We start from the raw sequence: 56,544 nt of genomic DNA, 5'->3' as shown, positions 1-56,544 counted from the left end.
GGTGCCGTACTGGATGTTCGCGTGCTTCATGATCGGCACGTTCTGCATCCTGCTGACCGTGCTGACGGCGATGGCCCGTACGAGGGAACTGAAGCCCTCGGACGAGGAGCTGGCCGAGATGCGCGAGGCCCCGAAGGGCCTCGGGCCGGCGGTCCGGGAGATCGCCGACGCCGTACGGGTGATGCCGGTGGCCATGCACAAGATCGGCGTGGTCTTCGCGTTCCAGTGGTACGCCATGTTCATTTACTGGCAGTTCCTGGCGGTGAGCCTCGGCGAGACGGTGTTCGGGGCCGATCCGGAGACCGGCGGGCAGGCCTGGGACGACGCGATCGCCTGGAGCGGCCTGGCCAACGGCGCCTACAACTTCGTCACCATGATCTCGGCGCTGTTCCTGGTCGGCTTCGCGCAGCGGATGGGGGCCAAGCGGGTCCACGCGATCGCGCTCGGGCTGGCCGCCCTCTCGCTGGTCTGGCTGGCCCGCATCGACAACCAGTGGGTCACGCTGATCCCGATGATCGGGGTCGGCATCTTCTGGGCGAGCGCGGTCGGCGTGCCGTACCTGATGGTGGCCAGCATGGTCCCGGCCAAGCGGACCGGCGTCTACATGGGCATCCTGAACATGATGATCGTGGTGCCGATGCTGATCCAGACGGTCACCTTCGGCTGGATCTACGAGCACTGGCTGGACGGCAAGGGCTCGAACGCGATCACCCTGGCCGGCGTGCTGCTGGGCATCGGCGCGATCGCCATGCTCTGGGTCAATCCGCCCAGCGAGGCCGACGAATCGCCGATCGTCCCGCTCGGCGGCAAGCGCAGCATCAGCGTGTACGACCGGGTGGTGGTCGGCTCGGACGGCACGGCGACCAGCCTGTACGCGGTGGACCGGGCGGCCGAGGTGGCCCAGGCCGCGCAGGCCCGGCTGATCGTGGTGACCGCCTATCGCACCGGCGACGCGACCCCGGCCGCCGAGGGTGTGCACCGCGATCTGTACGGCGCTTCCGTGGCGCGCGAGGCCTTGGACAAGTCGGTCACCGGGCTGACCCGGGAACGCGCCCGCTACATCGAGCAGCGCCTGGTCGAGGGCGATCCGGCCCAGGCCCTGCTGGACACGGTGGGCAACAACCCGGCCAACCTGATCGTGGTCGGCAACCGCGGGCTCGGCGCCTCACAGGGCGCGCTGCTGGGCTCGGTGCCGGCCGGCGTGGTCCGCAACGCGGTCTGCGACGTGCTGGTGGTTCAGACGTCCGCGCTCGACGAGGAGAGGCTCTTCAAGAGCAGCTCGGTGACCCCCGACGAGGAGAGCGGCCGCGAGAACAGCCAGCCCTGACCGGTGTCGCAGCCGAGCCGGCGCAGCGCGGCCTCCTGCGGCGTGGTCTCGACGGCCTCGGCCGTGACGCTGATGCCGATGGCGTGGGCGAGCTTGATGATCGTCTCGACGATCCGCTCGTCCACGCTGTCGCTCTCGCCGTCGCGTTCCCTCAGGCCCTCGACGAACGGACCGGCCAGCTTGAGCACGTGCACAGGCAGACGGCGAAGATAGGCCAGATTCGAATATCCGGTCCCGAAGTCGTCGATCGCGATGCGGATGCCCCGCTCGGCCAGGCCGTTGAGCGCGGCCGTCCCGCCCGGGTCCATCACCGCGCTTTCCGTCAATTCCAGAACCAGAAGAGCCGGGTCCCATCCCGTACGCATGAGAATGCCGTCGACATCGGCCAGCAACCCCGGGTCGTGCGCCTGCGAGACGGTCATGTTGACGCTCATGGCCACCCGCCGGTCGGGGAATTCCTTCGCCCATTCGGCGGCCCGCGCGCACGCCTCCTCGAGGACCCAGCGGCCCAGCGGCAGAATGACGCCGGTCTCCTCGGCCAGCGGGATGAAGGCGTCCGGGCTCAGCCTTCCGAGCCGCGGGTGGTCCCAGCGCACCAGCGCCTCGACCCCGCGCAGCTCCCGGTCCCGCATCGAGACCAGCGGCTGGTAGACCAGCGTGAACTCGCGGCGGTCGAGCGCGTCCGGCATCTCCGCGGCCAGCGCGTACCGGGCGGCCTGACGGGCGTCGCGCTCCGAGTCGTACATGACGTAGCGGCCGCGCCCGTCCGACTTGGCGGCGTACAGGGTCAGGTCGGCCGCCTTCATCAGCTCCTGCGGGCTGGTCGCGGCGACCTCGCTCTCGACGACGCCGATGCTGGCCGAGATGCGCAGGCGGTGCTTCCTGATGACGTACGGCCGGGAAAGCTCCTGAAGAAGACTCTCGGCGAGCCTGCGCATGTCCTGAGGGTCCTCGACGAGGACGACGAATTCGTCGCCGCCCATCCGCCCGGCGACGTGGTTCGTGCTCCGTTCGAGGCGTGTCGCCACGGCGGCCAGCAGTTCGTCGCCCACCTGATGGCCGAGCGTGTCGTTGATTCTCTTGAAACCGTCGAGATCGAGGTAGCAGATGCCGACACTCGCGCTGTCGCGGAAGATCCGGACCAGGTCGGAGGCGATTTTCGTACGGTTGGGAAGGCCCGTCAAAGGGTCGTGCGTGGCCTGATGCTCGAGTCTTTTCTTGAGCCGCCGCCGGTCGGTGATGTCCTGCACCATCGCGATCGTGAACTCGGGGGCGCCGTCGTCGTCGCGGATCAGCGAGACGGTCAGGTCGGTCCAGATCTCGCCGCCGTCCTTGCGGTAGTAGGCCTTCTCCATCCGGACGTGGTCGACGTCGCCGTTGATGACCCCCTCGTACATGCGCCACATGTCGTGCGGGTCCTCGGGATGGGTCAGCCCCGGCACGAGCAGGTGGCACATCTCGTCCCGGGTGTAGCCCAGCAGGTCGGCGAAGGCCTGGTTGACCTGCACGATCCGGCCGTCCATGGCGCTCACGCCGATGCCGATGGCCGCGTTGTCGAAGACCGCCCGCAGGCGCGCCTCGCTCGCCCGCAGGGCCCGCAGCACCGCCTGGTTGAGCTCCTCCTGGTCGGCCATGGTGGCGGCCCGGATCGCCTGCGCGTACCCGGCCGCCACCCGGGCCGCCACCTTCTCGTCGCCGATCACCTCGACGGTGGCGGCCAGCATCGCCGGGTCGGTCAGGTGGGCCTCGACCAGGGCCGCGCCCACCGCCTCACCGTCGCCTGCTCTGAGCCGCGCGGCGAGACCGGACAGCAGCTCGTCCAGCTGCCCGGCGTCCAGCGGCACGAATCCGGCCGCGACGAGCTGCTGGCGCCACAGCTCGACGAAGCTCATTTCTTCTTTCCGACTCCCGCGTACGCGCCGATGCGCTCCGGGTGCTCGCCGGCGGGATCCTGCGGGTCGGGCCGCCACAGCGGTATGAAGACCAGGCCCGGCTCGGCCAGCTCGAACCCGTCGAAGTACGCCTCGATCTCACCGGCCGTCCGCAGCGTGATCTCGGTGGCGGTGCGCCCCGACAACCGCTGGGCCTCGATCACCTCGGCCGGCTGCCCGTCGGCGGTCGCGTGCGAGATGAGCAGATAGCTGCCCGGGGTGACGGCCTCGCGCAGGGCCGCGACCGTGGCGGCGGGGTCGTCGCTGTCCGGGATGAAGTGCACGACCCCCGCGAGCAGGACGGCGACCGGCTCGTCGAAGTCGAGGAGCTTGCCCGCCTCGGCCAGGATCCGCTCGACGTCGCGGGCGTCGGCCAGGATCACCGCGGTGTTGGGCGTACCCCCGAGAATGGCCCGGCTGTGCTCGACGGCCACCGGGTCCACGTCCACGTAAACGATCTTGGAGTCGGCGGCCGCCTCGAGGGCGATCTCGTGCACGTTGCCGGCCGTCGGAATGCCCGACCCGATGTCGAGGAACTGCCGCACTCCCCGCGCCACCAGGAACCGTACGGCCCGGCGCAGGAAGACCCGGTTGGACCGCATCGTCTCGGCGATGTTCGGCGTCATCGCCTCGATCTGTTCGGCCAGCTGCCGGTCCACGGCGAAGTTGTGCGCCCCGCCCAGAAAATAGTCGTAAACCCGCGCCGCCGACGGCCGGCTCACGTCGACGCCCGCCGGAACCCAGTCTTCCGCCACCTTGACCCCCCAGTCTCAAGAACCACAACTGTCTATCGAATGGGAATCGCCGGTGCAACCATCTTCAGGTGCCACACAGAAAGAGCTGACAGGCTGATTCGCGATGACCGCCTCCGCCGCCCGCCGCACCCGGCTCGTTCTGCCCCGGCTCGCGCTGGCCTGCGTGGCGGTCTGCCTGGCCCTCTTCGCCTGGCTGCACGCCCCCCTTAAGCGGAGTAAACGCCACCTGCGAGCTCGACTGGCCGACCCGCACGATCAGCCAGTACGCCCTGCTCACGCACGGCTGGGCCTTCGACGTGGCCACCCTCCTGCTGGCCGCCGCCTCGATCGCGGTCCTGGCCGCCCTGATCCCGTTCCGCCTGATCGGGCCGTCCTCGGTCACGGCCATCGGCCTGGCCCTGTGGACGGCGGGCCTGATCGGCGTGGTCGTCTTGGAGAAGCACAACTGGGCCGCCGGCCCGTCAGTCAGCGGCGACATCCACCGGGCCGCCAGCCTGCTGGCCTTCCTGAGCCTGCCCGGCTCTAAACTCCGGACTGATGAGCGAGGTCTCCCTGCGCCCGATGCGGGCCACCGACGCCGGGGCCGTGCTGGCCATCTATCAGACCGGGCTGGACGGCGGCGACGCCAGCTTCGAGACGACAGCGCCCTCGTGGGAGGCGTTCGACGCCGGGCGGCTCGCCGCACACCGGCTGGTGGCGGCCGGGCCCTCCGTTCTGGGCTGGGTGGCCGTCTCGCCGGTTTCGAGCCGGCCGGTGTACGCCGGCGTGGTCGAGCACTCCATCTACGTCGATCCGGCGGCGCGCGGCCGGGGCGTCGGCCGGGCCCTGCTGCACGCGCTCATCGACTCCACCGAGCGGGCCGGCATCTGGACCATCCAGTCGGGCATCTTCCCCGAGAACACCGCCAGCCTCGCCCTGCACCAGGCGGCGGGCTTCCGCACGGTCGGCGTCCGCGAGCGCCTGGGCCGCCACGGCGACCGCTGGCGCGACGTCATCCTCCTTGAACGCCGCAGCCCTCTCTTCTAGGCCTTCCACGGCAACAGCGCCACACCCCCGATCAAGATCGCTGCGAGTACGGCCAGGGCCGTCCGGACCGAGGTGGCGGCGGCCAGAGCGCCCGCCGCCGCGATGACGACCGGCTGCACGACCTTGTTCGCCACCGACCACGACATCACCACGCGTGCCATGTGGCCGTCGCCGGTGGCGTTCATCCGGTAGGTCGCGAACGTCGGGCTGAACATGCCCGCGAAGAACACCATCAGCGTCTCCGACGCCACGACCAGCACCAGCCCGCCCGTCGACGCGGTGGCCAGCGGCATCAGACCCATCCACAGGTTGCGCCCGGCGCCGGCCACCAGCAGCACCCGGTGCTCGCCGATCCGCCGCCGCAACGGCTTCACCACCAGCGACCCGGCGATGCCGGCCACGCTCGCGATCCCGGCGATCAGCCCGTACTGCCAGGCCGGGAAACCCAGGTCCCGCAGGACGAAGACCGCCAGCAGGGGCACGGAGGCGAGCACACACCCACCGAAGATCATCGAGTTCCAGAACAGCACGGCCAGTCCCCGGTGCGCGAAGATGTGCCGCCAGCCTCCGGCGAGATCCCTTTTCTCCCGTACGGGTGGTGGCGGCTCCGGCACGCGCATCCCCCGCAGCAGCAGCGCGGACACGAGGAAACTGACCGCGTCCACCACCATCGTCGCCGTGGCCCCGAGCCACGAGATGAGCACTCCCCCGGCCGCCGGCCCGGCCGCGTTGGCCGTCCACAGTGTCGTCTCGAACCGGCCGTTGGCCTCGGCCCGGTGCGCCGCCGGCACGAGGTTGCGCAGTTGCGCCACCCCGGCCGCGTCGAAGGCCAGCCGGGCCACCATCTGCACGACCGCCACCACGCACAGGTGCCAGTAGGTCAGCACGCCGAGCAGGGCCGCCGCCGGCACCGAGCCGACGGCCACGACCCGTACGAGATCGGCCGTGACCATCACCGGCAGCTTGCGCCGATGCTCGATCCAGGGCCCGAGCGGCAGGGCGGCCACCGCGCTGACCACCCCGGCCAGCACGGTCAGGAGCGACACCTGGAAGTCGGAGGCGCCCAGCACCAGCACCGCCACGACGGGCAGGGCGGTGTAGCCGAAGGCGCTGCCGAACTCGCTCGCGCCGAAGGCGGCCCACCGCCGCCGGAAGTCCCGCCGCCACACTCCCTTTTGCATATCACGGTTCGTCGATATGGTCGGACGCGTGAGACTACGCATCGTCGCTGCCCTCGCGTCCCTGCTCGTCGTTCTCTCCCCGGCCGGCGTCGCCCGCGCGGCCGACGATCCGCTGCTCGACCAGCTGACCGCGATCCCCGGCCTCACCGTGGTCTCGCAGACGCAGGGCACGGGCTACCGGTTCTTCGTGTTGACGTACCGCCAGCCGGCCGACCACCGCCACCCCCAGCAGGGCAGTTACGAGCAGCGCCTCACGCTGCTGCACCGCTCGGCCGACAGCCCGGTCGTGCTGTCGACGAGCGGCTACGGCCTGGCCGCCGCCCCGCGCCCGTCGCAGACGGAGCCGACGGCGCTGTTGAACGCCAACCAGGTGTCGGTCGAGCACCGTTTCTTCACCCCGTCCCGGCCCGCGCCGGCCGACTGGTCCGACCTGAACATCTGGCAGGAGGCGAGCGACGAGCACCGTATCGTGACCGCCTTCAAGACCGTCTACGACACCAAGTGGATCCAGACCGGCGGCAGCAAGGGCGGCATGACGTCGGTCTACCACCGGCGCTTCTACCCGAACGACGTCGACGGCGTCGTCGCGTACGTGGCCCCCAACGACGTCATCAACCCCGCCGACACGGCCTACGACAAGTTCTTCGACACCGTGGGTACGCCCGGGTGCCGCACCGCCCTGGACAACGTGCAGGCCGAGGCACTGCGCCGCCGGGCGAGTCTGGTCGACCGCCTCCAGACCGACGCGGCCGCGAACGGCTGGACGTTCACCCGCACGATCGGCACGGCCGACCGTTCCTTCGAGATGACCGTCCTCGACTCGGTGTGGGCGTTCTGGCAGTACAGCGCCGAGGCCGACTGCGCAACCGTCCCAACAGCGGCCACGGCCACGGACGAGCAGTTGTACGACTGGATCGACGGCGTGGCCGGGTGGAGCTTCTACACGGACCAGGCCTTGGAGTACTACTGGCCGTACTACTACCAGGCGGCCACCCAGCTCGGCTGGCCGAGCCTGCGCTTCGAACACCTGAGGGGCTTGCGCAACTACCCGGGCCTGTACACGGCGAACTCCTCACTGCCGAAGGAGCTGCGCCGCCCCCACAACCCGCTGCCGATGATCGACGTAGACCTGTGGGTCCGCACAAGCGCACAGAGGATGCTGTTCATCTACGGCGAGAACGACCCGTGGGGAGCGGAACGCTTCACCCCGAGCCGCCGCGACTCGTCCCTGTACGTGGCACCGGGCGCCAACCACGGCGCGAACATCGCCCGCTTGAAGCCGGAGGACGCCGCCGCGGCCACCGCAACGCTCCGCCGGTGGGCGGGCGTCCCGGCAACTCCGGCCACCACGGCCCAGCTGTCGGCGCCGTTGCCGCTGGACGACATGCTGCCGGACCGCCACCGCTTCTAGAGCGCGAGGTCAGTGACCACACGCGTGGCTGTGTGATAGCTCCGGGCCGCCACGAAATGCCCCGCGGCCCGGGGCAGGTCAGCAAGCGCGCCCATCACGGCATCATGCTGGTCAGCCCGCACCCGAAGAGCAAGGCTGACGTGCGGAACCCACTCCTCGGGAGGAGGCCACGCCCCCGGCAGAGAAGCCCAGACCAGCCCATGCAGTTCCCGAAGCGCGTCCGTGGGCCGCACTTCCCACACCGCGGCCCGCCCAAGAAACGTGACCACCCCAAGCTCAGCCACAAGCGGCAGCCGCCCCGCCACAAGCTCCACCAGCCCAGCCGGCGCCTGCCCCGTCGTCCCCGCTCCGACGTGCCCCACCGGCCCGGCCAGCCCCACCGGCCCCACCGGCCCCGCTGGTCCCCCCGGTCCCACCGGCCCCACCGGCCCCACCGGCCCCACCGGCCCCACCGGCCCCACCGGCCCCACCAATGATTCCGCCGTGGCCACCGTCAGATGCGGCCGATTACTTACGTGCCCGTGCGTGGCCAAGCTCGGCAACCCAGCTTCCCGCAGAGTCAGCCACTTCTGCCGCACGAGCGACTCGAGCCCCGGGTCAAGCAGCAGCTCAACGGTATGCACACGACACCTGTACCCGCCTCGCCTTTCCGCACGCTTCAGTGCACGATTGTGCGTGCTTGTGCACTCTCGAACACGAGCGTGCACGGCTTCCGCACGCCCGAGTTCGCGGCCTCGATCGAGGCCAAGATCCGCACCCCGGTCGAGGACCTGATCGCGCGCCCTTCCGCGCGGGGCGTTAATGGGGCGGCCCTCTTGATCGGCTGGACCTATAGTTGGCCGATGCCGCAGGGGAGGCCGACGCTGGCCGATGTCGCCCGCCGGGCCGGAGTCTCCAAGGCGGCGGTCTCGCGAGTGATCAACGACGCGCCCGGCGTGGCGCCGCAGACGCGTGAACACGTACGGCAGGTCATCGCAGCCCTGGGTTTCCGTCCCGATCCGGTGGCGCGGGCGCTCGCCTCGGGACACGGCGAAGTGATCGAGCTCGTCGTCGTGGACGAGCCGTCCATCTTCGGGTCCAGCCCGTACTACGGCCGGGTCACCGCCGGCTTCCTCCAGGAGCTGGCCGGCGGCAACGCGCAGCTGCGGGTGCACGTGGTCGACGAGGCCGGCGCGCGGGCGCTCCTGACCCGGATAGCCGACACGGTCACGCTGGGCGTGCTGCTCATCAACGTGCCGCCGGAGATCGCCGGGGAGTTCTACGCCCGCTGCGACCGGGTCGTCGCGATGAGCCCGTCGGCCCCCGGCGTCCCGTACATCGGCTTGGAGAACGCCGAAGGCGCACGCGCCGCCATCGTCCACCTGCACGAAAGCGGCCGCCGCCGCGTCGCCGCCCTGCACGGCGAGAACGGCAACGCGTGCGCCGAGGGCCGCCGCGAAGGCCACCGCCGCGCCGTGCTGGAGCTGGGCCTGCCCGACATCTCGGCCAGCGGCAAGTTCCGGCGCGAGGACGGCTACACCTTGACGCAGCGCCTGCTGGCCGAGGAGCCCGAGATCGACGCCATCTTCGTAGGCTGCGACCTGATGGCCACCGGCGCCATGCAGGCCTTGGCCGACGCGGGCCGGCGCATCCCCCAGGACGTCGCCGTGGTCGGCTTCGACGACAGCGTCATAGCGGAATGCGCCACCCCACCCATGTCCTCGGTCCACCAGCCGGTAGAGGCGATGGCCGCCGCCGCAACCCGCGCGATGGTAGCCCGCCAGCTGGCCCCCCATTGGCGCTGCGTCTTCCCCGCCGAGCTGCGGGTCCGCCAGAGCTCCCACCCCAGCACCACCTGAGCCCACCCCTTGGACCAGAGCCGGAAGCGCGCACCAGCCGCCAGCTGAACCCGCGATCGCGCGGGAGCGACCATCCACCTTCGAGAGACATGCGAGAAGGCGCCCATCAACCGCCGGAAGACATGCGCGGAGGTGCGAAGGCGACCACCAACCGCCAGTTGGCATGCGCGAACACGCGCGAACGCTCATCAACCGCCGGCAGCCGTGCGCGAACGCGCGCGACGCTCATCAACCGCCGGCAGCCGTGCGCGAACGCGCGCGAACGCCGGCAGCCGTGCGCGAACGCGCGGGCATCGTCAGGAACGCCAAACCGGCGGCGAGGACGGCCAAGCCCACCCACGACAAAGCCGACAGGCGCTCGCCCAGCAGGGCCACACCCAGCAGAGCTGCGACGGCGGCCTCGGCCAGGGACAACACCGTGGCCGTGGTCGCCGTGGTGTGCCGCAGGCCGTAGCCGAAGAGCCTGTACGCGGCGTATGTCGGCACGAGCGCGAGGTAAACCGCGACTGCCGCGCCGCGAGCCGAGAGCAGCCAGCCGGGGTCGCCCGCGAGTACGACGGGCAGGACGAGCAGGCCGGCCAGGCCGAGCATCGTGCCCATCACGGTCCCCGACGGGTGGCCGCGGGCGATGAGGTTGCCGCCGACCATGGTGTACGCCGCGTACGACAGGCCGGCGACCAGCGCCAGCACCACTCCCACGACGTCCATCCCGGCTCCGCCACCCACGAGCTCAGGTCCCAGCACGAGGACAGCACATCCGCCGATCGCCGCGACCGTGCCGATGGTCCAGCGCCGGGCCGGGCGCGCTCCTTGGATGAGCCAGGCCAGCAGGCCGGCGAAAACGGGCGCGCTGCCGAGCGTGATGACGGTCGCGACGGCCACGCCCGAGCGCGCCACCGCCGGGTAGAAGCTCAACGGATAACCGGCCACCGTGATCGCGCCGAGCAGCACCAACGGCCACTCCCGCCGAGGAAGCGGGAAGGCCAGCGGCGACGGAGCCAGCGGCGACGGAGCCGAAGAGGCCAGCGGCGACGGAAGCGGAGAGGCAGACCGAGAGACCAGCCGCAGGTCGGTCAGGAAGAGAAGCAGCCCACCCAATACCAGCCCGGCGGCGCCGATGGCGGCCGCGGGTGCGGCGGATGGGGCGAAGGACGCCGCTGTGCCGGTGGTTCCCCACAGGGTGGCGGCGGCGAGGACCGGCACAGGGCCGGCCAGCGGGTTGACGTGGTGGTCAAGGGCAGTGGGACGAGTCGTGACAGACAAGAGAGTGAACTTCCGTGTCGAATTCCGGGACAGGGCTGGATTCGTCACGGGCGCACGGAACAAGAACCCGGGCCGATGTGAGCATCGGCGGGGCCGCGGAACAGATCGTCAGCGGGTGCGCCCGGTTACGGGCGGACCGGCGGGGAGACGACGTGCCAGTACTTGTTCACGCCGCGATGCTACCCCGTCACGGACGGAGAGCGGCCATCACGTGGTCGCGCGCTCCCACAATGTGGTCGGCGATCACCCGGGCGAGGGCCATGGCCTCGCCGTCGCGCAGGGCGGCGACCATCTGCCGATGCTCCTCGTCGATGCGTTCGAGGTCGCGGCCGGAGCGGACCCACTGCCGGCTGTACGGCTCGACGAGATGCAGCAACTGATCGATGAACCGGATGGTCAGCCGACGCTCGGACAGTTCGTATATGCGCGAATGGAACTGATAGTTCAGCGCCGCGCGCGCCGCCGCGTCGGCGCCCTTGTCGTGGATCTGCTCGGCGAGGTCGCGCAACGCGTCGACGTCGCGCGGCCGGCAGCCCCGCACGATCTCCTCGGCCAGGCTGGGCTCGAGCTGGAGGCGCAGGTCGAACAGCTCGTCCACCTCGTCGCGGCTGAGCTCGGCGACCACCATGCCCCGGTTCGGCTTGTTCACCAGGAGCCCCTCGGCGGCCAGCATGTGCAGCGCCTCGCGCAGCGGGATGCGGCTCACGGCGAGGTCGGACGCGATCTTCTCCTGGACCAGGCGCGTGCCGGGCAGGAACTCGCCGCGCCGCAGGGCGGAGCGCAGCTGGTCGGCGATCGCGTCGGCACTCACCGCGGAAGCATATCGTGCATTTACTACAGGCGCTGCGTCTGTATACATTTACAGCGTGAATGTTGACGTCGCCATCATCGGAGGCGGACTGCTGGGTCTCGCCACAGCCCGCGCGCTTCTGCGCGAACGGCCGGGTCTGACTGTCACGGTACTGGAGGCCGAGGACAGCTGGGGCGCCCACCAGTCCGGGCACAACAGCAACGTCATCCACTCCGGGCTCTACTACAAGCCCGGCGGCCTCAAGGCCCGGCTGGCCCGCGCCGGCGGCGAGGCGATGATCGGCTACTGCGAGGCGAACGGCGTCCCGGTCAAGCGCACCGGCAAGCTGGTCGTGGCCACCGCGGAGCGCCAGCTCCCGCAACTCGAGATGCTGGCCGAGCGTGGCCGGGCCAACGGCGTGACCGTCGAACGCCTCGACCGGCGCGCCATCAACGAGCGCGAGCCGAACATCGCCGGCGTCGGCGCGCTCTGGGTCGCCGAGACCGCGATGACCGACTTCGGCGCTGTCGCCCGCACGCTCGCCGCGGAGCTGACCGGGCTCGGCGCCGACCTGCGCCTTCGTACACCCGCAAAGGTCTTCGAAACGCGGGGCGACCGCACGGTGATCAATGGCGAGGTGAGCGCCCGTGTCGTCGTCAACTGCGCCGGCCTGCACAGCGACAAAATCGCCGAGGCGCTCGGCGAAAGGCCGCCGGTGCGCATCATGCCTTTCCGTGGCGAGTACGCCGAGTTGCGGCCCGGCCTGCGCAACCTCGTCACGAACCCGGTCTACCCCGTGCCCGACCCGGAGCTGCCGTTCCTCGGCGTGCACGTGACCCCGATGCTCGACGGCACCGTCCACATCGGGCCGAACGCGGTGCCCGCCCTCTCCCGGCACGGATACCGTTGGCGCGACGTCGATCCGAAGATGATCCGCGAGCTGCTCGCCGACCCCGCGCTGCGGGGACTGACCAAACGCTTCTGGCGGTACGGCGTCAGCGAGATCAGCCGATCGCTCGTGTGGCCGCTGTTCGTGCGCGAGGTGCGCAAGATGGCGCCGAGCGTCAAGGGCCGCGACATGCGCCGGCACGGCAGCGGCGTGCGGGCCCAGGCCGTGACCCGCGACGGCGCCCTGGTCGACGATTTCGTCATCCAGCGCACCGAACGCGCCGTCCACGTCCTCAACGCCCCCTCCCCCGCCGCCACCTCCAGCCTGCTGATCGGCCGCCGCGTCGCCGGCGACGTCTTCGACCAGCTCGGCGACAGCGACGCTTCCCGGGCAGCGCTGGCGGAGGTGCCGTAGCGCCGGTCGTCAGGAAAGGCGGCCGGCGTCCCTCGAACGGACGAGGGGAAGGTAGACCTCGTCCACGATCTCGCGGAGCACCTCGTCCGGGACGGTAGGGACGCCACGGGTGACGAACTCGTTGCGGAGCAGGTCGATCGCGACGGTGGCCACACGCGGGTGGAGCGCCTCAGGATGAGCCTCACCGCGGGCCACCGCGCGGCCCAGGATGAGCAGCCAGGCGGCGGCCGTGGTGTCGCTGGACCGGTCGGAGAGCTGAGCGAGCAGCTCCTGCGCGGATCCGGCGGCGGCCATCAGCTCGCGCAGGATCGCGCCCAGCGGTGAGCTCCAGTGCCGGTTGGCCAGGCGCAGCGTCTCGAGCACGTCCCCGCGCAGCGCACCCGTGTCGGGCGGCTGAAAAGCCTTGGCCAGCAAGCGGTACGCCGCGATGCCGAGCGCCAACCGGTCGGGCCAGCGCCGGTAGAGGGCGTTCTTGTTGGTGCCGGCCCGGCGGGCCACCCGGTCCATCGTCAGCCCCGCGTAGCCCGATTCGACGAGCTCGTCGGCCGCCGCCCGCAGCAGCGCCTCCTCCAGTTCGGCGCCGCGGCGCCGGGTCGCCGGGGTCTTGTTCATGGCACAAGCATCGGGTTGCCGGCACGTCGCCGTCAAAATAGGGTACGTGGAGTACCTAACTGGGGAGGCGTTCGTGCGGGGCAAAGGCATCACTTACGACACCGGGTTCGTGCTGCGGGGGCGCAACTCCCGGCCGGTCTTCGACCTGAAGCAGGTGGAGCGGGAGCTGAGCGTCATCAAGGAGGATCTGCACTGCACGGCGGTGCGGATCATCGGCGGCGACCCCGAGCGGATCGAGGCGGCGGCCGCGATCGCCCTGCGCGCCGGCCTCGAGGTGTGGTTCTCGCCGTACCCTCTGGAACTGACCGAAAGCGCGATGCTGGCGCTGTTCGCCGACTGCGCGAGGCGCGCCGCGCGACTGCCCGGTGACGTCGTCTTCGTCGCCGGGGCCGAGCTGAGCCTGATGAATCCGGGATTCCTGCCGGGCGGCGACACCCGGGAGCGCGTCGCGGCGCTGCGCCGGCCCGAGGGCGTACGGGAGACGATCGGCACCCTGACCGTGCGGATCAACGACTTCCTCGGGCGGGCCGTGGCGGTTGTGCGCGAGCATTTCGCCGGCTCGATCACGTATGCGTCGGTGCCGCTGGAACGCGTCGACTGGGCGCCGTTCGACTTCGTGTCCGTAGACCTGTATCGCTCCGCGCGGGTGGCGGACATCTTCGCCGAGGGCGTACGAACCCTGGTCGCGCAAGGAAAACCGGTGGCCGTCACCGAGTTCGGCTCGGCGACGTACCGGGGCGCGGGTGATGCCGGCGCCGAAGGGCTCGACATCGTGGAGTACGACCCGGAGGGCGGCCCGGTGCGGCTGACCGGCGACCACGAGCGTGACGAGGAGGGTCAGGCCCGCTACCTGCGCGAGACCCTCGAAGTCTTCGACGCCGAGGGCGTGGACACCGCTTTCGTCTTCATCTTCGCGCTCGGCGACCATGTTCACCGCCCGGACGGCGACCCGCGCGACGACCTCGACCGGGCGAGCTACGGCATCGTGAAGGTCTACGAGGACCGCACCGGCGAGACGTACCCGGACATGCCGTGGGAACCGAAGGCCGCCTTCCACACGGTGGCCGCCCTCTACCGCTGACCGCGAGGGCGCAGGGCCGGCGCGCTCGCCGCGACGAAAACGGCCAGCAGCACCGGGATCCCGAGCGCGACCGGCAGGGTCACCACGGTGGCGACGGCGCCGATGAGCACCGGGCCGAGCAGGAAGCCCAGATATCCGATGCTGACGACGGTCGACAGCGCGCGGCCGGCCCGCTCCGGATCCCGCTCACCGGCGGCGGTGAAGACCTGTGGGGCGATGCAGGACAGCCCCGCGCCGAGCAGCCCGAAACCCACCACACCGGCGACCGGCTGGTTCACGAGCAGGGCGGCGCCGAGACCAACGGCGGCCACCAACCCACTCAGCCGCACGAGGAGGACCGGCCCCAGAGCACGGGTCAGCCGATCACCGAAGATCCGGCCGACGGTCATCATGATGGCGAACGCCGCATAACCGTACGCCGCGAAGCCCGCACTGGTTTCCAGGTTGTCACGCAGGTAGACGGCGCTCCAGTCGGCGGCCGCCCCCTCACCGACGAGCGTGCACAGAACGAGAACGCCGAGAAACATGAGCATCAGCGAACGGCGCTCACCGAACGCCCGCGCGGTGGGCGGCCGTTCAGTGACGGCCGGCGCCGGCGCGGCAGGCCGCGACGACAGCAACCAGGACGCCGAGCAGACGGCCAGGACGACGACGGCGATGCCCACGGTGAGCAGGGTGACGCCCACTCCCGCCCCCGCGCGGGCGAACAGGCTGCCGATCATGGCGCCGAGGAAACCGCCGACGCTGTAGACGGCGTGGAACGACGACATGATGGGGCGGCCGGCCGCCCGCTGCACCTCGATCGCGTTGGCGTTCATGGCGATGTTGAGCGTGCCGTGCGTGGCTCCGAACAGGAACAGGGCCACACACAAGGCCACCAGACCACCGGCAAACCCGGGCGGCACCAGCAGCACACCCTCGAGCACCATCGCCGGCACGAGCACCCGCGCGCTGCCGAACCGGTCGCTCAGCCGCCCGATCAGCACCATCCCGGCGATGCACCCGGCGGCGAACGCCAGCAGCGCGATACTGAGGCGCCCGTCGCTCAGGCCGAGGTTGCTCTTGACCGCCGGAATGCGCGCCGTCCACACCCCGAGCGCCGTACCGAAGCCGAGGAAGGCCAATGACGCCGCCACCCGGCCCCGCCGCACGCCCCGATCGACCGACGTCAGTTCCATAGCGACCACTCAAGGTCATATCGATCCTTGAATCAAGCCCTGACCGCCAGCGATGCGTGTTTGCGCTCCAGGCCAGGGCGGGAACTCGCAGCTACAGCGCGAGCAGGACCGAGGCGGCCTCCTTCGTGGTGGGGCCGGTGTGGGCGGTGTCGAGCCCGTCGCGCAGGGAGGCGTCCGGGTCCTTGAGGCCGTTGCCGCTCAGCGTGATGACGATGCGGGCTCCGGGCGGGACGACGCCGGCCCGGTGCTGCTTCAGCAGGCCGGCGACACCGGCTGCGGAGGCGGGTTCGGCGAAGACGCCGTCGTGGCGGGCGATGATGCCGTACGCCTCGAAGATCTCCTCATCGGTGACCTCTCCGATCAGCCCGCCCGATTCGTCCCGCGCGGCCACGGCGGGCGCCCAGGTGGCCGGGCTGCCGACCCGGATGGCGCTCGCCTCCGTCCACGGCCGGGCCACGGCCTCGCCGCGTACGAAAGGAGCCGCACCGGCCGCCTGGAAACCCCAGACGCGAGGGAGCGCGCGCGAACCTGGAGATGCGTGATCAGGAGAAGCGGGCGCGGCCGAACCCGCGTAGGCGCGGTACCCCTGCCACGTGGCGGTGATGTTGCCGCCGTTGCCGACCGGGAGGCAGTGGATGTCGGGGGCCGCGCCCAAGGTGTCAACGATCTCGTAGGCGACGGTGCGCTGACCGGACAGGCGCAGCTCGTTGTTCACCGAGTTCACCAGGGCCACCGGATGGTGAGCGGCCAGGTCGCGGGCGATGCGCAGGCAGTCGTCGAACGTTCCGCTCACCTCGACGACGCGCGCTCCGTAGCGGACGGCCTGGCCCAGCTTGCCTTTGGCGACACCGGACTCGGGGATCAGCACGGCGGCGGCGATGCCGGCCCGGGCCGCGTAAGCGGCGGCCGACGCGCTCGTGTTGCCGGTCGACGCACAGATCACCAGCTCGGCGCCGTCGGCGGCGGCCTGCGTGATGGCCACGGTCATGCCCCGGTCCTTGAAGGAACCGGTCGGGTTGGCGCCCTCAACCTTCAGCCAGACGTCACCGCCGGTCACCTCCGACAGATACGCGGAGTGCAGCAATGGAGTGTTGCCCTCATGGAGAGTGACCGCCGTCGTCCCGGCCGCGATCGGCAGGAAGCGGCGGTAGGAGCTGTTGATCAGGCCACGCCAAGGGGTCATGCCGAGCAATCTAACATTTGTTTCGTCCTGGGCAAGACGTGTAACGTTTGTCATCGTGATCGACAGGCTGAGGGAGATCTATCCGGAACTGACGCACGGCGAGCAGGCGATCGCCCGGGTGCTGATCGACGACTACCCCTACGCGGCGCTCGGTTCGTTGCGCGCGCTCGCCGATCGGGCCGGCGTCAGCCCGCCGACCGCGTCCCGGCTGGTGGCGAGGCTCGGGTTCGACGGCTTCGCCGATTTCCAGGCGGCTGTACGAGCTCAGGACCGCTCACGCCTACGCTCGTTCGTGAGCGAACCGTCAGGTTTGGACAGCGCGGCGAACAGTCTGCGCACCGGTCTCGACGGTTCCCTGGCCGCCGTACCGGACGGCGTGCTGACCGAGATCGCCCAGCAGTTGGTCACGGCCGGCACGGTGTGGGCCCTGGGTGGGCGGCTCAGCGAGCTCGCGGCCGAATATCTCGTCCGGCAGCTCGCCAGCCTCCGGCCGGGTGTGAGCCATGTGCCCGGCCCGGCTTCCGCCCGGGCCCGGGTGCTGCTCGATCTCCAGCCGGGGGATGTCGTCGTCGCATACGACTTCCGGCGCTACTCCCCCGAGACCGCGCGTTTCGTCACCGCGGCGAAAGGACGCGGAGCCCGGCTGATTCTGATCACCGACGAGGGAAGCACCGGCCAGGCCGACGTGGTGGTGCGGCTTCCGCGCGAGGCGGCCGGCCCGATCGACCCGATCACCCACGAGGTGGCCGTGACCGAACTGATCCTGGTCGCCACCGCCGCACGCCTCAGCCCGGCCGCGCGCCTGGCCGAACTGGAGGACCTCACGCGAGCCCTGAAGGGCTGAGCCGCCGGGCACGGGTACGACTATGGGACGGGGGTGGGCTTGTCGGCCACGACCTCGTAGACCAGGTCGGTGGTGATCGGGCCGATCTGGGCCAGATCGTCGGTGATCTCCTCCAGATCGCGCAGGCCGGTGGCCACGATCTCCATCATGTAGCAGGACTCGCCGGTCACCCGCAGGCAGCGCACGATCTGCGGGTGCCGCTCGAGCACCGTCGCGACCTCGGCGTCGAACAAGGGGCCGTTCACCTTCATGCGTACGACCGCTCGCAGTGCGTAACCGACAGCCTCCGGGTCGACGTGGGCCGCGTACGCCGTGATGATCCTCTGCTCCTCCAGCGCGCGCAGCCGGGCGCGGGTCGCCGAGACGCTGAGCCGGATCTCGACGGCCAGGTCACTCAGGGTCGCGCGGCCGTCGCGCTGCACGGCTTCGAGCAGCGCGTGGTCTGTTTCGTCCAGCTCTTTCAGAGCGCCGCCGTTCGTCACCCGGCGATGATGCCGCAGAACCAGCGGCGCGTCGGTAAATGTTCGGCAAATGTGCGGCGCGGGTGGGCCGGATCACGGCGCCTGAACCCGGGCGCCCGGGGCGCGTCATCGGAATTATGAAGATCGGAATCGGGCTACCCAACCACGTCCGCGACGTCGACGCCTCCACCATCCCGGCCTACGCGGCCCGGGCCGAGCGGGCCGGGTTCGCCACCCTCGGCACCATCGGGCGGATCGCCTACCCGGGCGTCATGGACACCGTGGCGCTGGCCGCCGCGGCCGGCGCGACCACCACGATCGGCCTGCTCAGCAACGTGCTGCTGGCGACCGTGTGGCCGCCCGTGCTGCTGGCCAAGGAGGTCGCGTCGATCGACGGCGTCTCCGGTGGGCGGCTCACCCTCGGCGTCGGCATCGGACAGCGGCCCGACGACTTCGTCGTCGACGGGCTGGGGCCGCGCGGGCTCGGCCGCCGCATCGACGCCGACCTGGAGATCTACCGGTCGGTCTGGGACGGCGAGCCGGTCGGCGGCGGCGACAACGGGGCCGTGCCGCTGACCGCACGGCGGGTGCCGATGATCTTCGGTGGGCGCAGCCCGGCCTCGTACGAGCGGATGGCCACCTGGGGTGACGGCTACATCGCGCCGGCCGTGCCGCCCGCCTATCTGGCCGAGAACTTCGACACCGCCCGCAAGGCCTGGAAGGACGCCGGCCGCGAGGGGTCGCCCCGGCTGATCGCCATCAACTACTTCGCCTTCGACGACCTCGAGAAGGGCCGGGCCGGGGTGGCCGACTACTACGGCACCGCGCCCGCCGAATACCGCGACATCGTCGTGGGCAGCATCGCCGGCGGCGCCGCGGCCGCCTGGGACGCGGTCCAGGCGTTCGCCGACCTCGGCGTCGACGAGCTCGTCTTCCAGCCCTCCACCGCCGACCCGGACGGCATCGAACGCTTGGCCGCGGCCGTCCTCTGACACCCAGCCGCACGAGATTGCACGAACGAACAACATCGAGCAGTCGACGACTACCCGCGGCCGTCCTCCAGAGGCTCCATGGGGTGGCGCTCTTCCTCGCGGAGCGCCACCCATTCCATGGCCCGCAGGTACTGACGCCGGGTGATCGCGCCCGCGGCCAACTGAGCCGCGAGAGCGCCCTCAAGGCTTTCGGGTGAAGGCGCCGACGCGGAAGGCGAGGACGCCGCGGAAGCCGGGGACGGCTCGGAGGGCGCGGGAAACGGCTCCGCTGACGGAAGGACCCGGAACCACGACACCATCACACCGATCATCAGGGCCAGCAGGATGACCAGCACCGCGACCACCATCGTCAAGCACCTCCGCCCTCCAGCCTCGTCGCGGGACGAGCCGGACGACAGGGTCCTAAGTCCCACCCTCCCCGAGCAGATCGCCTCTGCCGCGCGCACCGCGCCCCGGCCGACGATCGAGGGGAAGGAAGGGAGATCGGCCATGAGGAATCCGGCAGTGGTCGTCGGCACGGACGGGACCGCCTGCGGCACCGCGGCGGTCGAATGGGCGGCGGGCGAGGCCCGGCGCCGGGGTGCGCCTCTGCGCATCGTGCTCGCCTACGACTGGGATCTGCACGACTCGCGGTTCGCCGTCGGCAGCGAGTACGCCGACGTGGCCCGCAACCTCGCCGAGACGACGGTGGCGGCCGCACACAGCCGGGCCCGGGCCCTCGAGCCGGGCATCAAGATCGAGACAGACGTTCTTCCCGGGTACGCCGCACCGAGGCTCCTGGAAGCTTCCACAGGAGCCGCCCTCCTGGTGGTCGGCAGCCGCGGCCACGGCGGCTTCGCGGGCATGCTGCTCGGCTCGGTCGGCCGCAAGATGGCCTTGCAGGCCCCCTGCCCGGTGGTCATCGTGCGGGGCCGCACCGCGCCCGCCGGCCCGGTCGTGGCCGGCCTCGACCACGCCGGCCCAGTCGTGGCCAGCCATGACGCCGCCGCCGACGCCGGCCCAGTCGTGGCCAGCCGTGACGCCGCCGCCGATGCCGGGCCGGTCGTGGCCGGGCTTGACGACTCGGACGCGATGCTGGCCACCGCCTTCGAGGCGGCCGCCGCCCGCGAGACCGGCCTGACCGTGGTCCGTGCCGTCCGGCCCGCCGTCCCGCTGTGGCTCGGCGTGCCGGCCGCCGCCGTGCCCCTGCCCGAGGACGACGAGACCGAACGCCGGCAGCTCGCCGCCCAGCTCGCACCCTGGATCGAGAAGTACCCCCGGGTGCCCGTCACCACCGTGCTCTCACACGACAGCGCGGCCGCCGCCCTCGTCGCCGCCTCGGCCAAGGCCCAGCTCGTCGTGGTCGGCAGTCACGGGCACAACAACGTCAGCGGCGCCCTGCTCGGCTCCACCGGCCTCCAGTTGCTGCACCACGCGCACTGCCCAGTGTTGATCGACCGCTCAGTGTTGATCGACCGACAGGCCTAGGCTTCGAGCTGCTTCAGCAGAGCCGCGGCGGCGGCCGCCGACGACTGCGGGTTCTGCCCGGTGACCAGGTTGCGGTCGACCTCCACGTGGGAGGACCACGGCGCGCCGGCCTCGACCTTCACGCCGGCCTCGTTGAGGCGGTCCTCCAGCAGCCAGATCGCCTTGGCGGCGTGGCCGGCCTGGGTCTCCTCGGCGTTCGTGAAGGCGGTCACCCGATATCCCGCGAACGCGTTGCGGCCGTCGCTGTCGACGGCGGCCAGCAGCGCGGCCGGGCCGTGGCAGACCACGCCGAGCGGGGTGCCCGCGCGCAGCGCCGCCGCCAGCAGCTCGCCGGAGCGGGCGTCGACGGCCAGGTCCTCCATCGGGCCGTGGCCGCCGGGCACGTAGACCGCCGCGTAGTCGGCCAGGTTCACGTCGGCCAGCGCGATCGGCTGCTTGAACTCGGGCGCGGCGTCGAGCACCTCGCGGAACTTCGCGGCGTCGCCGGCCAGGCTGCCCTCGTCGACCGGGGGCACGACGCCGCCCGGCGTCGCGACGACGACCTCGTGGCCCGCCTTGGTGAACTCCTGGTAGGGCACCGCGGCCTCTTCGGCCCAGTAGCCGGTCGGGTGCTTCGAGCCGTCCTTGAGGGTCCACGCGCCGGCGCCGGTCATGATGAACAAGATCTTCGACATGCCTCAACGCTAGGCCGGACTCCCATAGGCCGGCCAATAGTCGAAGGAATGCGAGCCATCGGTTTCCCGATGGCGGCTACAGCGTCGGCGTGGACGCGCCCGGCATCGCGATGTCGTCGACCTTGACGTTGACCCCGGTCACGGTCAGGCCGAAGCCGGACACCGCCTCCGAGACCTTGGCCTGAACGGCCTTGATGACGTCGGCCACGACCGCGCCCGACGCGATCACCAGCACGACGGTGACCTCGACGGCCGCGCCCTTCACCGACGCGTGCACGCCCCGGGTGGCGTCGCCGACCTCATCCAGGCCGATCCGGTCGAGCACCCGGTCGAAGAAGCGGGCCACGTCGCCGCCGAGGTCGGACACGCCGGGCACCTCGCGGGCCGCGGCCGCCGCGATCTTCTCGACCACCTCGCGGGAGACGCTGTTGACACCAGCCACGCCGTCGCTCATGACACTCCCCATACGCCAAGCCGGAAACCCGGGCAGCGTATCAACGATCATGGAATGTCGTTGCTCTGCGGGGCGACGGTCGGATTCATCGCCCGCCATCCGTCGCCGTTGATGGCGCGGGCCCGGCCGGCCAGCCGCTTCAGCGCCTCGTCGGCGGCCGGGCCGCGCTCGGCGCCGCTGTAGCCGATGAAGGCGATCAGGCCGGGCTTCGGCTCCCAGGCGATCGCGCCGTTGCCGCCGAAGACCGAGGTGAGCTCGCCGGTCGCGTACAGGTGGTCCTCATAGCCGCCGGCCGCGGCCACGCCGGTGAAGGTCAGGCCACTTCCGAGGGCCTCCCGCTCCCCCACCTCGGCCGATCCGTACCGGACCTCGTGGATCGACGCCGGCCGGTAGGTGCCCGAGGCGACCACGGACAGGCCCGGCGGCGGGCTGACGACCGGCCGGCCGCCGGAGAGCCGGACCCGGTCGGCGATCGCCCGCAGGTCGGCCGCGGGCAGGTCGCCGCGTACCCGGACGTGGCCGCCGCCGAGCGCCTTGACGACCGCCCCGCGCGAGGTCGCGGAGGCGGCGACCGGATAGGTGATCACCGCGCCGTCCCGCCCGAGCGCACCACCCGCGCGCCGGACCACGATCGTCCACGGGCCGGCGCCGGCCTCGGTGTCACGGCGGTCGAGGACGGACCCGGGGTCGCACGCGCCTTCGATCACGATCGCCACCGGCGAGGCGCCCGTGACCGCGGCCGGGGCTCCCGAAGAGGGCCCCGTACACAAGGAAGTGGGGGTAAGGGTGACCGGAGCAGGCTGCTCGCCCCCGTCGCGGTTGACGAAGAGGAGGACGCCGAGAGCCGTCAGGAGGACGGCGACCGCGCCCACCAGGCGAAAGCGCCTCGGCGGCTTGTCCGATCCGAAGGTGACGATGTCGGCCACGGACTAATTATCGTTCAACTTCGAATGGTGGCGGCTGTAGAGGAAGTACACGGCCGCGCCGAGCAGGAACCAGATCAGGAAGCGCAACCACGTGACCGGGTCGAGGAACGTGATGAGCCAGATCGAGAAGAGCACGCCGACCGCCGGCACCACCGGCATGCCCGGCACCTTGAACGAGCGGGGCAGCTCGGGCCGCCGGTAGCGGAGCACGATGATCGCGACGCAGACCACGACGAAGGCTAGCAGGATGCCGATGTTCGTCAGCTCGGCCGCCTCCCGGATCGGCAGGAAGCCCGCGATGAGCGCCGAGGCGATGCCGGCGATCCAGGTCACCCGGCTCGGCACGCGCCGCCGCGGATGCAGGCCGGCGAACCAGGCCGGGAGCAGGCCGTCGCGGCTCATCGAGTACCAGACGCGGGTCACGCCGAGCATGAAGGTGAACATGACGGTGAGGATGCCGATGATGGCGCCGACCGCGATGACGTCGGCCAGGCCGGACAGGCCGACCGCGGCGAAGGCGGACGAGAAGCCGCTCTCGGGGTCGATGTCCTGGTAGTTCTGCATGCCGGTGAGCACGAGCGTGGCCAGCACGTACAGCACCATCGAGATGGCCAGCGAATAGATGATCGCGCGCGGCAGGTGGCGCCGCGCGTCCTTGCTCTCCTCGGCCGCGGTGCTCATGGCGTCGTACCCGAAGACCGCGAAGAAGACCGTGGCGGCGCCGGTGACTGCGCCGCTCCAGCCGAACGGGAAGAACGGCGAGTAGTTGTCGGTGTTGATGTGGAAGAACCCGACGACCACCACCAGCAGGACCACGAAGACCTTGATCCCGACGACCGCCGTCTCGGCCCGCGCCGCCGCCCGGATGCCTTGATTGAGCAGGTACGCGATGAGCAGGCACAGAATCATGGCGAACAGGTCCACCACGTGCCCGTCGCCGCTGCCGGGAGCGCCGAGCATCCAGGCCGGCAGGTCGAGGCCGAGCTCGCCGACCAGGAACGAGAAGTAGCCGGAGATGCCGATGGCGACGACCGCGACGATCGCCGTGTATTCCAGCAGCAGGTCCCACCCGATGAACCAGCCGACGATCTCACCGAGGACGACATAGCCGTACGTGTAGGCGGAGCCGGCCTTGGGGATCATCCCGGCGAATTCGGCGTACGACAGCGCGGCCGCGGCCGAGGCGATGCCCGCGATGAGGAACGAGATCAGCACGGCCGGCCCGGCCGTCTCGTGCGCGACCGCCCCGGCCAGGGCGAAGATCCCGGCGCCGATGATGCCACCGACCCCGATGGCCGTGAGCTGCCACAACCCGAGCGACCGCTGCAGGTCGGTGTCCCGCTCGTCCTCGACGTCCTCGACGGGCTTGCGCCGGAAGATGCCCTCCATTTCCTCACCTTGCATCAACATCCATGGATGCGCCAGACTTAGAGCGTTGACAGTTAGAGTCCGAACGTTTAGAGTTCTAACCATGGACGCTCCGAAGCTCACCACCTCCCTCGATCTCATGCGATGGATCGGATGGGCCCAGCGCAAGGCCGGCGAGGAGTGGGTCCGCGAGCGCGACCTCACCCACGAGCAGGCCTTCGTGCTGGGCTATCTGGTGCAGAGCCCCGGCGCCATCCAGCGCGACATCGCCGACGTCACCCGCACCAGCGCCGCCAGCGTGTCGAGCCTGCTCCAGGGGCTCGAGCGCCGCGAACTGGTCGAGCGCCGCACGGAGCCCGGAAACGAGCGGAGCAAGCGGGTGTACGCCACGTCGGCCGGCGCCGAGCTGATCGCCGGATTCACCGCCGCGATGGCCGCCACCGACGAGACCATCCTGGCCCCGCTCTCCCCCGCCGAGCGGGCGGAGCTCCTGGCCCTGCTGACCAAGATCACGGCCGAGCTGGCGCCGCCCAGCCGCTGACCGCCCTCCCCACCAGACGCGACGGCTACGCGCCGCCGCGCGATGACCCCTGCCCTTTTAAGGAAACCGCCATGAACAACCGCTGGTACCTCTCCTCGGCGCCGATCACCCGAGCCCTCGTGCACCTCTGCGTGCCGATGGCCGCCGGCTTCGTCATCGGCGCCCTCTACAACGTCGTCAACTCCGGCTTCATCGGCTCGCAGCACGACACCTCCCTGCTCGCCGCCATCACGTTCGGCACGCCGGTCTTCGCCCTCGTCCTCGCGTTCGGCGGCGTGTTCGGCGTCGGCGGCTCGGCCCTGATCGCACGGCTGCTGGGCGCGGCCGAGAACGACCCGGCCCAGGCGGGCCAGGTCAAACACGTCTCGTCGTTCGCCGTCTGGGGATCGGTCGTCACCGGAGCCGTGGTCGGCGGCATCGGCCTGCTCCTGCTGCACCCACTGGTGTCGCTGCTCGGCGCCGACGCCGCGGCGGCCCCCGCGACCCGGGAGTATGTGGCCGTCATGCTGGCCTTCGTGCCCGTACTGGCCGCGGCCTTCTGCCTGGAAAGCCTCGTGCGAGCCGAGGGGGCCGCCCGCCAAGCCATGATCGGCCTGGCCGTCTCCGCCGCCGGCAACCTCGTCTTCGACGCCCTGTTCATCCTCGTGCTGCACTGGGGCGTGGCCGGGGCCGCGCTCTCGGTCGGCCTGGCCAACCTGCTCAGCATCGGATATTGGGCCGTCTGGCTGCACCGCCACAGCGAGCACATGAGCCTCGCCCCGCGCTGGTTCACGCTGCGCCCGGCCGTGCTCAAGCCCGTCCTGGGCGTCGGGGTCGGCCAGTTGCTCCAGGGCGGCTTCCTGATCGTCACCGCGCTGATCCTCAACAACCTCGCGGCTTCGTACGGCGACGGGCCGCTCGCCGCCATGGGCGTCGCCGTCCGCATCGCCCAGGTGCCGGAGTTCCTGCTCATGGGCGTGACGGCGGGCGTGCTGCCGCTGCTGGCCTACGCGTACGGCAAGGGCGACCGGAAGCGTCTCACCTCCGCGCTGCGCTCCTCCGCGATCGCGGTCGGCGGCATCGGCCTGCTCTTCCTGGTCACGCTGGTGGTCTTCCGCGAGCAGGCGTTCGCCGTCTTCTCGGCCGACGACTCGGTCCTCGCGATCGGCGTCACCGTCCTCGTGGCCCAGCTGACCGCCATGCTCGCCAACGGCTTCACCGGCCTGCTCACCTCGCTGTTCCAGGCGACCGGCCGGGCCCTTCCGGCCACCGTCATGTCGACCGCGCAGGGCGTCCTGTTCATCCCGGCCGTCCTGCTGGGCAACGTGTGGTTCGGCCTGAGCGGCATCATCTGGGCACTGACCTTCACCGAGTGCGCCGTGCTGGTGGTCGGCGTCGCCATGTGGCTGGCCGCGCGCCCGTCGATCGACCGCGGCCTGGCCGAGGGCAGCACCGAGCGCGCCCTCGCGATGGCCGAGGCCTGAGCGAATCCTTCACAGATCGCCCACCCGTCCTCCCGGTCCGGTCCCTAGCGTTCGCGGCATGCGCGTCACGATGATCCTGCCCGCGTTGACCGAGGCCACCAGCCCGCTGTTCCGGCCGATCAAGTACTCGCTCTTCCCGCCGCTCGGCCTGGCCACGCTCGCGGCCTACCTCTCCCCCACCGACGAGGTCCGGATCCTCGACGAGCACGTCACGAAGCTCGACGTGGACGACGACACGCCCGACCTCGTGGTCATCCAGGTCTACATAACCTCGGCCCGGCGCGCGTACGAGTTGGCCGATGCGTACCGGGCCCGGGGCGTCAAGGTGGCGCTCGGCGGCCTGCACGTCACCTCGCTCCCGGACGAGGCGGCGGCACACGCCGACGTGATCTTCATCGGTCCGGGCGAGGACACGTGGCCCCGCTTCCTGGCCGACTTCCGCCAGGGCTCTTTCGCAAGCAGATACACCAGTTCCCGCCGTACGCTGGCCGGGCTCCCGCCGATCCGCAGGGACCTGATCCAGCGGCACCGCTACCTCGTGCCCAACTCGATCGTGGTGACCCGAGGCTGCCCGCACCACTGCGACTTCTGCTACAAGGACGCGTTCTTCGAGGGCGGGAAGTCGTTCTACACGCAGCTGGTGGACGACGCGCTGGCCGAGATCGACCGCCTGCCCGGCAAGCACCTGTACTTCCTCGACGACCACCTGCTGGGCAACAAGCGCTTCGCGTCGGCCCTGTTCGACGGCATGCGCGGCATGGGCCGCCTCTGGCAGGCGGCGAGCACGGTCGACGCGATCCTGGCCCCCGGCCTGCTCGAGAAGGCGGCCGCCGCCGGCCTGCGCAGCATGTTCGTCGGCCTGGAGACCATCAACGCGGCCAACCTGCCCTCGCAGCGCAAACGCCAGAACGTGGGCCGCGACTACGGCGCGGTGGTCCGCCGCCTCCACGACACCGGCGTCATGATCAACGCCAGCTTCGTCTTCGGCATGGACGACGACGGCCCCGACGTCTTCGACCGCACCGTCGCGTGGGGCGTCGAGCACGGCCTGGAAACGGCGACGTTCCACATCATGACGCCGTATCCGGGCACCGCTCTCTACAAGCGCATGGAGCCCCGCCTGCTCCACCGGGACTGGGACCGCTACGACACCCGCCACGTGGTCTATTCGCCGCGCGGGATGACCGCCGCCCAGCTGGAGGAGGGCTACTGGCGGGCCTACCGGGATTTCTACCGTTGGCCCAACATCTGGCAGGGCGCCAAGGACAAGCCCGCCCGCTCCCGGCTGCGCCACTTGGCGTACGCCGGCGGCTGGAAGAAGTTCGAGCCACTGTGGGACGCCCTGATCAGATCCGGTCAGGTGCTGCGAGCCTTGCCGTTGCTGGAGCACGCGCTGTCCTGGCGCGACCAGCAACCCAGCGGCCGGATCCCCCACGAGGCACTCCCGGCCCTGAGCGTCGCCCGCCGTGAAGTCGTCGAGACCGAGCACGCGCACCAGGCTCGGCGCGGGCCGGAATCGCTCTGACCATCCGCAGCGGGCCGGTGTGGCCGGTCGCCCAGCTCCGGCCGGACACCGTGTTTGCGACATGCGAATGCGGAACGGATCGCATTACGGAACCGCATGCCGACCCGATCACCCGCGCCAAGGTGGCACGTTTTTCCTCTTACCGCTCCGCTGATTTTCGCGGGACAATAACTCATGCGCCAGATACGGGGTCAGATGCAATTCTTCAACCACACCCAGATAGCACAATGGCGCGACCCCACCAAACGCCGAAACTACTCCGCCGGCGCCGAAGAATTCCGCCGCGAGCATCACGAGCGCCGACAGTACGGATTGATTCAACGCCACACCCGCAAATGGCGCAGCCTGCACGGCGACACCCCGATGCCACCACTGCCCCCACCCCGCCCCTACCGGCCACGCCACCGCCACCCGGCCGCGCCAGGCCCGGCTGGCCCGGCCGCAGTCGGCCCGATCGCCTCGACCACCCCAGGCCCGGCCACCGCAGGCCCGGCCACCGCAGGCCCGGCCACCGCAGGCCCGGCCACCGCAGGCCCGGCCACCGCACACCCGGCCACCGCACACCCGGCCACCGCAGGTCCGGGCGCCAAGGGCCCGGCTACACCAGGCCTGGCCGCCGCAAGTCCGGGCGCCCCAGATCTGGCCGCCGCAGGCCCAGCCGTCCCCGACCGCCGGCCAGCCTCAAGCCGGTCAGCCCAGCGCCTCAAGCCGTACCCGCACGAGCCACTCAACCCCCGACGGCAGCCACCACTGGGCCACCGGCCATGGTGCTGCCGAGGAGGCCTGCCGCGCGCCCACCACAACGCCACCGCCGGGACCACGATGACGGCCCTCGACCGCACGCTTTATTGCGCCCGTCGAAAACCAGGGGCTGCGCCGATCGGCACACGCCTAGCCACCGGCGCCGGACAAAACTAAAACAGCTGCACGGCGCCCACCGCGACCATTCTATCGCCGTCGGGAAAACAACTCAACGACGACATCGGTCGCCATACCAAAGGAGCCGTCCAGGGACAGGAAGACGGCTCACGGAAAGCCTCCGCGGTGCATTGAACTCCCTGACCACCTGACACCGTCCGCGATGATCGCCATCCGCGAAGGCGGCGCTCCTGGCGCGCTTCCGTCGGGTCGAAAGCCGGCCGGAAGGGCTTGGAACGTCTCAGTGTCATGCGGCCCGGCCTAGCAATCACCGGCGTCTGGCGCTCCGGCCGGACCATGGGTGGCCGTGAGCGCGGTGACACGCGGCTAGTCCCGCGGGAGGTCCTGGTGGCGGGCCATCCAGCGCAGGGCGTAGAGGCCGCCGGTCAGGGCGGTCGCGGCGGGGACGAACAGCAGCAGGGCCGTGACGAACGAGTAGTCCTTGCCGTCCGCGGCCAGCAACGCGATCGGGGGCAGGAGCAGCAGGCCGACCATGACGTACAGCCAGACGGGCTGCTCGCGGTGCGGGCGGCGCAGGAATCCGGTGTGGTTGGTCATGGTTCCCGACATACCCGAAACGGGCGGGACCTATCGTTTCGCTCGTGACATCGCAACAAAACACCCTCGCCCGTGTCATCACTGAGGTCTTCGCCCCGGCGGTTCTGGTCACCGCCCTGCTGCTGGTGGTGGGCCGCTGGTGGGGTGTGCCGGCCGCCGTCTTCACCGCGGGCATCCCCATGGCGTACGTCTTCCGTGGCGTCCGCCGCGGCGACTGGGCCGACCACCACATCCCCGAAAGGGCCCACCGGAAGGCCCCGCTGCTGTTCGGGGTGGGCTCGGTGGCGGTCGGGCTGACCGCGCTCGTCCTGCTCGGGGCGCCGCGGTCGCTGCTCGCCCTGATGATCGCCGGGGTGGCCGGGCTGCTGGTCTTCGGCGCGGTCACCGCGTTCTGGAAGATGTCCATCCACGCCGGGGTCGCCGCCGGCACGGTCGCCGTGCTGGTCGCCGTCTACGGGCCGTGGGCCCTGCTCAGCACCCTCTTGCTGCCTCTGATCGGCTGGTCGCGGGTGCGGCTCACCGCGCACACGCCGGCCCAGGTCGTCGCCGGGACCCTGACCGGCGCGTTCATCGCCGGCACCGTCTTCCCCGCATTGCGGTGATCGACGAGGGACAATCAACGGTATGACGTATCCTCCGCCGCTCTATCACGGGGACAAGGGCGAGGTCAGCGCGACCTACCGCCCGGACGGCACCGCCCCGGAGCTCGTCTATCCGACAAACGGCACCCGCGTGCACTATCTGTCCACGGGCGCCTCGACCAACGGGCTGTTCGGCCTCTACCGCTGGGAGTGCGGTCCGGGCGTCACCGGCCCCGACCCGCACTTCCACCATTCGCTGGCCGAGAGCTTCTACATCCTCAACGGCGTCATGAGCATCTACAACGGAGAGCGCTGGATCGAGGCTTCGCCGGGCGACTACGTGCACGTCCCGCCGGGTGGCATCCACGCGTTCAAGAACCGCTCGGGCGCGCCGGTCTCGATGCTGCTGCACTTCTCGCCGGGCGCGCCCCGCGAGGGCTACTTCGAGGGCCTGGCCCACCTCGGCGAGATGAGCGAGGAGGAGAAGACCGCCTTCTATCTGGAGCATGACAACATCTGGCTGTGACCGAGTCAGTGATCGAACTCTTCGACCGTGTGGCCGACCGCTACGACGAGGTGCTGCCCTTCTTCTCCGAGCTGGGCCGCCTCGTCGCCGAGCGGCTTCCCAGCGGCGGCGGCCACCTTCTCGACGTCGGCGCGGGCCGGGGCGCCATCGCGCTTCCCGCCCGCGACCGGGGTTTCACGGTGACCGCGACGGACGCCGCTCCTCGCATGGCCGAGCTGCTGGCCCCGCATGTACCCGTCGCGGTCGTCGACGCCGAACACCTGCCCTTTCCGGACGCCACCTTCGACGTGGTCACCGCCGGGCTCGTCATGCACCTTCTGGACAACCCCGATTCGGCCGTACGGGAGGTGCGCCGCGTCCTGAAGCCGGGTGGGCTGTTCGCTTTCACGACGCCGGGACGCGTGCCCGACGGTTTCGAGTTCGCCGACGGCGCGAACGCCCTGTTCGCCGAGTTCTCCCAGCACCTTCCGCCCGGCGGGGGCATGGGCGCGCCGTTCGACGAGCTCGCGTCCCTGGCCGCGGCCGGTTTCACCGCGGCCGAGGAGACCGACCTGCGGGTGGAGATCCCGGTCGACCGGGCCGAGACCCTGTGGGAGTGGTTCCGTACGCACGGCACCCGCAAATTCCTCGACGATCTCGGCGACGAGCACCGGGCCCGCTTCCGGGCCCGGCTGCTCGCCGACCTCGAGGCCCGCGACCGTGTCGTGCTACGCCGTTACGCGTGGCTCTACACGGCCCGGGCCTGAGTGCCGCTCAGTCGTCGTCCCCGTCGTCGCCGCCGTCGTCATCGTCGTCGTCCCCGTCGCCGCCCGGGCAGCCGGAGAGGGTGAGCACCGTGGCGACGCCGCCCGCCGCCAGCAGCACCCGGCCGAAGAAGGCTCGCCTGCCGATCCGTTCCTCATCGTCCATGACCGCATTGTGGCAAGCCGGGAGCCCGGCCGGAACCCGCTGTCACCGAGAAGCGACGGTACGGGCCGGGAGTGCCGTGATCGATCTCGGTCATGCCGAGGCGCTGGAGGATCCGGATCGACGCGATGTTCCCGGTGAGCGCCTCGGCCCAGATCTCGGTGAGGCCGAGTTCGCCGAAGCCGTAGGCCAGCCCGGCCCGTGCGGCCTGGCCGCCGTAGCCCTTGCCCCACCGGCTCGAGTCGCCGATGACGTAGCCGAGCTCGCGCCGGTGCGGTTCCTCACCCTGGAGGTCGACGTAGCCGACCAGCTCGCCCGCGTGGACGGCGGCCAGCCGGATCAGGCCGGCCGGCGGGCCGGTCACGATGTGGAGCTGGAACGCGAGGTGCGTGTCCAGGGTGAGGCCGGGCGTCCACTCGGCCGCCGCCACGAAGCGCGGGTCCCGCGACCACGACGCGATCGTCGCGGCGTCGGCCGGGGTGAGCGGCCGCAGCTCGACGACGGGTGGAGTCAGCGGAGCAGCGACGGCATGGCCTCCTCGAGCATCGGGCGCCAGCCGGGCAGCGGGGCCACGCCGGTCGCGGCCCAGCGGTCGTGGCCGAGGACGCTGTAGGACGGGCGCCGGGCCGGCCGGACGAAACGGTCGCTGGTCGTCGGCCGTACGCGGCCGGGGTCGTGACCGGCCGTGGCGAAGACCGCCCGCGCCAGCCCGAACCAGGTGGTGGAGCCGGCGGCCGTGCCGTGGTAGATGCCCGGGTCGGCCTGTGACAAACCTAGAGCGACGAGTTGCCGGGCGAGGGCGTACGACCAGGTGGGCGGCCCGGTCTGGTCGTCCACCACGTCGACGGTGTCGCGTTCGCGGGCCAGGCGCAGCATCGTACGGACGAAGTTGTTGCCGTGTTCGCCGTAGAGCCAGGCCGTGCGCACGACCGTGCCCCCGGCGGCCAGGACGGCCCGCTCCCCCGCGGCCTTGCTCCGGCCGTAGGCGTTCACCGGAGCCGGAATCGCGTCCTCGGGGTAGGGCGAGGTGGCCGTGCCGTCGAAGACGTAGTCGGTGGAGACGTGGATGAGGCGCTTGCCCGCGGCCGCGGCCAGGACGGCGACCGCGTGCCCGTTCACCGCGGTGGCCGCTTCCTCGTCGGCCTCGGCGCCGTCGACGTCGGTCCAGGCGGCCGCGTTGAGCACCACGTCGGCGCCTTCGACCGCGGCGAGCACGTCGGACGAGGAGGAGATGTCCAGATCGGCCCGGGTCGCGGCGACGAAGGTCTCGCCGGCCGCCGAGAGGGCGGCGGACAGGTCGCGGCCGAGCATGCCTCCGGCGCCGGTGACGAGCCAGCGCATCAGAGGCCGGCCCGGGCCTTGAGCGGCTCCCACCACTCGCGGTTCGACCGGTACCACTCGACCGTCGCGGCCAGGCCGCCGGCCAGGGTGACGGCCGGGGCGTACCCCAGTTCCTCCGAGATCTTGGTGATGTCGAGCGAGTAGCGACGGTCGTGGCCCTTGCGGTCCTCGACCGGCCGGACCATGTCCCAGCCGGCGCCGCAGGCGTCCAGCAGCATGCCGGTCAGGTCGCGGTTGGAGAGCTCGGTGCCGCCGCCGATGTTGTAGACCTCGCCCGCGCGGCCCTTGGTGAGCGCGAGCTGGATGCCCCGGACGTGGTCGGAGACGTGCAGCCAGTCCCGGACGTTGCCGCCGTCGCCGTAGAGCGGAACCTGCTTGCCGTCGAGCAGATTGGTGACGAACAGCGGGATGACCTTTTCCGGGAACTGGTAGTGGCCGTAGTTGTTCGAGCAGCGGGTCACCACCACGTCCATGCCGTGCGTGCGGTGGGCGGCCAGCGCCATCAGGTCGGAGCCGGCCTTCGAGGCGGCGTAGGGCGAGTTCGGGGCCAGCGGCCACGTCTCGGTCCAGGAGCCCTCGTCGATCGAGCCGTACACCTCGTCGGTCGAGACGTGCAGGAACCGCCCCACCCCGGCCCGGCGCGCCTCGTCGAGCAGCACCTGCGTGCCCAGCACGTTGGTGGTGACGAACGGCGTGGCGCTCTGGATCGACCGGTCCACATGGGACTCGGCCGCGAAATGGACGATCGCGTCGTGTCCCGGCAGAAGTTCGCGAAGCAGCGCAGCATCGCCGATATCGCCCTGAACGAAGCGCAGTCGCTCATGCGACAGCGGCAGATTGGCCCGATTGCCCGAATAGGACAGGAGGTCGAGCACGGTGACGTCGGCGTATTCATCCTGAAGGATGGCGCGGACGTACTCCGATCCGATGAAACCGGCACCCCCGGTCACGAAAATGTGCACGGCTGGCGAGTGTAGACGTGCGCCGCACTCTGCGTAACCTGCGCGGGTGCGAGGAATTCTGCTCGCCGGGGGAACCGGCTCACGTCTCTGGCCCATCACCATGGCCATGTCCAAGCAGCTCATGCCGATCTTCGACAAACCGATGATCTACTACCCGCTGACCACCCTGGTGTCGGCCGGGATCCGGGAGATCATGATCATCACTACGCCCGAGGACCAGCCGCACTTCCAGCGACTGCTGGGCGACGGCTCGCAGTTCGGGCTGGCCCTGACCTACGCGGTGCAGCCGCGCCCGGAGGGCATCGCGCAGGCGTTCCGGATCGGGGCCGAGTTCATCGGCGACGACCCGGTGGCCCTGATCCTGGGCGACAACATCTTCCACGGTGTCGGCCTGGGCCGGCAGCTCACCCGCTTTGCCGAGCCCGAGGGCGGCCGCGTCTTCGCCTATCCCGTGGCCGATCCCGAGCGTTACGGCGTCGTCGAGTTCGACGACACGGGCAAGGTCCTCTCGATCGAGGAGAAACCGGTCAGGCCCAAGTCGACGTACGTCGTCCCGGGGCTCTATTTCTACGACGCGGACGTGGTGCGCATCGCCGAGAAGCTCGTGCCGAGCGCGCGCGGCGAGCTCGAGATCACCGCCGTGAACGAGGAGTACCGGCGCCAGGGCCGGCTGGACGTCACCGTGCTCGACCGGGGCACCGTCTGGCTCGACACCGGAACCTTCCAGTCGATGGTCCAGGCCTCGGAATACGTGCGGGTCATCGAGGAGCGGCAGGGCCTGAAAATCGGCTGCGTCGAGGAGGCCGCGTGGCGCCTCGGCTTCATCGGCGACGATCGGCTCCGCGAGCTGGCCCAGCCGCTTCTCAAGAGCGGTTACGGCCAGTATCTTGAACGCCTGCTGGACATGGGAGGTCCCCGGTGAAGATCCGCCCCTTGAGCATCGAGGGCGCGTGGGAGGTCACCCCCGTGCAGCACGGCGATGACCGTGGCACGTTCCTCGAGTGGTACCGCTTCGACCGCCTGGCCGAGGCCGTGGGCCATTCGCTCGACCTGAGGCAGGCCAACCTCTCCACCTCCGCGCGCGACGTCGTGCGCGGTGTCCACTTCGCCGATGTGCCGCCGGGACAGGCGAAATACGTGACGTGCGTGTCCGGCTCGGTCCTCGACGTCGTGGTCGACCTGCGGGTCGGCTCGCCCACCTTCGGCGCCTGGGAGGCCGTGCCGCTCGACGACGTGGAGCGCCGCGCCGTCTACCTCGCCGAGGGCCTCGGTCACGCGTTCTGCGCGCTCTCCGACGACGCGACGGTCACCTATCTGTGCTCGGCCACCTATCGGCCCGGCCACGAGCACGGCGTCCACCCGCTCGACCCCGAGCTCGGCATCGACTGGCCGGCCGGCGCGGCCCTGTTGTCGCCCAAGGACGCGGCCGCGCCGACACTGGCCGAGGCGCGTGCCGCGGGGCTGCTGCCGCGCTACGACGAGTGCCGCGAATTCACCGCAACCCTTGGTCGGGTTCAAGACATTCATCCATCCCCGCCGGACGATTGACCCGCGGCCGTTCAGTTGGTATGTGGCAAGCAATTCCGAGACGGTGTGCGGGCATGCAGGACGAGAACCGAAGATAGTCCGATGTGACCACTTTGGAGACTGTTTCTTCATCGCCCTCATCCGAACCGTCATCGGACTCACACGGAAAGGCGTAGCGCGATGGCCGCGCGTTCGAAAGTCTTTCTCGTGTGTGTCCGGCGGGTAACCCGCAGCGCCGCGTGTCCGGCATGTCCGATACGTCGGGGCCCAGGGCATTGATCGAAGAAAGTCGATGACGGAGGCACGGAGTGCAGACAGTCGATTCAGTGTCGACCCTTGACCTCAGTGACAGAGTTCCGCAGCTCAACGGCCGCCCACAGGCCGGACGGGCCCGAGCCGGGTGGCAGAACAAGTACGTGCTGGCCCTCTACCTCATCGACTTCGCCGTAGGGCTGGCGGCCGCCAACTCGGCGCTGCTGCTGCGCTTCGGCACGCCGAACCGGGATCCGTTCGCCACCGGCTATTTTCTATTGACATTTCTCATTCCTGTTGCCTGGCTGGCCTGCCTCGCCCTCAACCGCGCGTACGAGCCCCGTCACCTGTTCGTCGGCACCGACGAGTATGCTCGCGTATTCCGTTCGGGATTGGCGCTGACCGCGGTCCTGGCCATTGTTTCGTTCGCCTTCGACCTGCGTTTGGCCCGCGGTTACGTGATTATCGCGATGCCGTTGGCGGTGGCCGTCGGCCTCGCCTGCCGATTCGCGCTGCGGCAGCTCCTGCACCGCACCTGGGCCCGCGGCCGGCACCTGCACCGGGTCATCCTGGTCGGCCACGAGCGGGCGGTGGCCGACATGGCCCGCCGGCTGGGCCGAGAGCGTCACCACGGCCTCGACGTCATCGGGGCCTGCCTGCCCGCCGGCCCGAGCCGCGGGGGCTTCGTGCTCGGTCTCCCGCCCGTCTACGGCACCTTCGACGGCGTGGCCGCGGCGGTCTCCCGCTCCGACGCCGACACGGTGGTCGTGCTTTCCTGCCCCGAGATCGACGGCCCGGCCCTGCGGCGCCTGGCGTGGCAGCTCGAACGCGACGATATCGACCTGATCGTGGCCAGCACGCTGGTCGACGTCGCGGGCGACCGCACGACGATCCGCCCGGTCGACGGCCTGCCGATGCTGCACGTCGAGCACCCGCGGCTCAAGGGCAGCGCCCGGCTCGTCAAGGCCGCCTTCGACCGGGTCGGCGCCTTCGTGCTGCTGCTGCTCGCTTCACCGGTGCTGGCCGCGGTGGCGGCGATGGTGGCGTTCGACCCGCGCGGGCGCGGACCGGCCATCTTCCGGCAGGAGCGCGTCGGCAAGGACGGCCGGCTGTTCACCCTCTACAAGTTCCGCACCATGGTCGTGAACGCCGAGGCCCGCCTCATCGAGCTGCGCAACCTCAACGACACCGACGGCGAGCTCTTCAAGATGCGCAAGGATCCGCGCATCACGCCGATCGGCCGCTGGCTGCGCCGGTTCTCCATCGACGAGCTGCCCCAGCTGGTGAACGTGCTCAAGGGCGACATGTCGCTGGTCGGCCCCCGGCCGCCGCTGGCCCGCGAGGTGGCGGGATATCCGTCCGACATGCTCCGCCGCCTGGCCGTGAAGCCCGGCCTCACCGGTCTCTGGCAGGTCTCCGGCCGCTCCGACCTCTCCTGGGAGGAGTCGATCCGGCTCGACCTGACGTACGTGGAGAACTGGTCGCTCTCCATGGACCTGGCCATCCTGGCCCGCACGGTCAGCGCCGTGGCCCGCAGCTCCGGAGCGTACTGAAAAGCAGCACAACGAAATCCGGCCCGGTCCCCGCGAGGGGGCCGGGCCGGTTTCCCTTGCCTGTCAGGCGGGCGCGACCGCCGTGTCCCGGGCGTCGGTCGGGCGCAGCCGGACCGGCGCGGCCAGGTGCGCTAGCAGCACGTCGGCGATGCGGTCGCCGGCGTGGCCGTCCCAGAGGGCCGGGGCCCGCTTGGCCGGCGGATCGGCCAGGACCCGGCGGGCCGTGGCCACGATGAGCTCCGGATCGCGCCCCACGAGGATGTTCGTGCCCTCGGTCAGCGTGATCGGCCGCTCGGTCGAGTCGCGCGTGGTCAGGCACGGCACGCCGAGCGCGGTCGTCTCCTCCTGGATGCCGCCGGAGTCGGTCAGCACCATCCGGGCCGACGCCTGCAGCGCGATGAAGTCGAGATATCCGGCCGGCGGGATCAGCCGGATGCCCTCGGGCAGGCCGGCCGTCTCGAGGCGGGCGGCCGTGCGCGGGTGCACCGGCAGGATCACCGGAAGCTCCTTCGCGACCTCGCCGAAAGCGCCCATCAGCGCGCCGAGGATCTCCGGGGAGTCCACGTTGGCCGGACGGTGCAGCGTCGCCAGCGCGTAACCGCCCGGGGTGAGCCCGTGGCGGTGCAGCGCGTCGGAGCCGAGCGCCCGGTCGAGGTTCGCGTGCAGGGTGTCGATCATGACGTTGCCCGCGAGGTGGATCTGGTCCTCGTGATAGCCCTCGGCCCGCAGGTTGTCGACCCCGTCCGGCGACGGGGCGAACAGCAGGTCGCTGAGCCGGTCGGTGGCGAGCCGGTTGACCTCCTCCGGCATGCTCCAGTCGCGGCTGCGCAGGCCGGCCTCGACGTGGGCCACGGTGATGCCGGCCTTGGCCGCCACCAGCGCGCAGGCCAGCGTCGAGGTGACGTCGCCGACCACCACCACCGCGTCCGGCTCGAGCTCGTCGACCAGCGGCTCGAAGGCGAGCATCACCCGGGCCGTCTGCTCGGCGTGGCTGCCCGAGCCGGTGCCGAGGTGGCGATCGGGCTTGCGCAGCCCCAGATCGGTGAAGAACACGTCGTTCATCGCGGCATCGTAGTGCTGGCCGGTGTGCACCAGCACCACCTCGGCGCCGCGCGCCTCGAGCGCGTCCATCACCGGCTTGACCTTCATGAAGTTCGGCCGGGCCCCGGCCACGCAAATGATCCGGGGCATGCTCAGATCACCTCGACCGTGTCACCGGAGACGCGCCGCCGGGTGTCGAGCAGGCAACTGGCCTCGCGGGCGATCATGTCGTAGTCGAACTCGTCGTGGTCGGCCAGCAGCACCACCGCGTCGGCGGCACGCACCTCCTCGGCGTCGGCCGTGACCATGGTGAGGTCGTCGGCGCCGTGCACGGCCTCGACCACGTGCGGGTCGGCCACCCGGACCTCCGCCCCCATCTGGCGCAGCAGCTGCACGACACGGACCGCGGGCGATTCCCGGGCGTCACCGGTGTTCTTCTTGTACGCCAGGCCCAGCAGGAGGATCCGGCTGCCCGAGACCGAGCGCTGGCGGCGGTTGAGCGCCTCCATGAGCCGGCGCACCACGTAGTCGGGCATGTGGTTGTTGATGTCGTTGGCCAGGTCGACGAAGCGGAAGCTCTGTCCCAGGGCCCGCTGCACCCGCCACGACAGGTACGACGGGTCGATCGGCAGGCAGTGGCCGCCGACGCCGGGGCCGGGCGTGAACCGCATGAAGCCGAACGGCTTGGTCGAGGCCGCGTCGATCGCCTGCCACACGTCGATGCCGAGGTCGTGCGAGATCATCGCGATCTCGTTGACCAGCGCGATGTTCACGTGGCGGAACGTGTTCTCGATGAGCTTGGCCAGCTCGGCCTCGCGCATCGAGGTGACGGTCACGGTGGTCTCCACGACGCTGTCGTAGAACGCCTTGACCCGCTTGAGCGACTCCTCGTCGAGGCCGGAGACGACCTTCGGCGTGTTGACCAGGCCCCAGGTGGGGTTGCCGGGGTCGATGCGCTCGGGGCTGAAGCCGAGGTGGAAGTCGACGCCGGCGGTCAGGCCGGACTCCTTCTCCAGGATCGGCAGGACGACCTCTTCGGTCGTGCCCGGATACGTCGTCGACTCGAGCACGACCAGCGCGCCCGGGCGCAGGTGGCCGCCGAGCATCTCGGAGCAGGCCTCGACGTACGACAGGTCGGGCGCGCCGTCGCGCAGCGGCGTCGGCACCGTGATGACCGCGATGTCGAAGCCGGCGCAGTCGGCCGGATCGGTGCTGGCCTTGTAGTTACCGCCCGACAGGACGGCGCCCAGCCGCTCGGCCGGGATGTCCTCGACGTACGACTCCCCCTCGACGAGACGGCCGACTCGGACGGTGTCGACGTCGAAGCCGACGACCTCGTGACCGACCTCGGCCGCGCGGACGGCCAGCGGCAGCCCCACGTATCCCTGGCCGGCGATGACAACTCGCATGGTGCTTTCCCCTTTAGTTGCGCTCGGCGACCGGCGCGGGCCGGACGGTCCGCACCCACTCGCGGGCGACGAGCCCGACGAAGGCGACGTTGGTGGTCAGGTAGCGGCGCCCAAGCCGGCGCGGCTCCTGCAGTGCCCGGTAGAGCCATTCGCAGCCCACGCGCTGCCAGGCGGCCGGCGCGCGCTTGACCACGCCGGCCAGCACGTCGAAGGAGCCGCCGACGCCGTGCACGACCTTGGCGCCGGTGCGGGCGCCGTAGGTGGCCACGAAGACCTCCTTCTTGGGCGAGGTCATGCCCAGGAAGAGCAGATCGGCGCCGCTGGCCTTGATGCCGTCGGCCACCGCCTCCGACTCCTCGGCGGCGTAGTAGCCGTCGCGGTAACCGGCGATCTTCAGCTTCGGGTGCTGCTTGCGGACCCGCTCGACCATGGTCTCGAGGACCTCGGGCTTGGCGCCGAGGAAGTAGACCGAGTGGCCGCGCAGCTCGGCCATGTACATCAGCCGCTGGAACAGGTCGATGCCGGCGACCCGCTCGGGCAGCGGCTGCCGCAGCACCTTGCTGGCCCAGACCACGGACTGGCCGTCGGCCACGATGAGGCCGCAGCCGGTGACCGCGTCGCGCAGGTCGGCGTCGCCGCGCATCTTCACGATCTTGGCCGCGTTCACGACGCCGACCTCGAGCAGCTCGCCCTTGCCGACCGAGTCGAGGCAGCGCTGCACGGTCTCCTCGAGGGTCAGCGCGTCCAGCGGCACGCCGAACAGGTCGCGGCGTCCCTCGGCGGCGGTGGTCGTGGTGCTCATCGCGCGATCCCTTCCGCCGGGACCTCCACGGAGGCGAGCCAGGCGAAGTAGAGCCAGCCGAACTCGTAGGGCCGGCACTCGCGGTCGAGCGAGAGCGGCTTGTAGACCCGGTCGATGACCGGGAGCTTCAGACCGGAGCGGGCCCGGGTCGTGACCGTGTGGGCCGCGCGCACGATTTTGCGCGGGTCGCCACGGAAGACCTTCCGGACGGTGAGGCCTTCGTCGTCCAGCAGCATCGGGTTCTCAGCGTCGCCCAGCTCGGCCGGGCCGAGCAGCCACAGCAGGCCCTTGCGGATCGGCTCGTCGAAGTCGGTGATGCCGCCGGCCGCCTCGGCCAGGTCGAGCAGCGCCATCGGGCCCATCGCGTGCTGGTGGACGGTGTAGACCGGGTAGCCCTCGACGACGCCGCCGGTGCGGGCGTCGTAGTGCCACCACCACTGGCCGTCCGGTCCCTGGAGCCGGCAGATCTGCTCGGCCGTGATGCGGGCCGCCTGGAGGGCCTCGGGGTCGCCGCCGTCGGCCGACTGGTGCAGCCGGGCCAGCGCCTGGATCGGGTAGACCTGGTCGGCGAAGCAGGCGACGTGGTCGCGGTACGCCTTGACGAGGCCGGGGGCGGTCGCGTGCGGGAACAGCGGGCTGCCGGGCCGGACGCTGTCGAGCAGCCGCCGGCGGGCCTGTGCCAGGTGCTCCTCCACATCGGCCTGCTTGCGGGCGGTGGCCAGCGCGGCCACGACCCAGGACGCCTCGACCACGTACTCCGGGGCGGTACGCCGGTCGGACGTCCGCAGCCGCTCCAGGGCCTCGGGAAGGCGCGGGTGCCCGATCTGGGCGGCCGCCCACGCGACGAGCGCGATGTCGCCCAGGTTGGTGCTCGTCGCCTGCCGGTCGACGAGCAGGGCCACGAACTTCTCCAGGTCGTGGCCGCCGAGCAGGGCGGGCACCTGGTCGGCCGGGAGCCAGGCGACGCCGAGCGCCACGATCGCGGCGTAGCGGAGGCTCGTTCCGGACAAATGCGCACTCACCGAGCCATTTTCGGCCGTGAATACCCTGGTGAAGGCGAACTCGTCCGTTTCGGTGCGGTACATCGTGGGCAATCCGCGCGACGCGAGCGCGAGAAGCCGGTTGGTCAGGTCGATCGTCTCGCCGTCGAGGTGGACGTATCTCGCTGGTGCTGACGTCATGGCGTCCTTCCGGAGGCAGGGCGACCGGCGGGCTGGATCAGGGTGCCCGCCAACGTTTTTTGCGTGGCCGACGCTGAGGCTACTGAGGACGATCCACCCGCCGGAAGGTATGACGGGTTGCTGACTCGCCGTTACGGGCGATTCGCGCGGAGCCTTCCGATTACTCCGACCGTACGGCAGACGCCTCTTTCAGAATGGTCAATGCGGATTCGACGTTTCGGGCCGCGCTATCACACCTTCGGCCGATGGCCGAGCCAGCGAAAGAGGGCCCGCCGTACGGCGGGCCCTCCTCGTTCAGCGGGGCTACCTCCGGGCGACCGTCACCGTTGACGGCGCGGACACCCGGACGTTGCCGGACGAGTCGGTGACCAGGGCCAGAAGGGTCACCTTACGGCCGGCGTACCGGGCGCTGGGGATCCACGAGAACTCGTACGGCGAGACCGATGTGGTCCCCACCTTGACCCCGTCGGCCAGCAACGTCACCGACCGGACGGCGAAGTCGTCGGTGGCCCGCACCAGCGGGCGCACCGCCTCGCCCACCTTGACGTCGACGATCGCCGCGGCCGGGCGGGCGTCGGCCACCCGGCCCACGCCGGTCGGCAGGTTGCGCGACTTCGGGGTGCTGACCGTGCCGGCGTCGGTGAGGACGACACCACCGGAGACCCGGCTGTCCTTGACGAAACCATCGGCGCCGTAGGTGAACTTCACCGGGCCGGTGACGATCGTCCGGCTGACGTATCCGTGGTTGCGGATGCCGCTGCGGACGGTGTTCTCCGGTGCGCCGTCCTTGCCGCGGGCCCCGTCGATCAGGATGCCGCCGGTGACCACGCTGCCGGCCACGGTGAGCTCGCTTTCGACAGTTCCGGGGCCGGAGCCCTGGATTACTCCGGTTTTGACTACGCCCCAGGCGCCGGCCTTGACGACGCTGTTGCTGAGGCGGCCGGCCGCGCCGAAGTAGGCGACACCCGCCTCGGCCTCCACTTTGCCCGAGGTGACCGTGACGCCCGAGATGTCGACGAACATCTCATTGGTGTCGGTCGAACCGAGCGACTGCCGCGACACCGTGATGACGTTGCCGCCGCCGTCGCGCAGGTACGGCTGGTCGCCGGCCAGGGTCGTCAGCGACTGGTCGGGCTCGATGACCACCTTGTCGGCGCCGGCGCCCTTGATCTTCAGCGGCTTGGTGATGGTCAGGCCGTTCTTCGCCCCGGCCTGCACCGGGTTGGAGTTGTGATTGACCGGGGTCGAGGACTCCTGGTAGATGCCCTGGCAGACAACGATGGTGTCCCACGGCGACGCGTAGTCGACGGCCGTCTGTACCGACGTGAACTGCGCGTTCGGGCACTGTTGGCGGTCGTCGTCCACGGTCCACACGGTGCCGCTGTCCTTCAGGGCGATGGTGCCGGGCGCGTTGTCGTACGCGGCCAGGGTCGCCGCCGGAGTCGTACCACCAAGGTTGTAGCGGCCGTAGCCGGCGCCGTTCGCCTTGGTCGTCCCGTCGGAGAGGATCTGGGCGCCGGAGGCGCTCTCCTGGAAGCGCACGTCGGCCAGCTGGATCGAGCCCGACTTCGGCATGGCGCCGGTGCCGAAGCGCAGCTCCAGCGAGGCCAGCGAGCCGACGTCGACGCCCTGCCGGGCGAACTCGGTCAGCGGGACCCGGATCTGGTCGAGCACGATGTGCGTGTTCGGGGTGTTCGTGCCGGTCGACATGTGCAGGGCGTTGCCCCAGCGCGGGTCGCCGGCCGCGACGACGGCCTCACGGCCGGTCGTGTCCTTCAGCGCGATGACGAAGTCCTGCGTGGTGGACGCGGGGTCGTACGAGGTGGGCTTCTCGTTGGGCCAGACCGGGCTGGCGGCGGTGCCGTTCACCGTCGTGTCGCGGGTGTTGTCGCCCCGGTTGTCGGCGCCCGGGTTGCGGGTGTCGAAGAAGTTCACCGCGGCGTCGAGGGCCAGCGACTCCAGGCCCTTCATGTTCCTGGACGCGGCCGGGATCCGCGCGGTCAGCCTCGCCGCCGAGCCCTGCTCCCAGGCGAGAGTGAGCTGGCGGCCGTACGAGTGGTTGACCGGGGCGTTCTCGCGGGTGCCGTTCTGGCCGCCGAGCGCGGTTGCGGCGGGCAGCGGGCACTGCTTGGCCGCGGCCGGCAGCCCGGTCTTGCCGAGCTGGGCCGGGGCGAAGTCCTGCGGCTCCGGGTTGCACCAGTCGAAGCCCTGCGGGGTCGCCGCCGGCTTGGTGGTCACTCCGGCCGCCTGGGCGTACGGATCGGCGAAGCCCGACCCGGACAGCGAGCCACCGAGCGCGTTCAGCGTGAGCGGGTTCTCCACCTCGGGACGGATCAGGTCGACCCGGGCGCCGGCCCCGGCGAAGTAGGTCGTGTTGACCCTCTCCTGGCACGGGATGGCCGTGCCCGAGGCGCTCGTCGGGCAGGCGCTCGCGGGCACCTGGAGCTTGGACGAGGTGTTCGTGAGCTCACCGGTCATGTACGGCTCGAACGCGCCCTCGCCGCCGATGTACCGCCGGAAGAACGCGGCCATCGTGGCCAGGCCGAGCTTCTCCTGGTCGCCCATCCGCTGCGGGTCACCCGAGATCTTCGTGTTCGTGGCCCGGTTCAGCGGGTCCGCGTTGTCGATGGCGTAGTTCAGGGCCGGGTCGGTGTAGCTGGCCGCGCCGCTGAGCCGCAGGTTGTTCGGGTGCACGTTGGTGGTCGCGAACGGGGCCGAGTTGCCGCACGCGGCGTCGTTGTTGGCCTGCCCGTCGGCGCCGCCGTCGGCGTACCAGACCGAGTTGTACCAGTTGTGGATGGCGCCGAGATGCTCCACCTGGATCCGGGGGAACGGATCGCCCGGGTTGACGTACTGGGAACGCTCGAACTCCCGGGCGCCCATCAGGTTGGAGACGTCGCCGTCGCACATCGGCAGGATCGTCATGAACGGCATGCCGTACGGCGCCTTGCGCTCGTAATCGGTCGGCGCGAGCGAGATGACGCCGTTGATCGGGTAGCGCGGCCCGTCCGTGCGGATGCGGTTGTAGTCGAGGAAGTTGGTGACCGCGTCGCCGCCGCGCGAGTGGCCCATCAGGCCGATGCGGGTCATGTCGAGGTGCCCGGCGAGGGCCTTGCCGACGGTGGTGTGCTCGTCGACCGGCAGGCCCTTGGCCTTGTTGGCGGCGGTGATGGCGTCGAGCGCGGCCGACAGGAGCATGCGGCGGTTGTGCATGCCTTTGCCCTTGGCGTTGTCCTGCCGCATCATCAGCTGGTCCTGCGAGATGGAGAACGTGGTGTAGCCCCAGGTCGCGAGGTTCTCGGCCAGATAGGCGTAGCCGCTCTCGTTGTGCTTGTACTGCGCGCACGTCGCCGTGGCCGAGTCCTGGCCGGAGTCGCAGGAGCCGTGGTTGCCGTGCACCAGCACGATCAGCGGCGACGGCTGGGTCCGCTTCTTCCAGTCGGGCATGTAGAGCTGGCCGCGGATCTCGACGTCCATGGGCGCCTGCGACGTTCCCGCCGTGGGCGCCGCGCCGTCGGAGTTGGGCTCCTGAATGGTGGCGAGGCCGAACTTGGCCTCCTGGATGACCTGGTGACCGTACGGCCCGCGGGCCGTCGGGTCGGGCAGGGAGGCCGGCTTGGTGGTGGTGGTCGCCGTGGCCGGGGCGGCGATGCCCACGAGCGAGACGACCACCGGCAGAGCGATACCGAAAACGCGCCTAAGTGTTCCGTGCACGCATTTCTCCCCAGAAAGGAGTGAAAGAATGACGAGCGGAACGCTAAGAGTCAGACGTTTCTCAGGTGTTTCTCAATTAATTCGAAGGCGGGAAGGGCAGGCTGGCCGGCCGGACGAGCGCGGTCACGGCGCGACGGCTGCGCTGATGTCCCAGCGCAGCTCGCGACGCCTCGCGGAGGAAGACGGCCGACCAGTACACGGCGGCCGCGGGCGCGGAATGCCGCATTCGGTAGAGCCTGACCCGGTTGACGGTCAGCAGGCTCCACAATGCCGGCGACACCCGCGACTCGCCTCCGATATGGACAACCTCGGCATCGGCCACCAACTCGGTCACGAAACCACGATCCCGGGCGCGCAGGGCGAATTCCGTTTCCTCGGAATAGAGGAAGAACCGCTCCTCCCACGGCCCGCACGCCTCGAGGCAGGCGCGCGACATCAGCATCACGGCGCCGGTCGCCCAGTCGGCCGTGCCGTCGGTGAAGTAGGCCTCGCGGTCGAGCACCGTCTCGCCCAGCGCCGGGAAGCGGCCGGCCCGCTGGCCCAGCACGGCCTCGCCCAGGGCGCGGCGCACGGTCGGCTCGCGGCGCAGCGAGAACGCCACGTGGCCGTCCTCGCCGAGGATGCGCGGCACCGCGATGCCGACGTTCGACTTCTCCAGGCGGGCCGCCAGCTTGGCCACCGAACCCGGCGTCAGCCGCACGTCGGGATTCAAGAGCAGGACGGCGTCGTACGGATCGGCGACGCGCAGCGCGGCGTTGAAAGCGGCCGCGTAACCGGCGTTGCGCCCGGTCTGCTCGACGTGGCAACTCGGGACGAGCTCGCGGGCGATGTCCACGCTGTCGTCGGCCGAGTTGTTGTCGGCGACATAGAGGCCCCAATCGAGGCCGCTGAGCCCGTCGCCGAGCGAGCGCAGCAGGCCCGGCAGCACCGCGCCGCTGTTGTAGGTGACTACTACTACCGCGACTCTCATGCTGTCCTGCTGCTTTCGTCTCGGAGCCAGGTCGTGAAGTCGCCGGCGCGCACGGCCCGCTTGGCCCGGCGCCGGGTGACGAGCGTGACGGCCAGGAAGACGGCCAGTTTGGGGGCGGCCAGGGGATTCGCCCGGACGATCCCGATCAGATCGGCCTTGGTGGTACGGGCCTCGTCCACCGCGTCCGGCAGGGCCTGCTGGAGCTGCGTCGTGGCGGTGACCGAGCGGACCCGCCGCCGGATCAGATCGCCGAGGGTCCGGGGCGGGTGTACGACCACTCGCGCGCCCGGCACGATCCGGCGCTCCGCAGCGCTGAACGCGACCGAGGCGGCCAGGTCGTCGCCCATCACGTCGGGCACCGCCCGCAGCCGTTCGCGGGCCTCGCCGGTCACCGCGATGACGCCCCGGCCGAACAGGCCCTCGCGCACCACCGGAAGCTGCTGCCAGACGTCGTAGTACCACCGGACCGGCCACGACGACTTCGCGGTCGGAACGACCCGCTCGGGTGCGGCCGCGAGCACGCCCGGCTCGCGCAGGGCCTCGGCCAGCCGGCGGACGCCCTCGGCGTCCATCTCCACGTCGGCGTCGAGATAGACGAGCTCACTGCCGGTGGCCCGCTCGTCACCGGCCCGCATCGCCGCGTATTTGCCGGGCCGCTCCAAGTCGACCACCTCGACGGGCGGGCCGAAGGCCCCGGCCACCGCCGCGGTGTCGTCGGTGCACCCGTTGGGCACCACCACAACCTGCATCTCGCCCGGCTGCGCGCCGGACACGAGCGACCGCAACAGCCGGCCGATGACGGGCGCCTCGTTGTGCGCCGGGACAACCACGCTGATCACGCTGGCAGTATCGCGGGGCCGGTCGATCGACACCACCCTGTGTCGGATCCTCGCCCAAGGACACGCCGGACGGCCACCGTGGACGAACCCTCGGATGGTCAGCCTCGACCGGACGGCCGACTGCCGCTGACACCCGGTTATGCGAAAGGGTGGTGGAGCAATCCAGCAACTTCGGGAAAGGCAGGGCAATACGTGTACGTCTCGGTACGCGACCGGCCGGCAGCCCAGCCGGGCCGCACCGCCGGACGGGTGGCGACGACCGTGGTGCTCCTCGGCGTGGTCAGCATGTTCACCGACGTCTCCTCGGAGATGGTCGCCGCGGTTCTGCCGCTCTACCTGACCACCCAGGTCGGCCTCGGCTACCTGGCGTACGGCTTCGTGGACGGCCTCTACCAGGGCGTGAGCGCGGTCGTCCGGATCGGCGGCGGCTACGCGGCCGACCGCAACGGGCACCCCAAATGGATCGCCGTGGTCGGGTACGGCGTCTCCGCCCTGAGCCGCATCGCCCTGCTCCCGGCGCACGGCTTCGCCACCATCGTCTCGGTCATCTCGGCCGACCGGCTCGGCAAGGGCCTGCGCACGGCGCCGCGCGACGCGCTCATCGCCGCCTCGAGCGACCCGGCCCAGCTCGGCCGGGCCTTCGGCGTGCACCGCACGCTCGACACCATCGGCGCGGTGCTCGGCCCATTGGTGGCTTTCGCCCTGCTGGCCATGGTTCCGGGCAGTTACGACTCGGTCTTCGTGGTCTCGTTCGCCTTCGCGATCGTCGGCCTGGCCGTGCTGCTGCTGTTCGTGCCGAACATGCGCACCCACGCCGCCACCGCCCGCACCGGCCTGCGCGTGGTCTTCCGCGAGCTGGCCGGCCGGGGCCTGCGCAAGCCGCTGATCGCCACCGCCCTCCTCGGCGTGCTGACGGTCGGCGACGGCTTCCTCTACCTCTCCATCCAGCAGCGCGACGACCTGACGGCCAGCCTGTTCCCGCTGCTCTACGTGGGAACGAACGTCGCCTATCTGGCCTTCGCGCTGCCGCTGGGCCGCCTGGCCGACCGCGTCGGCCGGGCCCGCGTCTTCGTCGGCGGGCACGTGGCGCTGCTCGCGGCCTACTTCGCGGCCGGCGGCCAGTTCGGCGGCATCGCCACCACCGTGCTGGTCCTGCTGCTGCTCGGCACGTACTACGCGGCCACCGACGGCGTGCTGCCGGCGCTGGTCAGCCGGCTGGTCAGCGAGGAGACCCGGGGCAGCGGCATCGCGGCCGCGCAGACCGTGGTCGCCCTGTCCCGCTTCGTCTCCGCCCTCGCCTTCGGCAGCCTGTGGGTGCTGATCGGGCGCGGCAACGCGCTGCTGGTCGTCGGGGTGCTGCTCGCCTGCGCGCTGCCGGCGGCCTGGATGCTGCTGCGGCCCTCGGACAACAAGCTCAGCGAGGCCCGCGCGTGAGCACTCGCATCCGGATAGCGGTGCTGGCCGGCATCGTCGTGCTCGCCCTGGCGGCGGCCGGCGTCTACGTGCTGCGGGTGCAGCGCGAGCAGGCGTCGGAGGCCAAGGCGGCCCCGGCCGTGCCGGTCTCCGACCTCTCCACGGCCATGGCCGGGCCGCATCTGCTGTTCCGCAACACCGCGCTGGGCAACGGGTACGGCAAGCTCGCGGTGGTTCCGCTGAGCGATCCGGGCGGGCCGCGGGCGCTGACCGACGTGTCCTGCGAACGGGCCTACTCGGCGGCCGGCCGCACGGTCTGCCTGTCGGCCCGGCGGGGCATCACGAACACGTACAAGGCGCAGGTCCTCGACGACGGCTGGAAGGCCACCGGCGACCTGCCGCTGACCGGCCTGCCGAGCCGGGTCCGGCTCTCCCGCGACGGAGCGCTCGCCGTCACCACCACGTTCGTCTACGGCGACTCCTACGCCACCGTCGGCCAGTTCTCGACCCGGACGCTGGTCACCCGCATCGGCGGGAAGGACTCGGCCGACCTCGAGACGTTCAAGTTGTACGTGGACGGCAAGCGCGTCACGGCGGCCGACCGCAACCTGTGGGGCGTCACGTTCGCCGACGACGACACCTTCTACGCGACCGCCGCCTCCGGCGGCAAGACCTGGCTGGTCAAGGGGAGCCTGTCGAAGCAGAGGCTCGATTCCCTCCGTACGGACGTGGAATGCCCCTCGCTCTCCCCCGACCGCACCCGGATCGCCTTCAAGAAGCACGGCGACCTCCCGAACGGCGAGTGGCGGCTGGCCGTCTACGACCTGCGCACCGGCCAGGAGACCGTGCTGGCAGAGACGCACAGCGTCGACGACCAGGCCGAGTGGCTCGACGACGGCACGGTGCTGTACGGCCTGCCGCGCACCAACGACAGCGGCGCGGCCACCAGCGATGTGTGGGCCGTGCCGGCGGACGGAACGGGCAAGCCTCGCGTACTGGTGCAGGACGCCTGGTCGCCGGCGGTGATCCGCGGATGACTGACACATTCCGTATCCCAGTTGATCACGGGACGACGCTAGGGTTCCGCAGGACGTGTACCGCATCGATGAGGGAGCACGATGACCACCGACCCTGGCAGTCACCTCCGCGAGCCGAAGCGGGGCCTGATCATTCTGGCCGGCGCTCTCGCCGTCGCGGTCGTGACCGCGCTCGTCGTGATCGGCACCCGGCCTGAGCCGCCCCGCACCACCGGCGCCATCGTCGGCGGGCAGTCGCCCTCGGCCTCCGGCCCGGTGACCACCGCCGCGACGGCGCCGTCCGTGCCGCCGTCGGCTGTGCCCAGTTCACTGCCACCGTCGCCCAGTAACTCCGTACCACCGTCAAGCGCCGCCACCAGCACCAAGCCCGCGCCCGCCAAGACGTCGGCGAAGCCGGCGGCGCCGCCCGCCGCCGCCCGGCCCACGTCCTTCCCCAACGCCTCGAACACCGGCGTACGCCCCGGGGTGAAGCTCAAGGCGCGCGGCGACATCACCGTGACGAAGAACGGCACGGTCCTCAACGCGCTCGACGTCACCGGCGTCATCACGGTCCAGGCCAGCAACGTGGTCATCTCGAACACCCGGGTGACTAACAGCGGGAAGGCCGACTGGGGCATCGTGCAGACCGCCGGCGCGAGCAACCTCGTGGTGATGGACAGCGAGATCCGGGGCAACGGCAGCGAGAGCATGCACCAGGGCATCTACAACATCGGCGGGCACATCACGGTGAAACGCACCGAGATCTCGCGCATCGCCGACGGCGTCGCCACCAACCGCGGCCTCATCGAGGACTGCTACCTGCACTCGCCTCAGGTCTACGACGGCGACCACGTCGACATGATCCAGTCGACCGAGGGCCCGCCGTCCGGCGCGTCGTTGACGATCCGCCACAACACGATCATCAACGACGAGTTGCAGACCTCGGCCATCGCGCTGTTCCAGGACTTCGGCGTCGCCCGCAACGCCCTGATCGTCGGCAACTACCTGGCCGGCGGCGCCTACACGGTGTACGGCGGCGAGGGCGACCACGGGCAGTCCAGCAACATCCGGATCGAGAACAACACGTTCGGCAAGGACGTCTTCCCGAAGGTCGGCCAGTGGGGCCCGATCGCGCACTTCGACGCCAACGGCCCCGGCAACACCTTCACCGGCAACGTCTTCGCCGACACCAAGACCCCGGTGTCCCTGTCATGAGGCGGTTTCCGTGACCACATCCACGCTCGAGGGCAGCCGCGGCGACCTCATCGTCTACTTCTCCGGCAGCCGCTGGGACGGCCCACCCGGCCACGACCGCAACATGGCGTCGGCGCTGAGCCGCTTCAACCCGGTCCTCTTCGTGGAACCACCGGTCTCGGCCCTCACTGCGTTGAAGCGCCCCGAGCTGGGCAGCCTGATGGACGGCCCGCGCCTGCGGGTCCTCAACCCCCGCCTGGCCCACCTGGTGACCCCGGTCGTGCCCGGCCACAGCCGCCCCGGCCTGCACCGCCTGGTGCCTCCGATGGTCCGGCGAGCTGTTTTCAAGGCGGTCGAACAGCTCTATCCTTCCCCGGCTCCGCTCGCCGCCGTGGTCTCCTCCCGCGTCGAGGACCCCGGCTTCGACATGCCCGCGCGGCGACGCGTCTTCTACGCCACCGACGACCTCGTGGCCGGCGCCGGCATGCTGGGTCTGCCCCGCGAGCGCCTGCTCCGCGAGGAGGCGCGCTCGCTGCGCCGGTCCGACGCGGTCGCGGTGGTCTCGGAGTCACTGCAGAAGAGGTACGCGGGCGACGGCTTCCCGGCCGAGTTCGTGCCCAACGGCTGCCGCCCCGACCTGTACGCCTCGGTCGACGAGGCCCCGCTCCCCACCGACGTCCCCCTTTCCGGCCCCATCGCAGGCCTGCTGGGCCACGTCAACGACCGCATCGACCTGTCCCTGCTCGAAGCCGTGGCCGACACCGGCGTCTCCCTGCTCATCGTCGGCCCGGTCGCGCCCGGCTACCAGGCCGACCGCTTCACCGCCCTCGCTCAGCGGCCCAACGTCTGCTGGACCGGCCCCAAGCCGCACACCGACATGCCGTCGTACCTGCGCCTGATCGACGTCGGCCTCACTCCGTACGCCGACAACGAGTTCAACCGGGCCAGCTTCCCGCTGAAAACCTTGGAATACCTCGCCGCCGGCCGCGGCGGCGTGGCCACGCCTCTGCCCGCGGTCACCTGGCTCGACACCGACCTGGTCACCCTGGCCTCGTCCCCAGCTTCCTTCGCCGCCGCCGTACAGGCCGAGCTGGCCGTGCCCCGCACCGCTTCGCTGGCCGACGCCCGCCGTGCCTTCGCCCGGAAGCACAGCTGGGACCGCCGCGCCGCCCAACTGGCCGACCTCCTCCACCTGGACGCCTCGTGAAGATCCTCGTCTACGCCCACCGTCTCGAGGTCGGCGGCACCCAGGTCAACGCCATCGAGCTGGCCGCGTCGCTGCGCGACCACCACGGCTACGACCCGGTCCTGTTCGCGACCCCAGGCCCGATGGTGTCCCTCGCTTCGGAAAAGGGCCTGCGCTTCCTTCCCGCCCCCGAGCCCGGCGCCCACCCTTCCCCGGCCCGGATGCGCGCCCTGCGCGCGGCCGTCCGCGACGAGAAGCCCGACCTGATCCACGCCTGGGACTGGACGCAGACCCTTGACGCCTTCTACGGCGTACACCTGCCCACCGGCCTCCCCCTGCTGGCCACGGTCATGTCGATGGCCGTGCCCCGCCTGATCCCCCGCGCGATCCGCACCACCTTCGGCACCTACGAGCTCCTCGACCAGGCCCGAGCCGCCGGCCGCGACCGCCTGGGCCTGCTGCTGCCCCCCGTCGACGTCCACCTGAACGCCCCGGATGCCGCCCTGGGCAAGGAATTCCGCACCACGCACAACCTCGCCCCGGACGACATCCTCGTGGTGACGGTCTCCCGCCTGGTCGAGCACCTGAAGCTGGAAAGCCTCCGCCGCACGGTGGAGGCCATGACCACCCTGGGCGCCGAGAGCCCCCGGCTCCGCCTGGTCATCGTCGGCGACGGCACCGCCCGCCGCGCCATCGAGGCCCAGGCCGCCGCGGTGAACGAGGTCCTGGGCCGCCCCGCCGTCCTCCTGGTGGGCGCGATGGCCGACCCCCGCCCCGCCTACGCCGCCGCGGACGTGGTGGTCGGCATGGGCGGCTCCTCGCTGCGCGCCCTCGCCTTCGCCAAGCCCACGGTCGTGGTCGGCGAGAAGGGCTTCGCCTCAGCCTTCACCCCGTCCACCGCCGACAAGTTCCTCTACACCGGCATGTACGGCCTGGGCGACGGCGACGAGGGCAACCGCGGCCTGATCGCCGAGATCCGCCAGGCCGCCCACCCGGAGGCCGCCGCCGAGCTGGGCGACTTCTCCCGGAACTTCATCCTGCGGAACTACTCCCTTGAGGCCGTCACGGCCAAGCTCGACGAGCTCTGCCACGAAACCGTGGCCGACCGCTCCCCCATGCGGGCCCGAGCCACCGATGGCCTCCGCACCGCCGCCGTACGAACCGCGGGCGCCGCCCGCGACCTGCTCCCGTCCCGCTGAGCGGGCGCCGCGATCACCGGCGGTGCTGCGGGCGCCGCCGGCGCAGCGGCTCGCCGTTGACGGTCAACCGGAACCGGCTTCCGCGCACCCCAATCGGAATCGGCTCGATCGCGACGCGTGGCGCGAACTTCGACAACGTGATGAGCAGACCGCCGACGACAGCGACGGCGATGCCCAGCCACACCAGGTTCATCACGCTCAGCGTGAGGCCACCGACCGCGAACCCGGCCCCGGTCTTCGGCAACATACTTTGATACATGCTCAGCCCTTCGATAGAGGTGGCCACGGAAGTCAGGTGGCGGCCCAGCCGCCCTTGTCCCCGCGGAGGAACCTGAGGAACGCCTTCGAGTAGATGAAAGTCAGCAGCAGCGTGTACAGCTGCTCGGGCACGAAGAGCCCCGCGTACAGGCGGGCCCGCCAGCCCATCGACCAGACCGACGACACCCGCTCGACGAGCAGCACGGCCGACGGAATGGTCCACCACCAGGAGAACGACACCGAGCCGAAGACGATCAGCGAGACCGCGAGGGCGATGAGATAGGTGGCGGCCACGACCGCGGAGAGCAGCAGACCGGCCTGCTGGCGCCAGTAGACCCAGCGCATGTGGAACGGCATGAGGCGGCCGTACTGGGTGATGTTGCGCAGTGCGCCGAGATACCAGCGCTCGCGCTGCCCGATCAGCTTCGGGACACTCTCCATCACGTCGGTGGTCGCCCACATCCCGCCCGGCGAGATCACTCGGTAGCCGCACGCCTGCAGGGCGAAGGTGAGCTCGTTGTCCTCGGTCAGGCTGTGGGTGTCGTAGAAAGACCGGCCCCCGGGCAGCAACGATCCTTCCTGGCGCTGGCGGCGCACATCCAGCAACGCGCCGTAGGAGAACAGGGTGCCGGTGCCGGTGAGCACGAAAGCCCGGTGCCCCATGCGCTTCGCGGTCTGGCCGTACCGGTGGTACTCCATGCGCTGCAGATAGCCGAGCGCGCTGGCGCAGTCGCGGCCGGCGAACGTGCCACCCACCCCGCCGACCCCGGACGTCAGGTTCGCGGCCGCGATCTCGAGGAATCCCGGTGACAGCGTGGTGTCGGCGTCCATGACGAGCACCGCCCAGCTCCACGGCTCGGCCAGGTAGGGCTCGAGCCGGTCCAGCGCGAAGTTGATCGCTCCGGCCTTCTTGTCGGGATTGTGCCCGGGAACCGTGATGACGTAGGCGCCCGCACCGGCGGCGACCTCGGCGGTGTCGTCGCCGCAGTTGTTCGGCACCACCACGATCAGATCGGGCGGCCGGGTCTGCCGGTGCAGCGACGCGATGGTGGCGGCGATGGCGTCGCCTTCGTTGTACGCGGGAACGAGAGCCGCGATCTTCAGCGCCGGCGCCGGCGCGACGCGCCTGGTCCCCTCGCCGGGGATACGCTGCCGTGGGAACCGGGTGTGGGTGCCGGCGTACATACGACGTCCTTGATCTCCAGTGGACATGTGTGGTGTTTCCGGCCAAGACGCTATTCCCGGCACGCCGGTTGCGGCATCGCCCACGGGAGGTCACCCGAACGGAGATCAACACCGATGTCCGGCGCGCCGGCCCAACGATCATCACCACACCCACCACGAACCGGCCCACCGCATCTGCCAAGCGCGTGCGTTCCGCCCTGGGGCAAATGCGGTTGACCTGCTCCGCGGCGGCCGAGACGCTTACGGCATGGATCCGACGTCGCTCGGGAACCGGATTGCCTGGGACACCGCCTATCGGGAGCAGCTGCGGGCCTTCGGCGGGTTGCCGTCCGGTGCCGCGCTGACCGCCGGCGAACACGAGCTGCTCCGCGACATCATGGCCACGCGGCCCGTGGTGGTGCACCCACAGAGCGGCAACGGCAAGGACGACATCGCGCTCGTACGGGCCGGCGCCCGCGCGGTGATCGGCGTCGACTACAGCCAAGTCGCCGTCGAAGCAGCACAGAACCGCGCCGGCCAGCTCGGCGCCACGTGCCGCTACGTCCTGGGCGCAGTCCCTGGTGTGCCCCTGCGCGACGGTTGCGCCGACCTCGTCTACACCGGCAAGGGCGCCCTGATCTGGATGCCCGACATCGAGGCCTGGGCCACCGAGATGGCCCGCCTGCTACGCCCCGGCGGCCACCTCTTCCTCTACGAGGGCCACCCCGCCACCGAGCTGTGGACCTGGGACCTCGACCGTCCCCGCATCCGCCCCGACCGCGACTACTTCGGGCACTCCTTCGTCTGCGACGACGCCAGCTTCCCCGCCCACGGCGCCGTCATGTGGCAGTGGACCCTGGGCCACACAGTCACCGCGCTGGTGAACGCCGGCTTGGAAATCCGCCATTTGGCCGAATACCCCGAGCCGTTCTGGCGCATGGGCGACGTCGACGCCGCCGCCTTCCGTGGCCGCCTCCCCAACGCTTTCTCACTCCTGGCCCGCTCCGCCCTCACAGACCCCACCTGACCGCCCGGCACACGAGGTCGACACCGAGCGACTCCTATTGTCCGGCCACAGGCGATTGGCGGAATTCCAGCCACCGTTTGCCAAGCCGCTCCCAGATGGCCTGATACTCATCGAACATCGCCCGGATCCGTGTCGGGTCGAGATCCGCGGGCCGGGTCGCGGCGCTGTAGTAGCTGACTTCATCGCGCAGCCGATAGAACTCATATTGCGTCTCCTCCATCAACACCCACCGGGAGCGCCAGGCGAAGAACGGCTCCAGAGTGTTGATCACCGTCACGACGGCGACCAGGGCAAAACCAAGCCCGGCCCAGAAGTCCAGATCCTGAAGGCCCAGGATGATCGTGGAGGCGACGAGCAACGTCAGCGTCGTCACGCGGACGACAGTCGAGTTTCGCTTGAAGCGCTTCTTGCGCGTCCGGGCGTAGGTATTGGCCGTCTCGATCCGAGCCATCAGGTCCTGCGCCAGTTCAAGGGGTGCGAGCCCTGGCACCGGCGCAGCCGATTGGAGCGGCGGCTCCTTGGCACTCATTGACGGATAGTAGCCGGACAAACACGGTTGATCGGCTTACCGGCCGCCGGCCCGCGGAACCGGCATGGAATTGCCGACCAGCCCGCCACTCGGCCGGGCCCGCGTGACAGTTTCCCCCACCCGTACCCCGGCGCGGCAGCGAACAGCACCCACCCCGAATCGCAAGGTCCCCACTCATCCCGGCCACGCGCCCAGAGACCCGCAACCAAGGTCCTGGCAGTTACCCGCTCCCACGCAAGGCTGAGGGCCGGGGGGGGGGGGGGGGGGGGGGGGGCCCCCCGCGCCACCCCCCCCCCCCCCCCCCCCGCGCGGGGGCCCCCCCCCCCGGCCCTCAGCCGTCCACCGCAAGTCCCCCCGACTCACCGAGCCGGAACAGCCTCCTCCGAGGCCGCAGGCTCCGGATCAGACGCCGGCGTGCGAATCAGCTTCAGCGCCGGCCAGGCCACCGCCACAAAAGCCGCCGTACTGAGCACAGCCCCCAGGAAGAGCGTCAACAGGTCACCGTCGACCACCCGCTGAACCCCGATCCCGACCAGCGCCGCCGCCACTCCCGCCAGCACCGGCCGGACGCAAGCACGGATCGAATCCCACCACGGGACCGGAACGGTCGCCACCGCCGCCAGGTGAAGCGGAATCGCCACCGCCAACGCGACGATCAGGTGCGCAATACCCGCCCCCCGGATGCCGCCGTGCGACACCCCGATGATCAGGGCCGGCAGCAGCGCCACGATCCACGCCGCCTGGATGTACATGTTCAGGCGCGCCTTGCCCACCGCCGTCAACAGGTCGGCCGCCAGCTGCATCGCCACGCGCAGCCCGCCCAGGACGGCCAGGAATGTCAGGGCCGCCGCCGCGCCCGACCACTCGGAGCCGTAGACGACCCG

At 70.8% G+C, this 56,544-nt stretch carries 55 protein-coding genes and 1 pseudogene (2 of these 56 cut by a window edge); 25 read left to right on the top strand and 31 right to left on the bottom strand.

Going from position 1 to position 56,544, the window contains the following annotated elements; genetic code table 11:
* A protein-coding gene (locus ACFY36_RS46550; protein WP_499752355.1) for an MFS transporter crosses the window boundary here: on the top strand, positions 1-1,327 show its 3' portion. The gene continues 569 nt to the left of window position 1, outside the view; 1,327 of the gene's 1,896 nt are visible here — the last part of the coding sequence; its start codon lies beyond the left edge, outside the window; its stop codon occupies positions 1,325-1,327.
* Here ACFY36_RS46550 and ACFY36_RS46545 read toward each other — a convergent pair.
* Both ACFY36_RS46545 and ACFY36_RS46540 read right to left on the bottom strand, forming a co-directional pair.
* On the bottom strand, positions 1,237-3,219 hold the full coding sequence (locus ACFY36_RS46545; RefSeq protein ID WP_499752354.1) for a putative bifunctional diguanylate cyclase/phosphodiesterase: 1,983 nt from the start codon (positions 3,217-3,219) through the stop codon (positions 1,237-1,239). The two genes, ACFY36_RS46550 and ACFY36_RS46545, sit on opposite strands and share 91 nt — an antisense overlap.
* Positions 3,216-4,013 (bottom strand): SAM-dependent methyltransferase, encoded by a 798-nt coding sequence (locus ACFY36_RS46540; RefSeq protein ID WP_499752353.1) that lies wholly within the window; start codon positions 4,011-4,013, stop codon positions 3,216-3,218. Before ACFY36_RS46540 ends, ACFY36_RS46545 begins: the two co-directional genes overlap by 4 nt.
* Positions 4,014-4,267: 254 nt before the next feature.
* On the opposite strand from ACFY36_RS46540, the pseudogene ACFY36_RS46535 reads away from it, so the two are divergent.
* Both ACFY36_RS46535 and ACFY36_RS46530 read left to right on the top strand, forming a co-directional pair.
* A pseudogene (locus ACFY36_RS46535) lies at positions 4,268-4,492 on the top strand (hypothetical protein); the annotation flags it as partial.
* Between the two features lie 58 nt (positions 4,493-4,550).
* The gene (locus tag ACFY36_RS46530) at positions 4,551-5,039 is read left to right on the top strand and encodes a GNAT family N-acetyltransferase (protein WP_499752352.1); all 489 of its coding nucleotides are present in this window, start codon (positions 4,551-4,553) and stop codon (positions 5,037-5,039) included.
* Here ACFY36_RS46530 and ACFY36_RS46525 read toward each other — a convergent pair.
* Positions 5,036-6,220 carry an MFS transporter gene (locus tag ACFY36_RS46525; protein ID WP_499752351.1) on the bottom strand — a complete coding sequence of 395 codons (1,185 nt, stop codon included), beginning with the start codon at positions 6,218-6,220 and terminating at the stop codon, positions 5,036-5,038. The genes ACFY36_RS46530 and ACFY36_RS46525 overlap by 4 nt on opposite strands.
* Before the next feature lie 28 nt (positions 6,221-6,248).
* Between ACFY36_RS46525 and ACFY36_RS46520 the strand changes: the two genes are divergently transcribed.
* Both ACFY36_RS46520 and ACFY36_RS46515 read left to right on the top strand, forming a co-directional pair.
* Positions 6,249-7,631 carry a S28 family serine protease gene (locus ACFY36_RS46520; protein WP_499752350.1) on the top strand — a complete coding sequence of 461 codons (1,383 nt, stop codon included), beginning with the start codon at positions 6,249-6,251 and terminating at the stop codon, positions 7,629-7,631.
* A 701-nt stretch (positions 7,632-8,332) separates the two neighbouring features.
* Positions 8,333-9,469, top strand: coding sequence for a LacI family DNA-binding transcriptional regulator (locus tag ACFY36_RS46515; RefSeq protein WP_499752349.1), 1,137 nt, complete (start codon positions 8,333-8,335; stop codon positions 9,467-9,469).
* Between the two features lie 228 nt (positions 9,470-9,697).
* On the opposite strand, the gene ACFY36_RS46510 is transcribed toward ACFY36_RS46515, so the two are convergent.
* Positions 9,698-10,732: a DMT family transporter gene (locus ACFY36_RS46510; RefSeq protein WP_499752348.1), complete on the bottom strand. Its 1,035-nt coding sequence runs from the start codon at positions 10,730-10,732 to the stop codon at positions 9,698-9,700.
* Positions 10,733-10,919: 187 nt separating this feature from the next.
* Entirely contained in the window at positions 10,920-11,543 is a 624-nt protein-coding gene (locus ACFY36_RS46505) for a GntR family transcriptional regulator (protein ID WP_499752347.1), read from the bottom strand.
* 55 nt (positions 11,544-11,598) lie between these two features.
* Between ACFY36_RS46505 and lhgD the strand changes: the two genes are divergently transcribed.
* Entirely contained in the window at positions 11,599-12,825 is a 1,227-nt protein-coding gene (gene lhgD, locus ACFY36_RS46500; RefSeq protein WP_499752346.1) for an L-2-hydroxyglutarate dehydrogenase, read from the top strand.
* Positions 12,826-12,834: 9 nt separating this feature from the next.
* Here the strand turns inward: lhgD and ACFY36_RS46495 are convergent, their stop codons facing one another.
* A complete protein-coding gene (locus tag ACFY36_RS46495; protein WP_499752345.1) occupies positions 12,835-13,437 on the bottom strand; it encodes a TetR/AcrR family transcriptional regulator in 603 nt (200 codons plus the stop codon).
* Positions 13,438-13,483: 46 nt separating this feature from the next.
* On the opposite strand from ACFY36_RS46495, the gene ACFY36_RS46490 reads away from it, so the two are divergent.
* A complete protein-coding gene (locus ACFY36_RS46490) occupies positions 13,484-14,518 on the top strand; it encodes a glycoside hydrolase family 113 protein (RefSeq protein ID WP_499752344.1) in 1,035 nt (344 codons plus the stop codon).
* Here ACFY36_RS46490 and ACFY36_RS46485 read toward each other — a convergent pair.
* Together ACFY36_RS46485 and thrC are read right to left on the bottom strand one after the other, a co-directional pair.
* Positions 14,509-15,696 carry an MFS transporter gene (locus tag ACFY36_RS46485; RefSeq protein WP_499752343.1) on the bottom strand — a complete coding sequence of 396 codons (1,188 nt, stop codon included), beginning with the start codon at positions 15,694-15,696 and terminating at the stop codon, positions 14,509-14,511. The two genes, ACFY36_RS46490 and ACFY36_RS46485, sit on opposite strands and share 10 nt — an antisense overlap.
* A gap of 91 nt (positions 15,697-15,787) precedes the next feature.
* The gene (gene thrC / locus ACFY36_RS46480; RefSeq protein ID WP_499752342.1) at positions 15,788-16,879 is read right to left on the bottom strand and encodes a threonine synthase; all 1,092 of its coding nucleotides are present in this window, start codon (positions 16,877-16,879) and stop codon (positions 15,788-15,790) included.
* A 55-nt stretch (positions 16,880-16,934) separates the two neighbouring features.
* On the opposite strand from thrC, the gene ACFY36_RS46475 reads away from it, so the two are divergent.
* A complete protein-coding gene (locus tag ACFY36_RS46475) occupies positions 16,935-17,723 on the top strand; it encodes a MurR/RpiR family transcriptional regulator (protein ID WP_499752341.1) in 789 nt (262 codons plus the stop codon).
* Positions 17,724-17,743: 20 nt separating this feature from the next.
* On the opposite strand, the gene ACFY36_RS46470 is transcribed toward ACFY36_RS46475, so the two are convergent.
* On the bottom strand, positions 17,744-18,205 hold the full coding sequence (locus ACFY36_RS46470; RefSeq protein ID WP_498699169.1) for an Lrp/AsnC family transcriptional regulator: 462 nt from the start codon (positions 18,203-18,205) through the stop codon (positions 17,744-17,746).
* Between the two features lie 116 nt (positions 18,206-18,321).
* Here ACFY36_RS46470 and ACFY36_RS46465 point away from each other — a divergent pair, with 116 nt between their 5' ends.
* Complete coding sequence (locus ACFY36_RS46465; RefSeq protein WP_499752340.1) at positions 18,322-19,176, top strand: LLM class flavin-dependent oxidoreductase; 855 nt, start codon at positions 18,322-18,324, stop codon at positions 19,174-19,176.
* Positions 19,177-19,226: 50 nt separating this feature from the next.
* Here the strand turns inward: ACFY36_RS46465 and ACFY36_RS46460 are convergent, their stop codons facing one another.
* On the bottom strand, positions 19,227-19,523 hold the full coding sequence (locus tag ACFY36_RS46460; RefSeq protein WP_499752339.1) for a hypothetical protein: 297 nt from the start codon (positions 19,521-19,523) through the stop codon (positions 19,227-19,229).
* Between the two features lie 142 nt (positions 19,524-19,665).
* Here ACFY36_RS46460 and ACFY36_RS46455 point away from each other — a divergent pair, with 142 nt between their 5' ends.
* Positions 19,666-20,643: a universal stress protein gene (locus ACFY36_RS46455; protein WP_499752338.1), complete on the top strand. Its 978-nt coding sequence runs from the start codon at positions 19,666-19,668 to the stop codon at positions 20,641-20,643.
* Here ACFY36_RS46455 and ACFY36_RS46450 read toward each other — a convergent pair.
* The 4 genes from ACFY36_RS46450 to ACFY36_RS46435 form a co-directional block, all read right to left on the bottom strand.
* Complete coding sequence (locus ACFY36_RS46450) at positions 20,640-21,317, bottom strand: type 1 glutamine amidotransferase domain-containing protein (protein ID WP_499752337.1); 678 nt, start codon at positions 21,315-21,317, stop codon at positions 20,640-20,642. The genes ACFY36_RS46455 and ACFY36_RS46450 overlap by 4 nt on opposite strands.
* Before the next feature lie 76 nt (positions 21,318-21,393).
* On the bottom strand, positions 21,394-21,771 hold the full coding sequence (locus tag ACFY36_RS46445; protein ID WP_499752336.1) for an Asp23/Gls24 family envelope stress response protein: 378 nt from the start codon (positions 21,769-21,771) through the stop codon (positions 21,394-21,396).
* 47 nt (positions 21,772-21,818) lie between these two features.
* On the bottom strand, positions 21,819-22,697 hold the full coding sequence (locus ACFY36_RS46440; RefSeq protein WP_499752335.1) for a hypothetical protein: 879 nt from the start codon (positions 22,695-22,697) through the stop codon (positions 21,819-21,821).
* Between the two features lie 3 nt (positions 22,698-22,700).
* Entirely contained in the window at positions 22,701-24,086 is a 1,386-nt protein-coding gene (locus ACFY36_RS46435) for an amino acid permease (protein WP_499752334.1), read from the bottom strand.
* Between the two features lie 82 nt (positions 24,087-24,168).
* Between ACFY36_RS46435 and ACFY36_RS46430 the strand changes: the two genes are divergently transcribed.
* The 3 genes from ACFY36_RS46430 to ACFY36_RS46420 all read left to right on the top strand — a co-directional run bounded on the left by ACFY36_RS46430 (position 24,169) and on the right by ACFY36_RS46420 (position 27,594).
* On the top strand, positions 24,169-24,606 hold the full coding sequence (locus ACFY36_RS46430; RefSeq protein ID WP_499752333.1) for a MarR family winged helix-turn-helix transcriptional regulator: 438 nt from the start codon (positions 24,169-24,171) through the stop codon (positions 24,604-24,606).
* Between the two features lie 71 nt (positions 24,607-24,677).
* Positions 24,678-26,069: an MATE family efflux transporter gene (locus ACFY36_RS46425; protein WP_499752332.1), complete on the top strand. Its 1,392-nt coding sequence runs from the start codon at positions 24,678-24,680 to the stop codon at positions 26,067-26,069.
* Between the two features lie 58 nt (positions 26,070-26,127).
* Positions 26,128-27,594 carry a B12-binding domain-containing radical SAM protein gene (locus tag ACFY36_RS46420; protein ID WP_499752331.1) on the top strand — a complete coding sequence of 489 codons (1,467 nt, stop codon included), beginning with the start codon at positions 26,128-26,130 and terminating at the stop codon, positions 27,592-27,594.
* A gap of 108 nt (positions 27,595-27,702) precedes the next feature.
* Here ACFY36_RS46420 and ACFY36_RS46415 read toward each other — a convergent pair whose 3' ends face one another.
* Positions 27,703-27,945, bottom strand: coding sequence for a hypothetical protein (locus ACFY36_RS46415; RefSeq protein WP_499752330.1), 243 nt, complete (start codon positions 27,943-27,945; stop codon positions 27,703-27,705).
* An 894-nt stretch (positions 27,946-28,839) separates the two neighbouring features.
* Entirely contained in the window at positions 28,840-29,070 is a 231-nt protein-coding gene (locus tag ACFY36_RS46410) for a hypothetical protein (protein WP_499752329.1), read from the bottom strand.
* Positions 29,071-29,114: 44 nt separating this feature from the next.
* Between ACFY36_RS46410 and ACFY36_RS46405 the strand changes: the two genes are divergently transcribed.
* The 3 genes from ACFY36_RS46405 to ACFY36_RS46395 are packed head-to-tail and all read left to right on the top strand — an operon-like array spanning position 29,115 to position 30,923.
* A complete protein-coding gene (locus ACFY36_RS46405) occupies positions 29,115-29,672 on the top strand; it encodes a phosphoesterase PA-phosphatase (RefSeq protein ID WP_499752328.1) in 558 nt (185 codons plus the stop codon).
* A gap of 22 nt (positions 29,673-29,694) precedes the next feature.
* Positions 29,695-30,177, top strand: coding sequence for a cupin domain-containing protein (locus ACFY36_RS46400; RefSeq protein WP_499752327.1), 483 nt, complete (start codon positions 29,695-29,697; stop codon positions 30,175-30,177).
* The gene (locus ACFY36_RS46395; protein WP_499752326.1) at positions 30,174-30,923 is read left to right on the top strand and encodes a class I SAM-dependent methyltransferase; all 750 of its coding nucleotides are present in this window, start codon (positions 30,174-30,176) and stop codon (positions 30,921-30,923) included. Before ACFY36_RS46400 ends, ACFY36_RS46395 begins: the two co-directional genes overlap by 4 nt.
* A 7-nt stretch (positions 30,924-30,930) precedes the next feature.
* Here the strand turns inward: ACFY36_RS46395 and ACFY36_RS46390 are convergent, their stop codons facing one another.
* The 4 genes from ACFY36_RS46390 to rfbB are packed head-to-tail and all read right to left on the bottom strand — an operon-like array spanning position 30,931 to position 33,386.
* Positions 30,931-31,086 (bottom strand): hypothetical protein, encoded by a 156-nt coding sequence (locus tag ACFY36_RS46390; protein WP_179855559.1) that lies wholly within the window; start codon positions 31,084-31,086, stop codon positions 30,931-30,933.
* On the bottom strand, positions 31,076-31,576 hold the full coding sequence (locus ACFY36_RS46385; protein WP_499752425.1) for a GNAT family N-acetyltransferase: 501 nt from the start codon (positions 31,574-31,576) through the stop codon (positions 31,076-31,078). Before ACFY36_RS46385 ends, ACFY36_RS46390 begins: the two co-directional genes overlap by 11 nt.
* A gap of 17 nt (positions 31,577-31,593) precedes the next feature.
* Positions 31,594-32,424, bottom strand: coding sequence for a dTDP-4-dehydrorhamnose reductase (gene rfbD, locus ACFY36_RS46380; RefSeq protein WP_499752325.1), 831 nt, complete (start codon positions 32,422-32,424; stop codon positions 31,594-31,596).
* Positions 32,424-33,386: a dTDP-glucose 4,6-dehydratase gene (rfbB, locus tag ACFY36_RS46375; protein WP_499752324.1), complete on the bottom strand. Its 963-nt coding sequence runs from the start codon at positions 33,384-33,386 to the stop codon at positions 32,424-32,426. The genes rfbD and rfbB overlap by 1 nt, the downstream gene beginning before the upstream one ends.
* A 46-nt stretch (positions 33,387-33,432) precedes the next feature.
* On the opposite strand from rfbB, the gene rfbA reads away from it, so the two are divergent.
* The 3 genes from rfbA to ACFY36_RS46360 all read left to right on the top strand — a co-directional run bounded on the left by rfbA (position 33,433) and on the right by ACFY36_RS46360 (position 36,718).
* On the top strand, positions 33,433-34,308 hold the full coding sequence (rfbA, locus tag ACFY36_RS46370; RefSeq protein WP_499752323.1) for a glucose-1-phosphate thymidylyltransferase RfbA: 876 nt from the start codon (positions 33,433-33,435) through the stop codon (positions 34,306-34,308).
* Positions 34,305-34,934, top strand: coding sequence for a dTDP-4-dehydrorhamnose 3,5-epimerase family protein (locus ACFY36_RS46365; protein WP_499752322.1), 630 nt, complete (start codon positions 34,305-34,307; stop codon positions 34,932-34,934). The genes rfbA and ACFY36_RS46365 overlap by 4 nt, the downstream gene beginning before the upstream one ends.
* Positions 34,935-35,239: 305 nt before the next feature.
* Positions 35,240-36,718, top strand: coding sequence for a sugar transferase (locus ACFY36_RS46360; RefSeq protein WP_499752321.1), 1,479 nt, complete (start codon positions 35,240-35,242; stop codon positions 36,716-36,718).
* A gap of 63 nt (positions 36,719-36,781) precedes the next feature.
* On the opposite strand, the gene wecB is transcribed toward ACFY36_RS46360, so the two are convergent.
* The 7 genes from wecB to ACFY36_RS46325 all read right to left on the bottom strand — a co-directional run bounded on the left by wecB (position 36,782) and on the right by ACFY36_RS46325 (position 46,674).
* Entirely contained in the window at positions 36,782-37,909 is a 1,128-nt protein-coding gene (gene wecB, locus ACFY36_RS46355; RefSeq protein WP_499752320.1) for a non-hydrolyzing UDP-N-acetylglucosamine 2-epimerase, read from the bottom strand.
* A 2-nt stretch (positions 37,910-37,911) separates the two neighbouring features.
* On the bottom strand, positions 37,912-39,168 hold the full coding sequence (locus tag ACFY36_RS46350) for a nucleotide sugar dehydrogenase (RefSeq protein ID WP_499752319.1): 1,257 nt from the start codon (positions 39,166-39,168) through the stop codon (positions 37,912-37,914).
* A gap of 13 nt (positions 39,169-39,181) precedes the next feature.
* Positions 39,182-39,970: a WecB/TagA/CpsF family glycosyltransferase gene (locus ACFY36_RS46345; RefSeq protein ID WP_499752318.1), complete on the bottom strand. Its 789-nt coding sequence runs from the start codon at positions 39,968-39,970 to the stop codon at positions 39,182-39,184.
* The gene (locus ACFY36_RS46340) at positions 39,967-41,151 is read right to left on the bottom strand and encodes a hypothetical protein (RefSeq protein WP_499752317.1); all 1,185 of its coding nucleotides are present in this window, start codon (positions 41,149-41,151) and stop codon (positions 39,967-39,969) included. Before ACFY36_RS46340 ends, ACFY36_RS46345 begins: the two co-directional genes overlap by 4 nt.
* Positions 41,152-41,454: 303 nt before the next feature.
* The gene (locus tag ACFY36_RS46335; RefSeq protein WP_499752316.1) at positions 41,455-44,865 is read right to left on the bottom strand and encodes an Ig-like domain-containing protein; all 3,411 of its coding nucleotides are present in this window, start codon (positions 44,863-44,865) and stop codon (positions 41,455-41,457) included.
* A gap of 76 nt (positions 44,866-44,941) precedes the next feature.
* Positions 44,942-45,835, bottom strand: a complete 894-nt coding sequence (locus ACFY36_RS46330) for a glycosyltransferase (protein ID WP_499752315.1) — start codon at positions 45,833-45,835, stop codon at positions 44,942-44,944.
* A complete protein-coding gene (locus ACFY36_RS46325) occupies positions 45,832-46,674 on the bottom strand; it encodes a glycosyltransferase family 2 protein (RefSeq protein ID WP_499752314.1) in 843 nt (280 codons plus the stop codon). Before ACFY36_RS46325 ends, ACFY36_RS46330 begins: the two co-directional genes overlap by 4 nt.
* A 192-nt stretch (positions 46,675-46,866) precedes the next feature.
* Between ACFY36_RS46325 and ACFY36_RS46320 the strand changes: the two genes are divergently transcribed.
* The 5 genes from ACFY36_RS46320 (at position 46,867) to ACFY36_RS46300 (ending at position 52,682) form a co-directional block, all read left to right on the top strand.
* Entirely contained in the window at positions 46,867-48,108 is a 1,242-nt protein-coding gene (locus ACFY36_RS46320; RefSeq protein ID WP_499752313.1) for an MFS transporter, read from the top strand.
* The gene (locus ACFY36_RS46315; RefSeq protein WP_499752312.1) at positions 48,105-49,124 is read left to right on the top strand and encodes a TolB-like translocation protein; all 1,020 of its coding nucleotides are present in this window, start codon (positions 48,105-48,107) and stop codon (positions 49,122-49,124) included. The genes ACFY36_RS46320 and ACFY36_RS46315 overlap by 4 nt, the downstream gene beginning before the upstream one ends.
* A gap of 81 nt (positions 49,125-49,205) precedes the next feature.
* Entirely contained in the window at positions 49,206-50,318 is a 1,113-nt protein-coding gene (locus ACFY36_RS46310) for a right-handed parallel beta-helix repeat-containing protein (RefSeq protein WP_499752311.1), read from the top strand.
* Between the two features lie 10 nt (positions 50,319-50,328).
* A complete protein-coding gene (locus ACFY36_RS46305; RefSeq protein ID WP_499752310.1) occupies positions 50,329-51,504 on the top strand; it encodes a glycosyltransferase in 1,176 nt (391 codons plus the stop codon).
* Complete coding sequence (locus tag ACFY36_RS46300) at positions 51,501-52,682, top strand: glycosyltransferase family 4 protein (protein ID WP_499752309.1); 1,182 nt, start codon at positions 51,501-51,503, stop codon at positions 52,680-52,682. The genes ACFY36_RS46305 and ACFY36_RS46300 overlap by 4 nt, the downstream gene beginning before the upstream one ends.
* A gap of 13 nt (positions 52,683-52,695) precedes the next feature.
* On the opposite strand, the gene ACFY36_RS46295 is transcribed toward ACFY36_RS46300, so the two are convergent.
* Together ACFY36_RS46295 and ACFY36_RS46290 are read right to left on the bottom strand one after the other, a co-directional pair.
* A complete protein-coding gene (locus ACFY36_RS46295) occupies positions 52,696-52,941 on the bottom strand; it encodes a hypothetical protein (protein ID WP_499752308.1) in 246 nt (81 codons plus the stop codon).
* A 32-nt stretch (positions 52,942-52,973) separates the two neighbouring features.
* On the bottom strand, positions 52,974-54,125 hold the full coding sequence (locus tag ACFY36_RS46290) for a glycosyltransferase family 2 protein (RefSeq protein WP_499752307.1): 1,152 nt from the start codon (positions 54,123-54,125) through the stop codon (positions 52,974-52,976).
* A gap of 247 nt (positions 54,126-54,372) precedes the next feature.
* Between ACFY36_RS46290 and ACFY36_RS46285 the strand changes: the two genes are divergently transcribed.
* Entirely contained in the window at positions 54,373-55,131 is a 759-nt protein-coding gene (locus ACFY36_RS46285; RefSeq protein WP_499752306.1) for a class I SAM-dependent methyltransferase, read from the top strand.
* A 34-nt stretch (positions 55,132-55,165) separates the two neighbouring features.
* Here the strand turns inward: ACFY36_RS46285 and ACFY36_RS46280 are convergent, their stop codons facing one another.
* Positions 55,166-55,660: an SLATT domain-containing protein gene (locus ACFY36_RS46280; protein ID WP_499752305.1), complete on the bottom strand. Its 495-nt coding sequence runs from the start codon at positions 55,658-55,660 to the stop codon at positions 55,166-55,168.
* A 359-nt stretch (positions 55,661-56,019) separates the two neighbouring features.
* Positions 56,020-56,544 carry the final stretch of a lipopolysaccharide biosynthesis protein gene (locus tag ACFY36_RS46275; protein WP_499752304.1) on the bottom strand. 936 nt of this gene lie beyond the right edge of the window, so the window shows 525 of its 1,461 coding nt (coding positions 937-1,461); the start codon falls outside the window, past its right edge; it ends in the stop codon at positions 56,020-56,022.

The sequence above is a fragment of the Actinoplanes sp. NPDC000266 genome, from assembly GCF_042899005.1.
In the GTDB taxonomy this organism is placed as follows: domain Bacteria; phylum Actinomycetota; class Actinomycetes; order Mycobacteriales; family Micromonosporaceae; genus Actinoplanes.
The sequence above is the reverse complement of the archived record's forward strand: the minus strand, read 5'-3'. Positions and strand labels throughout refer to the sequence as shown.

Bases quoted from the DNA above. Each gene is read 5' to 3' on its own strand.
- ACFY36_RS46410 (WP_499752329.1), bottom strand. From the start codon at position 29,070: ATGACCAACCACACCGGATTCCTGCGCCGCCCGCACCGCGAGCAGCCC.
- ACFY36_RS46430 (WP_499752333.1), top strand. From the start codon at position 24,169: ATGGACGCTCCGAAGCTCACCACCTCCCTCGATCTCATGCGATGGATC.
- ACFY36_RS46545 (WP_499752354.1), bottom strand. From the start codon at position 3,219: ATGAGCTTCGTCGAGCTGTGGCGCCAGCAGCTCGTCGCGGCCGGATTC.
- rfbD (WP_499752325.1), bottom strand. From the start codon at position 32,424: ATGCGCTGGCTCGTCACCGGCGCCGGAGGCATGCTCGGCCGCGACCTG.
- ACFY36_RS46450 (WP_499752337.1), bottom strand. From the start codon at position 21,317: ATGTCGAAGATCTTGTTCATCATGACCGGCGCCGGCGCGTGGACCCTC.
- ACFY36_RS46495 (WP_499752345.1), bottom strand. From the start codon at position 13,437: ATGAACAAGACCCCGGCGACCCGGCGCCGCGGCGCCGAACTGGAGGAG.
- wecB (WP_499752320.1), bottom strand. From the start codon at position 37,909: ATGCCCCGGATCATTTGCGTGGCCGGGGCCCGGCCGAACTTCATGAAG.
- ACFY36_RS46460 (WP_499752339.1), bottom strand. From the start codon at position 19,523: ATGGTGGTCGCGGTGCTGGTCATCCTGCTGGCCCTGATGATCGGTGTG.
- ACFY36_RS46330 (WP_499752315.1), bottom strand. From the start codon at position 45,835: ATGAGAGTCGCGGTAGTAGTAGTCACCTACAACAGCGGCGCGGTGCTG.
- ACFY36_RS46390 (WP_179855559.1), bottom strand. From the start codon at position 31,086: ATGGACGATGAGGAACGGATCGGCAGGCGAGCCTTCTTCGGCCGGGTG.
- ACFY36_RS46400 (WP_499752327.1), top strand. From the start codon at position 29,695: ATGACGTATCCTCCGCCGCTCTATCACGGGGACAAGGGCGAGGTCAGC.
- ACFY36_RS46295 (WP_499752308.1), bottom strand. From the start codon at position 52,941: ATGTATCAAAGTATGTTGCCGAAGACCGGGGCCGGGTTCGCGGTCGGT.
- ACFY36_RS46350 (WP_499752319.1), bottom strand. From the start codon at position 39,168: ATGCGAGTTGTCATCGCCGGCCAGGGATACGTGGGGCTGCCGCTGGCC.
- ACFY36_RS46420 (WP_499752331.1), top strand. From the start codon at position 26,128: ATGCGCGTCACGATGATCCTGCCCGCGTTGACCGAGGCCACCAGCCCG.
- ACFY36_RS46425 (WP_499752332.1), top strand. From the start codon at position 24,678: ATGAACAACCGCTGGTACCTCTCCTCGGCGCCGATCACCCGAGCCCTC.
- ACFY36_RS46530 (WP_499752352.1), top strand. From the start codon at position 4,551: ATGAGCGAGGTCTCCCTGCGCCCGATGCGGGCCACCGACGCCGGGGCC.
- ACFY36_RS46310 (WP_499752311.1), top strand. From the start codon at position 49,206: ATGACCACCGACCCTGGCAGTCACCTCCGCGAGCCGAAGCGGGGCCTG.
- ACFY36_RS46340 (WP_499752317.1), bottom strand. From the start codon at position 41,151: ATGACGTCAGCACCAGCGAGATACGTCCACCTCGACGGCGAGACGATC.
- ACFY36_RS46285 (WP_499752306.1), top strand. From the start codon at position 54,373: ATGGATCCGACGTCGCTCGGGAACCGGATTGCCTGGGACACCGCCTAT.
- ACFY36_RS46280 (WP_499752305.1), bottom strand. From the start codon at position 55,660: ATGAGTGCCAAGGAGCCGCCGCTCCAATCGGCTGCGCCGGTGCCAGGG.
- thrC (WP_499752342.1), bottom strand. From the start codon at position 16,879: ATGACCCCTTGGCGTGGCCTGATCAACAGCTCCTACCGCCGCTTCCTG.
- ACFY36_RS46445 (WP_499752336.1), bottom strand. From the start codon at position 21,771: ATGAGCGACGGCGTGGCTGGTGTCAACAGCGTCTCCCGCGAGGTGGTC.
- ACFY36_RS46525 (WP_499752351.1), bottom strand. From the start codon at position 6,220: ATGCAAAAGGGAGTGTGGCGGCGGGACTTCCGGCGGCGGTGGGCCGCC.
- ACFY36_RS46290 (WP_499752307.1), bottom strand. From the start codon at position 54,125: ATGTACGCCGGCACCCACACCCGGTTCCCACGGCAGCGTATCCCCGGC.
- ACFY36_RS46465 (WP_499752340.1), top strand. From the start codon at position 18,322: ATGAAGATCGGAATCGGGCTACCCAACCACGTCCGCGACGTCGACGCC.
- ACFY36_RS46435 (WP_499752334.1), bottom strand. From the start codon at position 24,086: ATGGAGGGCATCTTCCGGCGCAAGCCCGTCGAGGACGTCGAGGACGAG.
- ACFY36_RS46455 (WP_499752338.1), top strand. From the start codon at position 19,666: ATGAGGAATCCGGCAGTGGTCGTCGGCACGGACGGGACCGCCTGCGGC.
- ACFY36_RS46485 (WP_499752343.1), bottom strand. From the start codon at position 15,696: ATGGAACTGACGTCGGTCGATCGGGGCGTGCGGCGGGGCCGGGTGGCG.
- ACFY36_RS46345 (WP_499752318.1), bottom strand. From the start codon at position 39,970: ATGAGCACCACGACCACCGCCGCCGAGGGACGCCGCGACCTGTTCGGC.